This is a genomic window from Streptomyces roseochromogenus subsp. oscitans DS 12.976, from assembly GCF_000497445.1.
GTDB classification, from domain to species: Bacteria; Actinomycetota; Actinomycetes; order Streptomycetales; family Streptomycetaceae; genus Streptomyces; species Streptomyces oscitans.
Genome location: NZ_CM002285.1, coordinates 5,307,239 through 5,349,702, shown reverse-complemented (window position 1 = coordinate 5,349,702; position 42,464 = coordinate 5,307,239). Strand labels below are relative to the sequence as shown.

Genomic DNA, 42,464 nt, shown 5'->3' with positions numbered 1-42,464 from the left:
CTGCGCGACCGCGCCGTTCTGCACGTCCATCACGGCATGCGCGACAAGACCGCCCATGGGGTCGTGCCGGATGAGATCCCGCAACCGGGAACGGGACGACCGTCCCTCGTTCCCCGGGTACAGGTGCTTGCCGAGTCCGACGGCGTGCGCCAGGGCGGCGAGCGCCGCGGTCCGCGGGTCCGGCGGTACGCCGGTGCGGATCGCGGAATCCAGCCGGCCGCGGATCTCCCGGCTGATGGCGGTGTCCGTCGCCTGATAGCGCGTGGTCGGCAGCACCCCGCACATCTGACCCGGTACGGCGGCAACCATGCCGCACCGCTCCAGATGCGAGAGGTAGATCTGCCTGAGCCCCAACCGGGGCCCGCCGATCCAGTGGACGGCCCGTACCGGAGCGCCGCGCCTTCGCAGCAACTCCAACGCACAGTCCAGAGTCGGATCTCCTGTCGGCCGTGGCACCACCACGGCGATACGATCCCCGTCTGGGGCTATCCGTCCGGCCAGCGCCAGCTCCACTAGCTGTGCACCGGCCAGACCGAGGTCGAGCGACTGCGGCTGCGCAGTGGTACCCGTGGCCGGGTCCAATGCCAGCAGCAGAAGCTCCTCCGGAAGTGTTCTGCGGCTCCTGCCCATCCATGCCTCCCCGCGTGGATGAATGACAGGGTGACCCCTCTCACATCGGTCTGTCGAGGGTGCGTGACCGGTTCGTGAGGGAACCGGTAGGTATGTCGTTCTCGTCTACCGCAGGGGCCAAGCCCTCACACAGGACACTGGTACATGGTTCGGACAGGGCGCGCGCGTGGGCGTGCGGCGCATGGAGGAGGCATCGGTGGCGGGCGAGTCCCCCGACAGGTCGAAGCAGCGCGAGTCGTCGGCGGAACCGACGTCGGGGAGCGCGGGTCCGGTTCCCGAGACGCGCGATCCGCGGCTCGCGGTCGCCCGGGAAAAGGATTCCGCGCAGGCGAGCGCGGACACCGCGACGAAGATCCTCTCGATACCTGACGCGCCGAAGCCGGACACCAAGGAAACTCCGGCGGAGGACGCGGCCCTCCGCCAGGCGGTCTCCGCCTGGGTCCGCACCGCCGCCCCCGCAAACAACTCCGACACACCTGCAAACACCCCGCCCACGACTCCGTCGGCCACCGCCGGCACGGAGACCGAGGCGGAGACAGCCGGGGCGCGCAACGGTACGGCCGAGGAGGGGAAGCCCGAGACGACGGACGCGGACGCGGACGCGAAGGGGTACGCGGAGGCAGAGTCTGCGGGGGCGAAGCCGGACACCGACGTGAAGGCAGGGGCGAAGGCTGACGCGGCCCCGAAGGCCGGCGACGACGGCGAGACGGCAGACGCCGGCGCTGCCGCAGAGGCGAGGACGAGGGCTGAGGCGGGCTCCGAGGCCGCCCCGGTTGCTGAGGCCGGTTCGGACGGTGACGCCGAGGCGAAGGCCGAGGCAGGCTCCGGGGCAGAGCCGAAGGCCGAGGCGGAGGAAGCCAAGGACGGGCCGAAGGCCCGAGGCGGGTCGGAGAACGAGGACCGACCGGAGGACGCCAACGGCGGGGACGCCCCACAGGGGCCACCCGCAGCCGACGACGAGAGCCGCACGGGTGGTGCGGGTGGGAACACGGACGCCGACGGCGAAGCCGAGGCGGACGCCCCCCACGCCGAAGCGCCGCAGGCGAAGGCGGCTGTTGATCAGCCCACCGCCGTCTTCAAGACCGTAAAGCCCAAGCAGGTCGATCAGCCGACGACCATGCTCAAGCTGGGCGGCAGGACGAACACCCCCAAGACTCCGGAGTCCGAATCCGAGCGCACCAGCAAGTTCGTCGCGCTCAAGAACGACATGGCACCGGCCACCAAGCCGCCGGCCGCCAAACCGGACGTCACCACCCCCGTCCCCCAGGTCGGCCCCGAGCGCACCACCCAGCAGCCCCTCCCTCCGAAGCCCCCGCTGGACCTCCTGGCGGAGCTGACGAACACGCCCCCGCCCCCGGAGACCGCGGTCCGTACGATCGTGCGCCGGGTCAAGATCTGGACCCCCCTGGTCCTGCTCCTGGCGGTCATCTTCGCGGTCGTACAGGCGGTGCGCCCGCTGCCGGCCCCCGCCCTCGGGCTCACCGCCAAGGACAGCTACACCTTCGACGGCGCCGGGGCGAACCTGCCCTGGCCGGGCGAGGGGCAGGGCTGGATGGACGTCGACGGCATCGGCACGATGAGCCGCTTCGGCAAGCAGACCCCCGTGGCCATCGGCTCGGTCGCCAAGACCATGACCTCGTACATCGTCCTCCGCGACCACCCGCTGAAGCCGGGCCAGGAGGGACCGAAGATCACGGTCGACCCCCAGGCGGAGAAGGAGGGCGGCTACAGCAAGAGCGGCGAGTCCACCGTCAACACCCTCAAGGCCGGTGACCGCATCTCCGAGAAACAGGCGCTGTCGGCCGTCATGATCCCCTCCGCCAACAACATCGCCCGGCTCCTGGCACGCTGGGACGCGGGTTCGGAGGCGGCGTTCGTCAAGAAGATGAACGACACCGCCAAGGAGCTGGGGATGACCAGCACGACGTACACCGACCCCTCGGGCCTGAAGGAGACCACCGTCTCGACCGCCGAGGACCAGGTGAAGCTCGGCCGCATGGTCGTGAAGAACCCGGCTCTGGTCGCGATCACCAGCGCGGCCAGCTGGACCGACCCCACCGGCCACAACTGGCCCAACTGGAACAAGCTGCCGTTCCAGATGGGCGCGATCGGCATCAAGACCGGCAGCACCACCGCGGCCGGCGGCAACCTGCTCTTCGCCTCCCGCAAGACGGTCGGCGGGCAGACCGTGACGATCGTCGGCGCGATCCTCGGCCAGCACAAGGGGCCGTCGATCCTCGACACGGTCAACGCGGTCAGCAAGACCGCCCTGCTCGCCGCCCAGGACGCGCTGACCTCGTCCACGATCCTGAAGAAGGGCGATGTGGTCGGCTATGTGGACGACCAGCTCGGCGGTCACACCCCGGTCGTGATCACCAAGGACGTCACCGCGGTCGGCTGGGCGGGCCTGAAGGTCAAGCTGTCCTTCGCGCCGGGCGGCGTGCCGCACACCGCGAAGGCCGGCACCAAGGTCGGCACGCTCACCGTGGGTGACGGTTCGGCCGCAGCGGTGAAGGTCCCGGTGGCCCTGCAGAAGGATCTGGCCGAGCCCGGCTTCGGCGCCAAGCTGACCCGTCTGGGCTGATCGCACCACTGCTGGTCCGCCCCGCGCACCCCGTCGGCGGGGGCTCCACCCGGGAGCCCCGTGACGGGGTGCGTGCTAGCGTCACGAATCGGGGCAGGTCGCCGGTCACGGGACAGGGCCGCGAACTGGACGGGAAGCGGCCGGGAACACCATGGAACACGACCGAGAACAGAAGACGGGACACGGGGAGTGCCTTCAGGTGGCCACAGCGGAGCCGACACGCGCTGACGACGCCGATCCGGGCCCGGGATCCGGCCCGCGAATACGCGCGTCCGAAGCCGGCCCGGAGGGGCACACGGATCACACCGGCCCCCCGGACGGCCCTACCGACCGTGACCGTCCCGGACCGCCCGACGGCCCCGGTGTGCGCCCGGGCGGGCTCGCGCGCCTGCTCACCGCCGCCGAGCCCCTGCGCCCGCGGCTGCTGCGGCACCCCGTGCTGTCCATAACGGCCCTCGCGGGGGTCCTGCACATCCTCTGGTTCTTCACGTTCGCGAATAGTGGTGGCGATCTCGCGGCGCAGGACGCCTGGGCGGAGTTCGTCGGCCGGCACCCGGACTCGGCGTACAACCTCGCCTGGTACGGCGGTATGCACCCGGTGTCGTACAGCGTGGTGTCGCCATATCTGATGGCCGTCCTCGGCGTCCGTACGACGATGATGATCGCCGGGACGGTCTCGGCGGGCCTGCTGACGCTGGTCCTGATCCGCAGCCGGGCGGTACGCAACCCGCTGTGGGCGTCGCTCGCCGGGGTCGTCGCGCTGTTGTGCAACGCGATCTCGGGCCGGGTGACCTTCGGGCTCGGCACGATGTTCGCGCTCGGCGCCGTCGCGGCCGTCTTCTGCTGGCCGTACCGCTGGCGGCACAAACGCTGGGCCAAGGCGGCGGTGGCCGCCCCGCTGGCCGGTCTGTCCACCATGGCCTCGCCGGTCTCCGGGCTGTTCGTCGGGCTGGTCGCGGTCGCGCTGTTCCTGCAGAAACGGCGGCCCGGCGCCTGGGCGCTGGGGCTCGCCCCGACGGTGGTGGTCGCCGCCTCGTACTTCCTGTTCCCGTTCTCCGGTACCCAGCCGATGACCATCGGCTCGGTGATCCTGCCCCTGGCCTACGGCCTGCTGTGCCTGTTCCTGGTCCCCAGGGAGTGGGTGACGGTCCGGCTGACGGCCGCCGTGTACAGCCTGGGTGTGGTCCTGGTCTGGCTGGTCAACTCGCAGATCGGCTCGAACATCTCCCGGCTGCCGATGCTGTTCGCGGGTGCGACGCTGGTGGCCGCGCTGCCGTTCACGGTGCGGAAGTCGCGCAGGTGGTACGTGACCGTGCTGGCGCTGCTCGGCTTCGCCGGCTGGATCGGCTTCAAGTCGGTGGACGACATCGTGCACACGACCCCGGCCGCGTCCTGGGCCCGTGAACTCGCCCCGCTCGTCCACCAGCTGCAGAAGGCCGGTGCCGAGAAGGGCCGGGTCGAGGTCGTCCCGGCGCGCTCGCACCGGGAGGCGTCCGCGCTCGCGCCGTACGTCAACCTGGCGCGCGGCTGGAACCGGCAGGCCGACATGGAGCGCAACCCGCTCTTCTACGACGACACCCTCAACTCGGCGAACTACCACGAGTGGCTCCAGCGCTGGGCCGTCCACTTCGTCGTCCTGCCGAAGGACAACCCGGACGGCGACGGCGGCGAGCGCGAGCGGCAGCTGCTGCGGCGCGGGATGCCGTATCTGAAGCAGGTCTGGGGCGACGCCAACTGGCAGCTGTTCCAGGTCACCGATGCGACGCCGCTCGCCGAGCCCGACGCGGTGGTGGATCACGCCGGGCAGGGCGAGATGACGCTTCAGGTGCGCAAGGCCGGGCGGATCCTGATCAGGATCCCGTACTCGCCGTGGCTGAGCATCGTCGACGAGCACGGCAAGAGCCTGAAGGCTCCGCAGCAGACGACGGCGAAGACATACGTCAACACCAACGGGTGTCTGATGGAGACGCCTCAGGACGCCAAGGGCGACAAGTGGACGATGCTGGTGGCGCCGAAGCCGGGCACCTACCGGCTGGCGGCCCCGTACCAGCTTCCCCGGGGCACACCCTGCCCGGACGTGTTCAAGACGCGCTGAGGCCCTGAGCCTCAGTCGAAGCCCTGAGCCTCAGCGGAGCCGGTCCACATAGGTGTCGGTGCCCGGAATCGTCGGGATGAACGGCGCCACCAGCTCCACCCTGCCCAGCCCGGAGTCCGAGACGTCCGCATCGAGCCCGGTGAAGTGCTCCTCCCAGCACTCCCGTGGGTCCCGCTCCAGGAACCACAGCAGGGTCAGCCGGGTGTCCGTGCCCTCGACCTGCTTGACATAGGACATGCGGTCGCCGGGCAGCGGAGTGGGCCGGAACACGGTCACCAGCGCGGCCGGGGAGCCGGCCAGGCGCTTGGGCAGGTGCCGGCCGCGCAGCCACCGCAGCAGCTCCGCCCGCTGCCCGGCCGACTCGCTGTCGATCACCTCCAGCACCAGCCCGGCGTACGGGTGGTCGAGGGCGTGGAAGTCCCTGGGGCCCGCCGCGCCGTCCCGGTACACGGTCGTCTCGTGGTCCTGGAAGGACGTGAAGACGTGGGTACGGTCGTGGTAGACACGGGCGTCGCGGTTGAGGCGCTTGTTGATGGCGACGGTCCACTTCATGTGGTGGTCGTAGCGGCCGTCGGTGATCCAGTAGGTGGAGAGGTAGCAGCCGGCCGTGACCGGCTGGGCGACGGCCGACTTCTCGGGAGACCGCAGGAGCTGCAGATCCCGGGTCGCCACCCAGCGGCGGCCCGCGTACATCCAGGGCATGGCCATCGCGCCGGCGTAGTAGTGGTCGTCCTCGTACCAGCGGTTGTAGGCGTGCTCGTGGCCGGGGTGCGGCTCGACCATGGTGATCAGGGCGTGGCCCGGGCGGACGCCGTACGGGCCCACGGCGGCCAGTTCGCCGTACGTCTCGCTGCGGGTGTCCTCACTCATGTCCTCGCTCATGGGTTTCCCCTTCCGTCCCCTTCCGTCCTCCTGCGGTCGCCCATACTCTGACGCTCCGTCAGATAAAGCGCCAGGGTCCGGGAGGGGTCCTCATGCCACTGCTCACCGGCAAGACCGTGGTCGTCTCGGGAGTCGGGGCCGGGCTCGGCCATCAGGTCGCCGCGGCCGTCGTACGGGACGGCGGGAACGCGGTGCTCGGGGCACGCACCGAGGCGAACCTCGCCAAGAGCGCGGCCGAGATCGACCCGGACGGCACGTGTACGGCGTACCGGGCGACGGACATCACCGACGAGGGGCAGTGCGCGGCGCTGGCGGAGCTGGCGCGGGAGCGGTTCGGCGGCATCGACGCGGTGGTCCATGTCGCGGCCTGGGACTCCCACTTCGGCGGGCTTCAGGACGCGGACTTCGCGACCTGGCAGTCGGTCATCGACGTGAACCTGCTGGGCACCCTGCGGATGACCCGGGCGTGCCTGCCGTCACTGAAGGCGGGCGGGGGCGGCTGCGTGGTCTTCATCGGGACACAGTCGGCCGTCGCGGCACCCTCACAGGTGAAGCAGGCCGCGTACGCCGCGTCGAAGGGGGCGCTGACCAGCGCGATGTACTCGCTGGCCCGGGAACTCGGGCCACACCGGATCCGGGTCAACACCGTGCTGCCGGGCTGGATGTGGGGGCCGCCGGTGCAGGCGTACGTGCAGTTCACCGCACAGACGGAAGGGGTGCCGGAGGCGGAGGTGCTGGGGCGGCTGACGGAGCGGATGGCGCTGCCGGAGCTGGCGACGGACGGGGACGTGGCGGACGCGGTGGTGTTCCTGTCCTCGGATCGGGCGCGGGCCATCACGGGGCAGTCGCTGCTGGTCAACGCGGGGGAACTGATGCGGTGACCCCGCCCCGCGCCGCCGTCCATACGTTCAGCTGCGTTCAGGTGCGTGAACATAAATCATCAAAGCGAACATCTTTGCTTTGACTTGACCCTACCCTCGCTTGTCGCGTTCACGTGACCGCACCCACGATCGAGCACATGAACAGTCTCGACTGGGCCGTACTCATCGGCTACTTCGGTGTGATGGTGGCGATCGGCGTCTGGTCGCACAAACGCGTGGACAACGTCTCCGACTTCTTCACGGCCGGCGGCAAGATGCCCTGGTGGCTGTCCGGCATCTCGCACCACATGTCGGGCTACAGCGCGGTGATGTTCACGGGGTACGCGGGCATCGCCTATACGTATGGCGTTACTTCATTTGTGACCTGGTCCTTTCCCATCGCGCTCGGCATCGCCATCGGGTCGAGGCTGTTCGCGCCCCGGATCAACCGACTCCGTTCCCGACTCCATGTGGCCTCCCCGCTGGAGTACCTGAAGAACCGTTACAACCTGTCCACCCAGCAGGCACTCGCCTGGTCCGGCATGCTGCTGAAGATCGTGGACGTGGGCGCCAAGTGGGCCGCCATCGCCACCCTGTTGTCGGTGTTCACGGGTGTGTCGTTGAACCAGGGCATCCTCATCACCGGCGCGATCACCGCCGTGTACTGCACGATCGGCGGCCTGTGGGCGGACGCGCTGACCGAACTCGGCCAGTTCGTCATCCAGTTGCTCGCCGGTGTCTCGATGTTCGTCGCAGTCGTACTGAAACTGAACGACAAGCACATCGGCTTCTTCGACGCCTGGAGCCAGCCGGCCCTGCACGGCCACGGCAAACCGCTGGTGGGCCCTTACGGCACTGTCTTCCTCTTCGCGTTTCTGTTCATCAAGCTCTTCGAATACAACGGCGGCATGCTCAACCAGGCGCAGCGGTACATGGCGACGGGCAGCGCGCACGAGGCCGAGCGCTCCGCCCGGCTGTCAGCGATCCTGTGGCTGGTCTGGCCGGTGGTGTTGTTCTTCCCGATGTGGATGTCCCCGCTCCTGGTCCACGCGCAGAAGCCGGACGGCTCCGACTCCTACGGCCTGATGACCGAACAGCTGCTGCCGCACGGGCTGTTGGGCCTGGTGATCGTCGGCTTCTTCTCCCACACGATGGCCATGTGCTCCTCCGACGCGAACGCGATCTCGGCGGTGTTCACGCGGGACGTGGCGCCGGTGCTGTCCGCTCGCGCGCGGGCCTGGAGTGCGCGCTCGGGTCTGATCGCGGCGCGCGTGACGACGGTCCTCTTCCTGGGCCTGTCGATGGCTGTCGCCACCCAGGTCAACTCGCCCACGTTCAAGGACATCATCACCGTCGTCATCAAGTGGGTGGCCGGTCTGATGGGTCCGATCGCGATCCCGATGATGCTGGGTCTGCTCCGGCCGTTCCGCCGCTCCGGTCCCACGGCGGCGCTGACCAGCTGGGCGGCGGGGTTGCTGGCGTTCTGGCTGGTGAACTACCCCGTCAGCTGGAACGTCTCCGGCGGAGTGGCCCTGCAGTACCAGGTCTCGGTGCCGCTGGCGGTGTCCCTGGCCCTGTACATCGTCATCGGCTATGTGAAGCCGGAGGATACGCCGGAGAGGCTGGCGATCATCGAGAAGGTCAATACGGACGGGGATGGGGTGGCGGTCCCGGCGGGGGACGTGGTGGGAGCGCCGTAGGGGTGCGGATCCGTTGCCGGCTGCGGGTCCGTCGTGGCCGTTCGCTCCCTCAGGCCCGCGGGTACCGCGCCAGCCAGCCCGGTGCGGACCCCGCAGGACCGTGCAACGCGGGACCCTGAGTCATCTCCATGGCGAAATCATCCGCGAGTTCCAGCATCGTCGCCCGGCCCTCCAGCTCTGTCAGCCACCCTGGCGGGAGGGCCGTCTCGCCGTGGAGCGCGCCGAGCAGCCCGCCTGTCAACGCGCCCGCCGCCGCCGACGGCCCGCCCTGGTTCACCGCCAGGCACAGCCCGTGCCGTACGTCCTCCCCCACCAGCGCGCAGTACACGGACGCCGCCAGCAACCCGTCCGCCGTACCGTCCCCGGCCAGCTCCTCCACCCGGGTCGGGCTGGGTATTCCCTGCCGCACCGCGCCGAGGGCATGCTGCAGGGCGTCCGAGACGGGCTGGTGGCCGGGGCGGGCGGCGAGCAGGGCGAGGGCCCGCTGCACGGCGCCGTCCAGGCTCTCGCCCCGGGCCAGCGCGTGCACGATCACGGCGTACGCGCCCGCCGAGAGGTAGGCGATCGGGTGCCCATGGCTCTGCGTCGCACACTCCACCGCCAGCTGTGCGACGAGCTGCGGCTCCCAGCCGACCAGCAGCCCGAACGGCGCGGAGCGGGCCACGGCCTCCGGGCCCAGCTCGCCGGGGTTCTTCGGTGACTCCAGGGTGCCGAGCGTGTCGTCTCCGAAGCCGACGAGCAGGGCCCGGGTCGGCTCGCGGCGGGCGTAGAGCCACTCTTCGCGGGCGAGCCAGCCGTCGTCCTTGCGGCGCTCGTCGGGCCCCCAGTCCCGCTGGGTGGCCGCCCAGCGCCGGTACGCCCGGTGCAGATCGGTCGGCGGATGCCAGGCGCCGGTGTCGCGGCGCACCTGGGCGCGTATCAGCCCGTCCAGCGTGAAGAGGGTGAGCTGGGTGTGGTGGGTGACCGTGCCGCGCCGGCCGTGCCCGAAGGCCAGGTCGAGCAGCCCCTCGGGGCCGTACGTCGCCCGGATCTCCTCCAGGGAGAGCGGGTCGGCGGGCCCGCCGAGCGCATCGCCCACGGCGGCCCCGAGCAGGGTGCCGCGCACCCTGCTGCGGAAGTCCTGTTGTTCGGCACGGCCCCAGACGGCGCCGGATGTCGCACCCACGCAGACCTCCTCACGGCACCGTCCGTCCGTACGACATCCAGCACTGTAATCGACAGCGAACGGCGCGTTCACGGGGCCAAATCACCCGTTGCCGGTCATTCCCGGCGACCCGCAAGCCGCTGCTGGAGTCGATCTCCTACCAGTTCGCCCCGGGCCTCGTCCCGGCCGCCAAGAGGTGAGCCCCGGCCTGGAGTGCGCCCGGCGGCGCCTGTCCGCGACTGCCGTCAGGTGCCTCCGGCAGATGCCGTCAACAACTGCCGGACGGCATCTCAAAACGTTTATTTGAGGATGCGCATACCGAGGCCGCATGCCAACGCCGCGCTGACGACAGCCAGAACGAGCGGGGCGCACAACCCGAGGCGTACGGATTGTGCCTATTATCCGACCTTCACCGAGGCTCTTGCCTTCGCCTCACGCTCTGCAGCTAGCTATGTGCTGCGGCCGCTTCCTGGCCCCGGCTCCCGACGAGCCCGGGCCCGCGCTCAGGGGGAGTGGTCGGAAACCCGCATGGGAGGAGTAGTCATGAAGAAGGCTTATGAGGCGCCGACGCTCGTCCGGCTCGGTACGTTCCGCAAGGAGACGGGGCTGCTTCAGCGCTCCGGAAACGACCGGCTGATCTTCAGCAAGAACTGACGACCGACGGTCCTTGACCTGACGCCATGACTGAACTGCACGCAAGTGCGGGGACGGGCCCCGGCGACGCGCACTTCGCGGTCTTCCCGGACCGTGCGGACGCGGCCGCCGTGGCCCGCTCCTTCGCCCGCCCCGGTAGCCGGACCCTCGCGCACGCGTCGGGCCGGCCCTGGCTGGTCGGCCACTGGCACGACGACGAGGTCGTCACGGCAGGCGCCGGCGGCGCCTGCGTCGCCGTCGTCGGCTGCTGCCCGGCCGACGCCGACGAACTACGACGCCGTACCGCGCGGCTGCGTGATCTCGCGGAGCTCGACGCCCTGGCCCGATCCCTCCCCGGCAGTTTCCACCTCGTCGGCGCCCTCGACGGACGGATCAGGGTGCAGGGCACCGCCTCCGGACTGCGCCTCGTCTTCCACGCGGAGATCGACGGAGTGCAAGTGGCCGCCACCCGCGCCGACACGCTCGCCGCCGCCCTGGGCCTCGACCCCGACATCGAGGAACTGGCCGTACGACTGCTGTGGCCCGCTCCGTATCCGCTGTTCGAGACGTCGATGTGGCGGTCCGTCACCGCCGTCGCCCCGCAGGACGCCGTGGTCGTCGCCGCGGACGGCCGCACCGTACGGCACACCCGGTGGTGGACGCCGCCGGAGCCCGTGCGGCCGCTCGCCGAGGCGGCGCCCCAGATCCGGACGGCGCTGGAGGAGGCCGTCGGCGCGCGTACCCGGCAGGGCGGCGTGGTGAGCTGCGACCTGTCCGGCGGCCTGGACTCGACCTCCGTCTGTTTCCTGGCCGACCGCTCCCCCGCCCACGTGGTGGCCAGTACCTGGCCGGGACGCGATCCGGCGGACACCGACCTGCACTGGGCCGAGCGAGCCATGGGGCACCTCCCGGACGTCGAGCACGTGGTCTGGGACGCCGACGCCTCGCCGCTGGTCTACGAGGACCTGCTCGGCATCGACGACCTCCTCGACGAACCCACCATCGGCGTCATGGACCGCTCCCGGGTCCTGCACCACCTGCCCGGCCTCACCGCACGCGGCAGCCGGCTGCACCTGACCGGCATCGGCGGCGACCACGTGGCGTGGTGCTCCGACGCGTACTACCACCGGCTGCTGCGCACCCGTCCGCTGTTCGCCCTGCGCCAGTTGCGCGGGTACCGGGCGCTGTGGCACTGGCCGCTCGGCGGCACGGCCCGGGCTCTCGCCGACTCCCGGCCGTACGGGAAGTGGCTCGCCGACGCCGCCGGCCGGCTGCGTGGCCCGTTGCCCCCGTCCGTCACGACGAGTCTCGGCTGGGGCATGACCCCGCGCCTGTTCGACTGGGTGACTCCCGAGACCGAGCGGATGGCCCGCCGGGCGCTGCTCGCCGCAGCGGCGACGGCCGCGCCGCTGCATCCGGACCGCGGCCTCCACACCGACCTGGAGCAGATCCGCTCGTGCACCCGCATCATCCGGCAGTGGGACCGGATGGCGGCGCTCGCGGGCCTGCCGATGGCCTCGCCCTTCCTCGACGACCGGGTCATCGAGGCGTGTCTCGCCGTTCGTCCGAGCGAGCGCGTCACACCCTGGAGGTACAAGCCCGTCCTGACCGCCGCGATGCGCGGGGTCGTGCCCGAGGACTGTCTGCGGCGGGCCAACAAGGCGACGGCCGCCATGGACGCCGCCAACGGACTGCGCGACCACCGAGCCGACCTGCTGGCCCTGTGGGAGGACTCACGGCTGGCGGAGCTGGGCCTGGTGGACGGCGCCGAGCTGCGCCGCCTCGCCCAGCGGCCCGCCTCCAAGGGGCTGTCCGACGCCATCCTGTACTCCACGATCGCCGCCGAGGTGTGGCTGCGGGGACTGGACCGCAGCCGCACCCGTGCCGCACACCCCTGACCGCATCCCCACATCAGAAAGGCCCTCACATGCCTCTGCGGTTCGGCGACAACGTCTCCACGGCCCAGACCGACTACGGCACCGTACTGCTGGACGAACGGGGCGGCGCCTACTGGGAGTTGAATCCGACAGCCACCCTGGTGGTGCGGACCCTGTTCGAAGGCGGCGAGGAGGCGGACGCGGCCGCCGCCCTGGTCCAGGAGTTCGACATCGACGAGGCGCAGGCCCTGCGGGACGTCGAGGCACTCGTACGGCAGCTGCGCGACTCGGGGCTCGCCTCATGACAACGCCCAGCGCGCTGGAGCGGCCGACCGGTGTGCCTCTGCCCCGCCGCCTGGCCGCCCGCCTCGTCCTGCTCCCCGCCCTCGCCATCGCCCTGCTGCCGCCCCGCCGTATCCGCGCCGTACTCGGCATCCTGCGGCGCGGCGCCAGACCCGCCACCGCCGCGGAGGCCCGGAACGCGCGCGACGCCATGTGCGCCGCCAGTCTGCGCTGCGCCGGACCGAAGGGGTGCCTGCCGCGCTCCCTGGGGGCCGCACTGCTGTGCCGGCTCGGCGGAACCTGGCCGACCTGGTGCACCGGGGTACGCATCGTCCCGCCCTTCACCGCGCACGCCTGGATCGAGGCGGAGGGCGGTCCCGTCGGCGAGGGTGCGCCGGAGGGCTACTTCGCCCGGCTGGTGGCGGTCGGCCCGCTGCCCCGGGCGACGGACCGATGACCGGCCCGACGGCCCCGCACGCCGAACGGGCCGATGCCGCCGAGGGTGACGGGTCGACCCTGGCGGCGGTGGACACGATGTACCGGCTCACCGCCGGGCACCGCGGCGCCATCGCCGTCGCCACCGTACTGACCCTCGTGGGCTCCGCCCTGGGCCTGGCCCAGCCGCTCGTCGCCAAGGACGTCGTGGACGCGAGCGGCCGCGGACAGGTGATCTGGCCACTGCTGGGACTCCTGGGGGCGCTCTTCGTCGTCGAGGCGGCGGCGGGAGCCGCGGGACGCTTCCTGCTGGAACGGATGGGCGAAGGCGTCGTACGGCAGCTCCGTCACGGGCTGGTGGGACGGCTGCTCCGGCTGGAGATGAGGGAGTACGACCGCCACCGGGGCGGCGACCTCATCTCCCGGGTGACGGCCGACACCACCGTGCTCCGGGAGGTCGTGTCCCAGGCCCTGGTCGATCTGGTGACAGGCAGCATGGTCTCCGCCGGGGCGATCATTCTCATGGCGTGGCTCGACCCCCTGCTGCTGCTCCTGGTGGCCGTCACCGTGGCAGCGGCAGCCGTGGTCGTCGCCTCGCTGCTCACGGGTATCAGGGGCGCGTCCGCGCACATGCAGGCCGCGGTCGGTGCCGTCGCCGCCGATCTGGAACGGGCCCTCGGAGCGCTGCCGATGGTCCGTGTGCACCGCGCCGAGCAGCGCGAGGCGGCCGGCATCGGCGCCCGTGTCGACGCGGCCTACGGTTCGGGCGTACGTGCCGCGAAGCTCGCCGCCGTCATGAGCTCCGCCGTCGAACTCGCCGTCCAGGGCTCCTTCCTGATCGTCCTGGTCGTCGGCGGCCTGCGGGTGAGCGGCCACGCCGGATCCCTCGGCGACCTCGTCGCCTTCCTGCTGTACGCCTCGTACCTCGTGCTGCCGCTGTCCTCCGTCTTCCGTGCGGTGGGCCTCGTCCAGCGCGGGATGGGCGCCTACCAGCGCGTCGAGGAGGCACTCCGCCTGCCGGTGGAGCCCACCACAGCCCAGATCCCGGCGGACCACGCCCCCGCGCCGCGACCGCCCGCCACCCGCGAACGGCCCGCCCTCGCCCTGCACGACGTCCACTTCGGCTACGACCCGCGGCGGCCGGTCCTCCGCGGCGTCTCGTTCACCGTCCCGCAGCGCCGGCACGTGGCCCTGGTGGGCCGGTCCGGAGCCGGCAAGAGCACCGTGTTCGCCCTGGTCGCGAGGTTCTACGAGCCCGACGCGGGCACCGTGCTCTTCGACGGACGGCCCGCGGCCGAACTCACCCGTGACGCATGCCGACGGGGCATCGCCGTCGTCGATCAGAACACCCATGTCGTCCACGGCACCCTGCGCGACAACATCACCTACGCCGTGCCCGACGCCCCAGAAGCGGAGATCCGGCGCGTCGTCGAACTGGTCCGGCTGGAAGAGGTCGTCGACCGGCTGCCCGGCGGCCTGGCCGCCGTCATCGGCGAACGCGGCAGCACGCTCTCCGGCGGCGAACGCCAACGCGTCGCCCTCGCCCGCGCGTTGCTGGCCCGCCCCGCACTGCTCCTGCTGGACGAACCCACCTCGCACCTCGACGCGATCAACGAGGCGGCGCTCACCACCGTCATGAAGGACGTCGCCCAGGAGTGCGCCCTGCTCGTCATCGCCCATCGTCTGTCCACCGTGCAGCACGCGGACCACATCGTGGTGCTGCAGGACGGCCGCACCGCGGCCGTCGGGCGCCACGAGGAGCTGCTCACCGGCAGTGCCCTCTACCGCGAACTGGCGGCAAGCCAGATGCTCCGCCCGGGCGAGCTACGCCCACCACCTGCAGGAGGACGGTGAGCCCGGCAAGCTGCGGCCTGTTTCAGCCGTACCACGTGACGTTGCAGAGTTCGTCGGCTTCGCCGCTCACTCCGCATAGCGCGCCTGGACGGCGTCCCGGGCCGCCTCCACCGCCGCCAGCCGGGGCGCCATGCGGGCTCGGTCCGCTCCTGGGGCGGCCATCAGCTCGGTGAGTACGGATGCAAGCAACGCCAGGTCGTCCCAGTCCTGTTCCTCGGCCAGCAGGTGGGTGAGCGTCGCGTCGGCGATGCGCCAGTCACCCAGGGCACAGCTCACGAGGCACCGGGTGAGGGCGCGGTCCGAAGCCTCCAGGTCGACCGACTGCAGCCATCGTTCGGCCTCCCGCCATAGTGACCGCGCCGCACTGGCACCATCGGATCCGCCGACGGTCAGGGCGAGTTCGAAGATGCCCGCGGCCGGACTCCGCACTCGTATCCGCTCGGCCTGCCGTCTGGCCGCCGCCCACTGGCGAGCGTGCCGGTACGCTTCCGCGCGCTGCGCCTCCAGGGCTTCCTCGGGAAGCCCCAAGCGGTCCGCCTCGGCCAGCCGTTCCATGGCCTCCGGCCATCGACCGCACCGCATCAGCAGGTCCACGGCCTGCTCCCGGGCCCAGTCCACGCGCGTCTCCAGGGCGATGCACCGGTCCAGGTCGGCCAGGGCCCGCTCCGTGCGGCCGACCGCCATGGCGGCCATCGCGCGCTGGCTCAGCGCCCAGCCGTACCCGGAGTCCAGGGCCACCGCCCGGTCCAGGCACCGGAAGGCTTCCGGGTAGTTCCCCAGACCGCGGTACGCGGCGCCGAGGAGGGCCAGGGCCCAGGCGTCGTCGGGACCCAGTTCCAGTGCCCGCTGGAGAAAGGGCAGTGCTTCCCGGTACTGGTCGGCGCGCCAATGCGCATCGCCCAGCGCGGTGTGGATCCAGCCGAGATCCGGATCCGCCGCGACGGCCCGGCGCAGGTCGGTCAACTCGCCTTCACTGTCCTGGAGTTGTTGCTTGCAGATGGCGCGGTGCCCCAGCGCCCAGGCGTACTCGGGTATCAATTCGACCGCGCGGTCGAAGTCGGCCAGTGCCTCCTCGATCCGGCCCAGCTCACGGAGGGCCACACCACGGCCTGCCAGGGCCGAGGCGTAGTCCAGTTTGAGTTCGAGGGCGCGACCCAGCTCAGTGACCGCCTCCTCGAACCGGCCCGCCAGCCGGTAGGCGTCGCCTCGCTCGGACGCCACCCAGGCCGACTCCGGCGCGAGGGTTACAGCCCTGTCGAGATCCGCGAACGCCTCCTCCCACTCCCCACGGTCACGACGCAGCCGTGCCCTGCGGACCAGTGCCCACAGGAACCCCTGCGCGAGACCGAGCGCACGGTCGAAGTCGGCGAGCGCCTCATCCAGGCGGCCAAGCGCATGCAGACAAGCTGCTCTGGACGAGAGCGAGTCGGGGTCGGCCGGGTCCACGGCAAGGGCGCGGTCGAACTCGGTGACGGCCTCCTCCAGCCGGCCGGCCAGCCGATGGGTCTCCCCACGCCCGTAGAGGATCTCCGCGTCGTCGGGACACAGGGCATCCGCCCGGTCCAGGTCGGCCATCGCTGCCGGGAAGTCATCCAGCATCTGGCAGGTGACGCCACGACCGAAATACAGTGAGGCCAGGTGCATCTCGGGGAGGGAAGCGCGCTCGCTGAGTGCGACTGCCCTGTCGTACTCGGCCAGTGCCCGCCGGTGCTCACCGCCTCTCCTCAGCTGCCTTCCCCGCAACCCGTGGGCCAGCGCTCGCCCGGAGACATCGAGCCCGGGGCGAGACAGGAGCAGGTCCACGGTCCGGCTCACCCCGTGCTGGTCGTCGGCGAGCGCGTCCCGGAGCCGCCGGCCCCAGTCCCGCAGATCCGCGTCGTCCGCCACGGTGCCCGCCTCCTCCAGCATGCGCGCCCAGCGGCGGCCGTCCACCTGGTCCCACCAACAGGCCTCGACAACACTCATCAACGTCTGAGCCACCTCCGTACGCGGACGGGCGCACACGAGGTGATACGCCTGCTCCAGCCGCAGCTCGCGCCATCGCTCGTGCTCCCACGTGTAGGCAGGGCGGATGCCGTCGGCGGCCTCCTCGCACCAGCGGCCGTAGACCGTTGCGAGCCTCTCGTGGCGTTCCTTCCACCCCTGTGGAGACCTTCGGCGCAGCAGCCGCAGCATCGTCTCCCGCACCAGGTCGTGGTAGCGCAGCCGGTCACCTCGGTCGTCCACGAACGGCAGCCCCCGCAGCCAGGCGAAGAGGCTGTCCGCTTCCTCGTCCGGGCTGTCCACGGCCGCCCGGAACACGTCCATGTCCAGCCCCCGGGGCAGCGCACACGCGAGTGCCACCGCCCGGCGCACCGGATCCTGCTCCCACTTCAGGAACCGCTCCACCGCCGTCGCGCTGGGGTCGCCGATGTCCTCCAGGTCGGCGGGTTGCTGCTCGGCCAGTGTCGACACCAGCAGCGGCAGTCCCCCGGTGAGCCGCAGGACCTCCGTCACGACCGGCTCGGCCACCACTCCCCGTTCGGTCAGCAGCCCCCGCGCCTCCGCTTCTGTGAACGGCCCGAGCGGTATCTCCGTCATGAAGTCCGCGAAGCCGCCCCAGCGGGCTCTGTCGAAAGGGTGCTGGCCCGCCGTGACCACGACCACGTTGGCGGGCAGGGCGCCGTAGTCGTCGGTGGTCATCATCCCGTGCAGCCAGCCGTCGAGGAACGGTCCGGTCCGCTCGTACGTGTCGAAGAACAGGATGATCCACGGCACGGCGGACGCCACGTCCGTCAGCTCGTCCAGCAGCCTGGGCGTCAGTGCCCGCTCGGGCGACAGCACCAGCTGTACGTCGTCCTGGCTGCTGAACCTCGCGCTGAGCCCGCGCCGCAATCGGTCGGCGTACTGGGCGAGTTGGGCCGCGTCGACCGCGCCCACGAACGGGCCCGCGCCGGGTATCAGTCCCAGGCCCGCCAGTCCGGCCCTCGCCACCGTGGCCGTCACCGGCGAGGGACCGTCCTGTGCCGAGTCCAGCCCGGCGGCCACCGCCTCGGCCTCGTGGCGGCGCTCCCGGTACGAGGCCAGCGCGCGGTCGAATTTCTTGAACTCGGTTCCCTGCCGGGCGCATTCGCGGCTGACGACCGCCATTGCCTCCGGCACGCTCCCCACGCCCTCGTCCACGTACACCGTCAGCGCCCCGCGCTCCCGCGCGATCTGCTCCAACTCCCGTACCAGGAAGGTCTTTCCGACGCCCGCATTCCCGTGGATGTGGAAGAGGAAGCGGTGGCGTTCGTCCTCAGGAGGGAGGTCGAGGTTTTCGCGGAACGCAGCTCGTTCATCGCTGCGGCCGACGAAACCAGACCGCCTTCGCCGCCCGATCAGCTCCTGCATCGACGGCCGTGCCTGCGCCATCCGTACGCCCCTCCCGCAGCCCGCGTTCTCATTCTGGCGCAATGGCCACGCGCTGACCTGGCTTGCGATGAGGGAGAATTCAGCCATGACCACCACCCCCACACGTCACTCCGGCCTCAGGCCAGCCGCCGGTGTGCTCACCGGCATACTCGCCCTCTACATCGCCCTCGTCGCCTTCGGGAACATCACCGACTTCGGGACGAACCAGCAGTTCGTACGGCATGTGCTGGCGATGGACACGACGTTCAAGGACCACGACCTGATGTGGCGGGCCGTCTCCAGCACCGGTCTTCAGGACACCGCGTATGTCCTCATCATCGTGTGGGAAACCGCGTCCGCCCTCGTGCTGATCTGGGGGACCTGGCTGTGGGCATGGCGCAAAGACGACCTCGCCCGCCGCATCTCCACCTACGGCCTGCTGATGCTGTTGCTGCTCTTCGGTGCCGGGTTCATCGGGATCGGCGGTGAGTGGTTCTCGATGTGGCAGTCCAAGACCTGGAACGGGCTGGAAGCGGCGACCCGGATCTTCACCCTCAGCGGGGTCGCCCTGATCGTCAACCAGCTTCCCTCCCGCCGGGGAGAGGTCCGGCAGGACGCTAGTTGACGACCGCCACGCCGGTGCCCTGATCACCGAAGGACCACAGGGCGGCGCCGTCCTCCTTGTCCATACGGATGCCGCCCAGCTTCTTGCCGTCCGCCGGCGGCGGCGAGGAGCCGTCCAGTGCGTTGGAGAAGGCTATGTTCACGCCGGACGCGACGGTGAAGTACATGACGTGCTCGATCTCCACGCCGTCCGAGCCCTTGAGGGACTGGATGCGCTTGATGATCGAGTACCGGCCGGGCTGCGGGTTCACCGTGCCCGGCCACACCGTGAACGTACGCGTCGCCTTGCCCGTCGCGTCGACCAGCCACACCCGCTTCCCGCCGATCGAGTAGACGATCCGGCGGCCCACGCCCGACGCGGCCGGCAGCACGGGCGGGGCCGGGGGCTTCGGGCGCGTGGACGCGTGGGCGCCCGCGGACGCCGAAGCGCTGGGGCTCGCCACGGCGGCCGTGGGATGCGGCCCGTGGTCCGCCTGGACGGCGAGGGCGACGACGGCCGCGGTCGCTCCCACGGTCAGACCGGTGACCCAGGCCCACGAGGGCAGTCGGGCAGCCACGGGTACGCATCTCCTCCGCTAGGGGGCGCTCTGGGGCCCCTTCTCGGTCCGGGGTCGGATCATCGTACTCAGTCGAGGACCGGCAACAATTCCGGCAGGTGCCCGTCGGAGGCCCCGGCCGCCCGCTGCCGCTCGGCGGAGACCTCGCCGTAGAGCGTGGTGCGCGGCTTCGCCGGACGGCCGGCCGCCTCGGCCACGGCCACCAGGTCGCGGATCGACTTGTACGAGCCGTAGGAGGAACCCGCCATGCGGGAGATCGTCTCCTCCATCAGCGTCCCGCCCAGGTCGTTCGCACCGGAACGGAGCATCTCCGCCGCACCTTCCGCACCCAGTTTGACCCAGCTTGTCTGGATATTGGGGATCCAGGGGTGCAGGAGGAGACGGGACATGGCCGTCACCGCACGGTTGTCCCGTGTCGTCGGGCCCGGGCGGGAGATGCCCGCCAGATAGACCGGCGCGTTCGTGTGGATGAACGGCAGCGTCACGAACTCGGTGAAGCCGCCCGTCTCGCGCTGGATCCGGGCCAGCGTGCGCAGATGGCCGAGCCAGTGGCGGGGCTGGTCGACATGGCCGTACATCATCGTCGAGGACGAGCGGATGCCCACCTCGTGGGCCGTCGTGATCACCTCGATCCAGGTGGCCGTCGGCAGCTTGCCCTTGGTCAGCACCCAGCGGACCTCGTCGTCGAGGATCTCCGCCGCCGTCCCCGGGATGGAGTCCAGGCCGGCCTCCTTGGCGGCGGACAGCCACTCGCGGATCGGCATCCCCGTCCTGGTCGCGCCGTTGACGACCTCCATCGGCGAGAAGGCGTGCACATGCATGCCCGGGACCCGGTCCTTCACCGCCTTCGCGATGTCGAAGTACGCCGTCCCCGGCAGGTCGGGGTGGATGCCGCCCTGCATGCACACCTCGACCGCGCCCACCTCCCAGGCCTGCTGGGCGCGGTCGGCGACCTGCTCCAGGGAGAGGGTGTACGCGTCCGCGTCGGTTCTGCGCTGGGCGAAGGCGCAGAAGCGGCAGCCCGTGTAACAGACGTTGGTGAAGTTGATGTTGCGGGTGACGATGTAGGTGACGTCGTCGCCCACCGCCGACTTGCGTACGTCGTCGGCCACCCGGCACAGCGCGTCCAGCGCCGGTCCGTCCGCGTGCAGCAGGGCGAGGGCCTCGGCGTCGGTCAGCCGCGTCGGGTCGTCGGCGGCGGTGCGCAGCGCCTGGCGGACGTCCGTGTCGATGCGCTCCGGGGCCATGCCGGGGGCGGCCGCCTCGCGCAGCGCCTCCCAGTCGCCGTACACCTCGTCGAAGTCGTCACGCCGGTCGGTCGTACGGCCCTCGGTGTCGATGGTGCGGTGCAGGTCCGTGCGGCCGGTGGGTACGAAGGCCTCCTCCGGCTCCTGCCACGGGTGGCCTTCGACCACCGCGTCCTCGCGCGCGAGCCCCGTCTCCGGGTCGGCGAGCGCGGCGACGTGCGGGCGCAGCCGTGGGTCCAGCCAGGGCTCGCCGCGGCGCACGAACTCCGGGTAGACGCAGAGGCGTTCACGCAGTTCGAAGCCGGCCGCCCGGGAGCGTTCGGTGAGTTCCTCGATCTGCGGCCAGGGGCGTTCGGGATTGACGTGGTCGATGGTCAGGGGCGACACCCCGCCCCAGTCGTCGATACCGGCGCCGATCAGCCGCTCGTACTCGGAGTCGACCAGGTTCGGCGGGGCCTGGAGGCAGGCGGACGGCCCCATGATGTGCCGGGCCACAGCCACCGTGGCGACCAGCTCGTCCAGTTCGGCGTCCGGCATGCCGCGCATCGCCGTGTCCGGCTTGGCGCGGAAGTTCTGGATGATCAGTTCCTGGATGCCGTGGTACGCCCGGGAGACCTTGCGGAGCGCGAAGAGCGACTCGGCCCGCTCCTCGTAGGTCTCGCCGATGCCGATGAGGAGGCCGGAGGTGAAGGGCACCGAGGAGCGGCCGGCGTCCTCCAGCACCCGCAGGCGTACGGCCGGTTCCTTGTCCGGGGAGCCGTAGTGGGGGCCGCCGGGTTCGGACCAGAGGCGGGTGGCCGTGGTCTCCAGCATCATGCCCATGGACGGGGCCACGGGCTTGAGTCGCTGGAAGTCCGTCCAGGTCATCACGCCCGGGTTGAGGTGGGGCAGCAGGCCCGTCTCCTCCAGGATGCGGATGGAGACGGCGCGGACATAGGCGATGGTGTCGTCGTAGCCGTGCGCGTCGAGCCACTCGCGCGCCTCGGGCCAGCGGTCCTCCGGCTTGTCCCCGAGGGTGATCAGGGCTTCCTTGCAGCCGAGGGCGGCGCCCTTGCGGGCGATGTCCAGCACCTCGTCCGGGGACATGAACATCCCGTGCCCGGCCCGGCGCAGCTTGCCGGGGACGGTGACGAAGGTGCAGTAGTGGCACTTGTCCCGGCACAGCCGGGTGAGGGGGATGAAGACGCTCTTCGAGTACGTGATGACACCGGGCCGGCCCGCCTGTTCGAGGCCCGCGTCGCGCACCCGGGCGGCGGACGCGGCGAGGTCGGCCAGGGCCTCGCCGCGAGCCTGGAGCAGCACCGCCGCCTCGGCGACGTCGAGGGCGACGCCGTCCCGGGCACGTTTGAGGGCGCGACGCATGGAGTTCTCGGTCGGGCCGGTTCCGGAGGTCGCGGAAGTCGTCATCCCTCAACCATACGTTCGGCGTGATCAGGGCCTACGGCTCCATCAGGCCTACAGGAAGCTCGCGTATTCGTCCAGCACCCGCAGCACCTCGGCTTCCCCCGCCGGCGGCAGTTGCAGCACCACCTCCTCGATGCCCAGCTCGGCGTAGTGCGCGAGTTTGCCCGGGGCCGGCAGGACCGCGTACGGGACGATCTGGAGGGCGGACGGGTCGCGGCCCGCGGCCGTCCAGGCCGAGCGCAGTACCGGCAGGGACTCGGTGAGGCCGCGGCCGCCGATGGGCAGCCAGCCGTCGGCGTACTCGGCGATGTGCGCGAACAGCTTCGGCCCGGCCGCTCCGCCGACCAGCGTGCGCGGACCGGTGACCGGGCCGCGCGGCTTCTGCGCCGGCTTGGGGTACGCGTCGCTGGCCCGGACCCCGCCGAACTCACCGTCGTAGGGCGTCGGTTCCCCGGACCACAGGGCCTGCATCAGCCGCACCCGGTCCCGGACCAGTTCCCGGCGGGTGCGCCAGGTGACGCCGTGGTCGGCGGCCTCCTCCACGTTCCAGCCGTAGCCGAGGCCGAGCGTGAAGCGGCCGCCGGACAGATGGTCCAGGGTGGCGATCTGCTTGGCGAGGGCGATGGGGTCGTGCTGGGCCACCAGCGTGATGCCGGTGCCGAGGCCGAGCCGCTCGGTGACGGCCACGGCCTGGCCCAGGGCGACGAACGGGTCGAGGGTGCGGCCGTACTCGCGCGGCAGCTCACCGCCGGCCGGGTACGGGGTGGTCCGCTCGACGGGGATGTGGGTGTGTTCGGGCAGGTAGAGGCCGGCGTAGCCGCGCTGCTCCAGTTCGCGGGCGAGCCGGACCGGCGCGATGGTCTCGTCGGTGAGGAAGATGGTGACGGCGATACGCATGTCCCATCTGTACCGGGCCGGAACCCCGCTGTCCATACCGACTGGTCGGCATCAGCCGGCTCTCCCGACAGTGGCGTCGCGCGCATGACATGCGGCCGTTTACCAACTCCCGCTTCCCAATCCCGTTGACTTTCATGGGAGTTCACATCGAGACGGGAGAATCACCACCATGTGTGACGACACGCACGGTCAGGCCCAGGGAATCGGCAGACGCGCGCTGTTCGTGACGGGCGCCGCCGCTGCCCTTACGTTGGGAAGCGTGAGCTTCGCAGCGGCGGACGGCCTGCATCAGGAGACCCGGACGGTGAACGGCACCCTGCCGCCCGGCTCCCCCGACTTCGTGTACGTACCGGTCGAAGTCCCCGCCGGTGTCCAGGAGATCAAGGTCTCCTACACCTACGACAAGCCCGCGGTCCCGGCCGGCACCATGGGCAACGCCCTCGACATCGGCCTGTTCGACCAGCACGGCACCGAGCTGGGCGGCCGGGGCTTCCGTGGCTGGTCGGGCGGCGCCCGCACGGAGTTCTTCGTCCGCGCCGACGACGCGACGCCTGGCTACATCCCCGGCCCGGTGCGGGAGGGCACCTGGTACGTGGCGCTGGGCCCCTACACGGTGGCGCCGCAGGGTCTGACGTACGCGCTGACGATCACGCTGACCTATGGCGCGGGGGGCGAGACCCCGCAGCCGGTGTATCCGCCCTCCCGGGCGAAGGGCCGGGGCCGGGACTGGTACCGGGGCGACTGCCATCTGCACTCCTGGTACTCCGACGGCCGCCGCACCCCGGCCGAGATCGCGGCCCTGGCGCGGGCGGCGGGCCTGGACTTCATCAACTCCTCGGACCACAACACCCACTCCGCCCACCCCCACTGGGCGGACCAGGCGGGCGACGACCTGCTGATCATGCTCGGCGAGGAGATCACCACCCGCAACGGCCATGTGGTCGCGCTCGGCACCGAGCCCGGCACCTTCGTGGACTGGCGCTACCGCGCCCGGGACAACCGCTGGGCCCGCTTCGCGCGGGAGATCCGCGGCGCGGGCGGCCTGGTCGTCCCCGCCCACCCGCACGCCACCTGCGTCGGCTGCGGCTGGAAGTTCGGCTTCGGCGAGGCGGACGCCGTGGAGGTGTGGAACGGCCCGTACACGCCGGACGACGAGGTGACGCTGGCCGACTGGGACAACCAGCTGGTCGCCTCCGTACGGCAGGGGCGGGCCTGGCTCCCGGCGATGGGCAACAGCGACGCCCACCGCGACCCGGACGTGGTCGGCAGCCCCCAGACGGTCGTCCTCGCCGACGACCTGACCCGGGAGGCGATCCAGGAGGGCATCCGCGCGGGACGCTCGTACGTGGCCGAGTCGAAGAACGTCGTCCTCGGCTTCACCGTGACGGGCGGGCGCGGGCAGCAGGCGGGCATCGGGGAGCGGCTGGAGCTGGCCGCCGGCACACCGGTGGCCGTACGGCTGGAGGTCTCGGGCGCCCCGCGCTGCTCGGTGCGGTTCGTCACCGACCAGGGCGTGCTGTTCACCAGCGATCCACTGCCGGTGTCGGGCACGGGCACGGTCGAGTGGCGTACGACGCCCGCCTACGCGGCATACGTACGCGCGGAGGTACGGCACGAGACGGCGGCGGGACCGGTACCGGGGGCGCTGGCGGCGTTCACGAATCCGATCTTCCTGGGGCATGCCTGAGCGGGGCGGTAGCGTGCGGGGCGGCGGGACCAGTGCCACCGGTAAGGAGAGCAAGACATGTCAGAGCTCAAGCACCGCATCGTCACCCGCTTCCAGCGGCACGTCGCCAACCCGCTCAACCGGCGCCTGCCCTTCCAGACCCTCCTGGAGACCACCGGCCGCAGCTCCGGACTGCCCCGGCAGACGCCGGTCGGCGGGCGCAGAGCCGGTGAATCCTTCTGGCTGGTCTCGGAGTTCGGCTACAAGTCGCAGTACGTGCGCAACATCCAGGCCGACCCGAGGGTCCGCGTCCGTATCGCCGGCCGCTGGCACCACGGCACCGCCCACCTCCTCCCCGACGACGACCCGATCACCCGCCTGCGCTCCCTGCCCCGCTTCAACAGCACGGCGGTACGCGCCTTCGGCACGGACCTGCTGACGATCCGGGTGGACCTGGAGGATTGACGACTCACCCGACCCGCTCGAACAGGCCGTTGATCACGCGCACCACCGTCCCCGGAGCCCGCAGCGTGGGTAGGTGGTCGCTCTCCGGGACGCGGACGAGCCGGCAGCCGGGGATGCGGGCGGCCATCGCCTCGTTGCAGGCGACCAGCCGGGGTGTGTCCTGCTCGCCCAGCAACAGCACGCAGGGCATGCGAAGTTCGGACAGCCGATCGAAGGCTGGTTGCTCCGCCTGCTCGTGGCCATAGGTGGAGAACCAGCCCCGGAACGAGTCCCGGACCAGTTCGGCGGCCCGGGCGTCCGGCGCGCTGCCCGCCGCCGCGAAGGTGCGCAGGGACAGGGCGAGCAGGCCGTCCATGTCTCCCGCCTGTGCCAACCGGGCGATCTCCGCGCTCAGGTCCGGGGACTCCAGCTTCGGGTAACCGGTGACGCCCGGCACCAGCAGCCCCAGGGCGGCCACCCGTTCCGGGTCACTCAGCGCGAAGTCGATCACGGACTTGCCGCCCATGCTGCTGCCGACCAGGACCGCGCGGTCCAGCCCGAAGTGGTCCAGGACCCGCCGCAGGTCCCCGGTCTGCGTGTACGGCCCTGTCGGCGCCGGCGACTTGCCGAAGCCCCGGGCGTCGTACCGGATCACCCGGTACCGCGTGGTCAGCCCGGGCAGCACCGGCTCCCACACCCGCGAGTCCGCGATCCCCGGGTGCAGCAGCACCAGGGGGAGCCCCTCACCTCCCGAGTCGTCCGCCCAGACCTCGCCGCCCTCGACCTTCACCGTCTGCTCCATGGAGCCCACGGTGCCAGAACTCAGCCCGGCCACACGACGGCCTGCACCTCGCTGTAGGCGTGCAGGGCATAGGAGCCCACGTCACGGCCCACACCGCTCTTCTTGAATCCCCCGAACGGCGCTTCCATGTTCCGGCCCACCGTGTTGATGCCGACCCCACCGGCCCGCAGCCGCCGGGCCACCCGGAAGGCTCTGGCCACGTCGCCGGACCACACGTAGTCGATGAGGCCGTAGTCGGAGTCGTTCGCGAGGGCCACGGCCTCCTCCTCGCCGTCGAAGGGAACCACCACGACCACCGGCCCGAAGATCTCCTCCCGGGCCACCCGCATGTCGTTGGTGCAGTCGGCCAGCAGGGTGGGCGATGCGTAGAAACCCGTCTCCATCGGGGGGCGTTCGCCGCCCGCGACCACCGACGCTCCCTCTTTGCGGCCCAGTTCCACGTACGACTCGACCCGCGCCCGGTGCTCCGCCGAGATCAGCGGGCCGACGACGGTGTCCGGCTCCCGTGGGTCCCCGACCTTCAACCGATCCGCATATACGGCAAGTTGCCCGACCAGACGGTCGTACACGCCCCGCTGGGCCAGCACCCGCGTCGGTGCGGTGCAGATCTGCCCGCTGTAGAAGGAGAAGGTGGTGCCGATGCCGGCGACGGCCGAGGCGAGGTCGGCGTCGTCGAAGACGAGCGCCGCGCCTTTGCCGCCCAGCTCCATCAGCTGGCGTTTCATGTCCCGCCCGCACACCTCGGCGATCCGCCGGCCGACGGCCGTGGAGCCGGTGAAGCTGACCATGTCGACGTCGTCGGACGCCACCGCCGCCTCGCCCACGGCCACATCCCGCCCGGAGACGACGTTCACCACGCCCGGCGGCGCGCCGGCCGCCTCCAGCGCCTCCGCCATCCGGTAGACGCAGAGGGGGTCCTGCGGGGCCGGCTTCACGACCACCGTGTTGCCCATGGCCAGCGCCGGGGCGACCTTGCCGGCCGGGTTGGCCCAGGGGTTGTTGTAGGAGGTGACGCAGGTGACGACGCCGACGGGCTGCCGTATCGCCAAGGCGCCCATCACCCCGGCCTTGCCCATCGGCCCGGCCTCGTTGATCTGCGGGGCGACGGCCCACTCGGCGGGCTCCACGCTCGCGTACCGGCGGAACCGGGCGGCGGCCACTCCGACCTGCATCGCGCGGGCGGTCCCGGTGGTCGCGCCGGTCTCCGCGCGGGCCAGCTCGGCGTACGGCTCCATCCGCGCCCGGATGATCTCCGCCGCCCGGCCCAGCACCGCCGCCCGCTCCTGGGGCCGGGTCCGCGACCACGCCGTGAACGCCTCCCGGGCCGCCGCGCAGGCCGCCCGCACCTGCGCCGGCGACGCCTCCGGCGCCCAGCCCACGGTCTCCTCGGTGGCCGGGTCGGTCACCGGGTAGTGCCCGCCGTCCGGTTCCACCCACGCGCCGCCGACGAACAGCCGCTGCCCCTCGCTCACCGCGTGCTCACCGTGCGGGTGTCGGCCCCCGAGCGCAGCACCTTGCCCGGTACGGCCCCGGTCACCACGTCGTCCCGGATCGCCTCGACCCCGTTGACCCACACCGCGCGCACCCCGATCGCCTCGGAGTCCAGGCGCGGACTGTCACCCGGCAGGTCGTGCACCAGCCGGGCCTGCCCGGCGTCGATCCGCTCCGGGTCGAACAGGACGAGGTCCGCATGCCACCCCTCCCGCACCTGCCCGCGCTCCCGCAGCCCGAAGAGCTGGGCCGGATCGTCGGTCAGCATCTTCACCGCCCGCTCCAGACCGAGCAGCTTCCGGCCGCGCAGACAGTCACCGAGGAACCGTGTCGTGTACGGCGCCCCGCACATCCGGTCCAGATGCGCCCCGGCGTCGGACCCGCCCAGCAGCACGTCCTCGTGCTGCCAGGTCTCGGCGCGCAGCGCCCAGGACGCCGGGTCGTTGTCGCTCGGCATCGGCCACAGCACCGTACGCAGCTCGTCGGCCGCGCAGATCTCCACCAGGCAGGCGAAGGGGTCAAGCCCCCGCTCCTCGGCGATGTCCCGCACCACCCGGCCGGTCAGGCCCCGGTTGGCCTCGCTGTAGGTGTCCCCGATGACATACCGCCCGAAGTTCGCGAGCCGCCGGAAGACGCCGGCCTCCTTCGACTGGGCCCGCCTCAGCATCTCCGCCCGGACGGCCGGGTCCCGGAGCCTGGCGATCCGCTCCGGCACGGGCAGCCCGAGGATCGGCCCCCAGCCCGGAATGAGGTTGAGGGCGCAGAAGGTCCCCAGGGACATGTTCATCGGGGTGAGGATCGGCATGGTGAGCGCCACGATCCGCCCGCCGGCCTTGCGGGCGCGCTCGCTCGCGCTCAGCTGCCGGGGCACCCGCTCCGGAACGGCCGCGTCGACGGTGAGCACGTTCCAGTTCAGCGGCCGTCCGGCCACCGCGCTCATCTCCACCAGCAGATCGATCTCGTCGTCGCCGAACTGGTCCAGACACCCGGAGACGATCGCCTCGATCTGTGTCCCCTCGTGCTCCCCGACCGCCCTGGACAGGGCGAGCAGTTCGGCGGGGAGCGCGTGCCGGGAGGCGACCGGCTGCCCGTCCCCGTCGGAGTGCGTACGGGACTGCGTGGTGGACAGCCCCCACGCCCCGGCATCCATCGCCTCGTGCAACAGCCTTACGATCTCGGTCAGTTGCTCCGCACTGGGCTGCCCGCCGATGGCGTCGGGCCCCATCACATACCGGCGCAGCGCACAGTGGCCCACCATGAAGCCCGCGTTGACGGCGATGCGCCCGTCAAGGGCGTCCAGATAATCCCCGAAGGAGTTCCAGCTCCAGGGCGCCCCCTCCTCCAGCGCCACCAGGGACATCCCCTCCACCTTGGACATCATCCGCCGGGTGTAGTCGGCGTCGTCGGGGCGGGCGGGATTGAGAGGCGCGAGCGTGAACCCACAGTTCCCGCCGGCGACCGTCGTCACCCCGTGATTGAGGGAGGGCGTGGCATACGGATCCCAGAAGAGCTGGGCGTCGTAGTGGGTGTGGGGGTCGACGAAGCCGGGGGCGAGGACGAGGCCGGCGGCGTCCTCGGTCGTATGGGCGTCTTCGGTGACGGTGCCGATGACGGCAATCCGCCCGTTGCGTATACCGACATCGGCGATGTAGGCGGGCGCCCCGGTCCCGTCAACGACGGTGACGCCCTTGATGAGGTGATCCAACATGCCTGGAACCTCCTCAGACAGCCTGACGGAACCGGGACGTCCGGTGAACGGGATCCGTATCGATCTTCGGAATGACGTGCTCCCCGATGAGCTGAATCGTCCGCAATGTCTCCGCCTTCGGCACCCCCACCGGCAACCCGAAGCTCAGCTGATCCGCCCCGGCCTGCTCCCACCGCTTGCACTGCCGCAGCACCTCGTCCGGATCCCCGCAGATCAGCAGCTCCTCCTCGATGAGCAGCTCCACGAACTCCGGCGTGTACTCGGGCAGGGTCTCCGGCCACACCGGGAAGCCCTCCGGCCGGGGAAACGTGTCGTGGTACCGGAACACCAGCGAGGGCAGATAGTGCAGCCCCCCGTGCACGGCGGTGTCGATCGCCTCGGCATGGGTGGGCGCACAGATCGCCGTGGTCGTCACCATCACGTTGTCGTTCACGAAATCCCCGACGGGCTCCGCGTTCACGACCGCCGTCTTGTACTGCTCCAGCACCCACTCCATGTCGGAGACCTTCTGGATGCTGAAGCCGAGCACGCCGAGCCCCTTCTTCGCGGCCATGGCGTACGACGGGGGCGACCCGGCCGCGTACCACATCGCCGGATGCGACTTCCCGTACGGCTTCGGCAGGACCTTGCGCGGCGGCAGCTGCCAGTGCTTGCCCTGGAAGCCCGCGTACTCGTCCTGGAGCCACATCTTCGGGAACTCGGCGATGGTCTCCTCCCAGATCTCCTTGGTGTAGTTCATATCGGTCACACCCGGTATGAACCCGAGGATCTCGTGCGACCCGGCGCCCCGCCCGCTGCCGAACTCGAAGCGGCCCTCGCTGAGGTGGTCCAGCATGGCGACCTTCTCGGCGACCTTCACGGGGTGGTTGACCTGGGCGAGCGGGTTGAAGATCCCGGAGCCCAGGTGGATGCGCTCGGTCGCGTGCGCCAGATACCCCAGAAACACATCGTTGGCCGACAGGTGCGAGTACTCCTCCAGGAAGTGGTGCTCGGAGGCCCACGCGTACTTGAAGCCGGACTTGTCCGCCTGGATGACGTACTCGGTCTCCTCCATCAGCGCCTTGTGCTCGGCGAGCGGGTCGGTCTCGGCGCGCTTGCCCACGTATCCCTGTACAAAGAGCCCGAATTCCAAGGCGGCTCACCCTCCCGGTCCAGGTGTTTCCTGCGAGTGCTACGAACGAGTGCTACGAACTTTCTGACGTAGCGTCAGATTCGTCAATAGCTGACGGCCTGTCAGATTATGCTGACCCCCGCCAGCCACCCGCCGTCGATCACGAACGGCTGCCCGGTGATGTACGACGAGTCCTGCGAGGTGAGGAAGAGGGCGAGGCGCGCCACCTCCTCCGGCTGCCCCACCCGCCCGAGCGGTACGAGCCCCCGGTACAGCTCCTCCAGGGCCCGGCTCATCTCCTCCGGGTCGGCGTCCGGGTCGAGGCGCGCCGGGTTGGACATCGCGGTGTCGATGGCGCCCGGACAGATCGCGTTGACCCGGATGCCACGGCCCGCCAGCTCCAGCGCGGCCACCCGGGTCAGCCCCAGCACGGCGTGCTTGGTCGCGGCGTACGTGCCCACCGCCGCCATGCCGGTCATCGCCGTGTAGGAGGCGGTGTTCACGATCGTGCCCCCGTCGGCCAGCTCCGGCGCCACCGTCTTCATGCCCAGGAAGCAGCCGACCTGGTTGACCTGCACGACCTGCATGAACTCGTCGAGCGGCGTGTCCACGAGGGCGTTGAAGCGCAGGATCCCCGCGTTGTTGACGAGCCCGTCGAGATGCCCGTACGCCGCCTTGGCGGCCGCCACCGCCTCCCGCCAGCCGTCCTCGGTGCCGACGTCGAGATGGACGTACAGCGCGCCTATCTCCTTGGCCAGGGTCTCCCCCTGGTCGTCCAGCACATCGGCGACGATCACCCGGGCGCCCTCCGCCCGGAAGAGCCGTGCCTCCTGCTCGCCCTGCCCGCGGGCCGCCCCGGTGATGATGACGACCCGCCCTTCCAGCTTGCCCATGGAGTCCTGTCCTCCTCAGTCCAGCCGGGGTGCGACCTGAGCCCCGAACAGTCCGATCTGCTCGATGAGTTCGGCCCGGCTCCGGCTGCGGAACCGCACCTGGATCTGGTCCACGCCCATCGCCCGGTAGGCCCGCAGCGACTCGGCGATCTCCTCCGGTGCCCCGGTGAGGGTCCGCCGCCCGACCTCCCAGCCGGCCCGTCCGACGTACAGCGGCTCGGCGATCGCGCCGACCGTGAACGGCCCCTCGGCGCCGGCCTCTTCCCGCAGCCGCCGCAGCCGGGCGATCTGTGCGGGCAGCCGCTCCCGCGGATCCCCCTGGGGCAGCCAGCCGTCGCCCTTCAGCGCGGCCCGGCGTACGGCGGCGGGCGAGGAGCCGCCGACCCACAGCGGGACCTCCGGCTGCGCGGGCCGCGGCCGCTGGCCCAGCCCGCCGAAGTCGTAGAACTTGCCGCGGTGTTCGGGGAACTCCTCGGATCCGAGGGCGGCCCGGAGCGCGTCGATCGTCTCGTCCAGCACCGCTCCCCGCCGCTCGAAGTCGGCCCCGAGCACCTCGAACTCCTCCCGTACGTGCCCGGCCCCGACCCCGAGGATCAGCCGGCCGCCGGAGAGGTGGTCGACGGTGGCGTACTGCTTGGCGGTGAGCAGCGGATGCCGCAGCCCCACGACGGCCACATGGCTGAGCAGGCGGACGCGCTCGGTGACGGCGGCGAGGTGGGCGAGGGTGGCGACCGGGTCGTACCAGACCGTGCTCATCGCCGGCGCGAGCCGCCGCGGGATCGCCACGTGGTCGCATGCGGCGAGGTAGTCGAACCCGGCGCCGTCCACGGCCCGCGCGAGCGCCACCAGGTCCGCCGGCCCGGCGCCCGCCTCCCAGCCTTCCGCGAACAGGGCACTCTGCGCCTGGACGGGCAGCTGGATGCCGTACGCGAGGCTCACTCCGCCCCCCTCCACAGGCCGTCCTTGGTCAGCCCCAGCAGCTCGATGGCGTTGCCGCGGACGATCCGCTCGACCACGTCCGCCGGCAGATGCCCCATCTGCCGCTCGCCGACCTCACGGGACTTCGGCCAGGTGGAGTCGGAGTGCGGGTAGTCCGTCTCGTACAGGACGTTGCCGACACCGATGGAGTCGAGGCTCCTGAGGCCGAAGGCGTCGTCGAAGAAGCAGCCGTAGACGTGCTCGGCGAACAGCTCGGACGGCGGCCGGGTGACCTTGTCCGCGACCCCGCCCCAGCCCCGGTTCTCCTCCCAGACGACGTCGGCGCGCTCCAGGATGTACGGGATCCAGCCGATCTGGCCCTCCGCGTACATGACCTTGAGGTTCGGGAAACGCTCGAACTTGCCGCTCATCAGCCAGTCGACCATCGAGAAGCAGCAGTTGGCGAAGGTGATGGTGGAGCCGACGGCGGGCGGGGCATCGGCGGAGGTGGACGGCATTCTGCTGCTGGAGCCGATGTGCATGGCGACGACCGTGCCGGTCTCGTCGCAGGCCGCGAGGAACGGGTCCCACTCGTCACCGTGGACGGACGGCAGGCCGAGGTGCGGGGGTATCTCGGAGAAGGCGACGGCCCGCGCGCCCCGCGCGGCGTTGCGCCGTACCTCCGCGGCGGCCAGTTCGGCGTCCCACAGGGGTATGAGCGGGAGCGGTATCAGCCGGCCCCGCGCCTTGGGCCCGCACCACTCCTCCACCATCCAGTCGTTGTAGGCGCGCACGCACAGCAGAGCGAGTTCCTTGTCGGCGGCCTCGGCGAAGGTCTGGCCGCAGAACCGGGGGAAGGTGGGGAAGCAGACAGCGGACTGGACGTGGTTGACGTCCATGTCGGCGAGCCGGGCGGACACGTCGTACGACCCGGGGCGCATCTGCTCGTACGTGATGACCTCGAGCTTGACCTCGTCCCGGGCGTACCCGACGGCGGTGTCGAGCCGGGTGAGGGGGCGCCGGAGGTCTCCGTAGACCCACCAGTCGCCGACGGGGCCGTCGGTGCTGCCGGGTTCGCCCATGACGGGCCGGAAACGCCCGCCCAGGAAGGTCATCTCCTTGACGGGGGCGCGCACGATCCGGGGCCCGACGTCCAGGTACTTCCTCGGCAGCCGGTCCCGCCAGACGGTGGCGGGCTCCACGGTGTGGTCGTCGACGGAGATGATCAGCGGGAACTGTGTGGTCTCCATGGCCCTCACGGTAGCGCCGATCTGACGGTCCGTCAGCTACTGCGTATCGGACGACCGCATGCGAAGAGGTGTGAGGGATTTGCGGATCGAGGTGTGAGGGCTTTGTGTACTGAAATGCGCCTCCCTGTGATCGGCGTCTCCCACGGCTGACGGAACCGGCCGGAACAAGGCAAACTGACGGGGTTGTTCGTTGAGGCGAGGGGGACGAACGCATGGACGGTGGGCCGCGAGTGCCTGAGCAGCGGCGTCCCGGTTCCGTGACCGTCACGGAACCGGAGGCGCTGCGGTTCGGCGTGCTCGGTCCGGTGCGGGCCTGGCGCGGCGAGGTGCAGCTCAGCACGGGCTCCCCCCAGCAGCGCGCCCTCCTGGCCGCCCTGCTGCTGCGCGCGGGCCGTACGGCGACGGCGGCGGAGCTGATCGACGCCCTGTGGGGCGCCGAGCCCCCGTCGCAGGCGCTGGCGGCGGTGCGCACCTACGCCTCCCGCCTCCGCAAGATCCTGGACGCCGGCGTCCTGGTCAGCGAGTCCGGCGGCTATGCGATCCGGGGCCTGCGCGAGGGCGCCCTGGACCTGGCCGCCGCCCAGGACCTCGCGGCACAGGCGGAGAAGGCACGGGCCGCCGGCGACCTGTGCCGGGCCCGCACGCTGCTGAACCAGGCCCTGACCCTGTGGGAGGGCGAGGCGCTGGCCGGAGTCCCCGGCCCGTACGCCGAGACCCAGCGGGTCCGCCTGGAGGAATGGCGCCTCGGCCTGCTGGAGTCCCGCCTGGACATGGACCTGGAGCAGGGCTGCCACGCGGAGTCGGTCTCCGAACTGACGGCCCTGACGGCGGCACACCCCCTGCGTGAACGCCTGCGCGAGCTGCTGATGCTGGCGCTGTACCGCAGCGGCCGCCAGGCGGAGGCCCTCGCCGTCTACGCCGACACCCGACGCCTGCTGGCCGAGGAACTGGGCGTGGACCCCCGCCCCGGCCTGCGCGAGCTGCAGCGGCGCATCCTCCAGGCGGACCCGGCACTGGCGGAACCGTCGTCTCCGGCGACGGAGTCTCCCGTGGTGGCTGTCCGCCCGGCCCAGCTCCCGGCGTCGGTCCCGGACTTCACGGGCCGCTCGGCCTTCGTGGAAGAGCTGAGCGAGGTACTGGCGTCGGCGTCGGAGGCGGCGGGCCGGGTCATGGCCGTCTCGGCCCTGGCCGGCATCGGCGGCGTGGGCAAGACGACCCTGGCGGTGCATGTGGCCCACCGGGCGCGCGGTGCCTTCCCGGACGGCCAGCTGTACGTCGACCTCCAGGGAGCGGGCCCCCGCCCGGCGGAGCCGGAGACGGTACTGGGTTCCTTCCTGCGGGCGCTGGGCACGGCGGACTCCGCGATCCCCGACTCCCTGGACGAACGGGCGGCCCTCTACCGCTCCGTCCTGGACGGCCGCCGGGTCCTGCTCCTGCTGGACAACGCGAAGGACGCGGCCCAGATACGCCCGCTGCTGCCCGGCACCGGAGGCTGCGCGGCCCTCGTGACCTCCCGCGTCCGCATGGTCGACCTGGCCGGCGCGCACCTGGTCGACCTGGACGTGATGTCCCCGGAGGAGGCCCTGGCTCTCTTCACGAGGATAGTGGGCGCGGAGCGAGTGGCGTCGGAACGCGAGTCGGCCCTGGACGTGGTCGCGGCCTGCGGCTTCCTGCCGCTGGCGATCCGCATCGCGGCCTCCCGCCTCGCCGCCCGCCGCACCTGGACGGTCTCGGTCCTGGCGGCGAAGCTGGCGGACGAGCGCCGTCGGCTCGACGAGCTGCAGGCCGGGGACCTGGCTGTGAAGGCGACCTTCGAGCTGGGCTACGGCCAGCTGGAGCCGGCACAGGCCAGGGCGTTCCGTCTGCTGGGCCTGGCCGACGGCCCGGACATCTCCCTGGCGGCCGCGGCGGCGGTCCTGGACCTCCCCCTGGAGGACACGGAGGACCTCCTGGAGTCCCTGGTGGACACGTCGTTGCTGGAGTCCGCGGCACCCGGCCGCTACCGCTTCCACGACCTGGTCCGCCTCTACGCACGCGCGTGCGCGGAACGGGACGAACAACCGCCGAGCGAGCGGGAGGCCGCGCTGTCGCGGCTGCTGGACTTCTATCTGGCCACGGCGGCCCAGGTGTACGCGATCGAGCGGCCCGGGGACCGGCTGGTGGATCACCTGGAGAAGACCGCTGTCCCCGGGCTGGTCTTCGCCGACCGCCGCGCCGCCCGGGACTGGCTCTACTCCGAGGCCGTACCGCTGCTGGCCTGCGTACGGCAGTCATCGCGTGGCGCGACACTGCGCCGAGCCGTCGACCTGCTGTGGGCGGCGGTCGACCTCGCGGAGTCAGGAGCGAACTTCAGAGAGTACGAGGCGGCCGGCACAGCCCTGCGCGACGCCTCGCACGCCGCGTCCGACACCCGGGCCGAGGGCCGGGCCATCCTGGTACTGGCCAACGCGCGGCACTGGTCAGGCCAGTTCGCCCAGGCATACGAGGAAGCACGACAGGCCCTTGCCCTGTCCGAGGCCGCCCGCGATCCCCTCCCCTGCTGCTGGGCCGCGAACATCCTCGGAGTCTTCGCGTATTACCAGAGCCGCTACGCCGAGGGCGAGGAATTCCTGGAGCGTGCCATCGCGGACTTCCGCGCCTGCGGCGATCTCTCCGGCGCGGCAGCGGCGCTGTGCAACCTGTCGCGTCTGCATCTGCAGACGGACCGGGCCGACAGCGCGGTGCATCTCGCACGTCAGGGCACCGAGATGTACGAGGAGCTGGGACACTCCCTGAAGGCGGCCAACGGCCATTACGCGCTCGGACTCGCCCTCGGCAAGAGCGGACGGCTGGCCGATGCCGGGGCTCATCTGGGCCAGGCCCTGCACGTGTTCCGCGCCAGCCGGCAGCGCCTGTGGGAAGGGATGACCCTCTTCCGTCTCGCCGAGGTGGACCTGCTCGCCCAGCGCCCGGCCCAGGCCGCCGCCAACGCCGAGATGGCCCTGACACCTCTCAGGGAGATCGGCGGCGAGTGGCGCCGGGGCAACGTGCTGACCGTACTGGGCAAGGCGCTGAACGGGATCGGCCAGACCGGCAGAGCACAGGTCTGCTGGCGCGAGGCACTGGTGATCTATGAGCGGCTGAACTCCCCGGAGGCCGCCGAGGTCCAGACACTCCTGGCACCGGCCGCGGCGGCCTGAGCGGGCCGCCGTCCCGACGTTCACAGACCTTCATGGACCCATCCGTCGTCCCGTTCATCGACCCGTTCATCGATCGTTTATCGCCCTGCGGCACGCTCATGGATACCGGGCCGTCGTGTCGGGGGGCAGACGGACCAGCCGGTGAGGCCGCAGCACTCGCGATCTAGAGTGGGCGGCTCAAGTGGCCCATCCGGGCCCGCACTCGGGGGAGTGTCCGGATGGGCCCACCACAGCTGCAACGCAATCTCCAAGGGGAGCACCTGATGAGCGACATCACCAAGGACCAGCCGGTCGTCAAGCCGGACAACACGCACATCACCGACGCCGAGGCCGGCACCGAGGTCACGCCGCTCAACACCCACATCACCGACGCCAAGGCCGACTCCGGCGTCACGCCGCTCAACACCCACATCACCGACGCCCCGGCAGCGGCCGCCGACGGCACGGTCACCCCGGACAACACCCACATCACGTCCGACCGCACCTGACCCGAAGACCGACGGGGGAACCGGCCGCGACGGCACCGAGGGGGAGCCGTCGCGGCCGACGTGTGTCCGGGGGCCGAGTCTGGGGGCAGGGGTCCGGGCTCCCTCCATCCCCCACGCCTCACCCCCTCCCCCGCAAAACCCCCTTCACCACCTTCCCGCTTGCATTCCGGGGCAGTTCCCCCACGAACTCCACCGACCTCGGCACCTTGTAGTTCGCCATCTCACGGCGGGACCAGGCGATCAGGTCGTCCGATGTCAGTGTCGAGCCCGGCCCGCGCACCACGAACGCCTTGGCGACCTCGCCGAGGCGGGGGTCCGGTACGCCGATCACGGCCACGTCGGCCACATCCGGGTGTACGCCGAGCAGTTGCTCTATCTCCGCCGGATACGCGTTGAAGCCGCCGACTATGAACATGTCCTTGATACGGTCCGTTATCCGAAGATTGCCCGCCTCGTCCAGGACACCCACGTCGCCCGTGCTCAGCCAGCCGTCCGGGGAGAGCACCTCGGACGTGGCCGCTGCGTCGTCGTAGTAGCCCCGCATGACGTTGAAGCCGCGCACCAGCACCTCGCCCGGGGTGCCGGTGGGCACCGGGGCGCCGGACGCGTCGGTCAGGCGCACCTCCGTGCCGGGGATCGGCCGGCCCGACGTCGACGCGATCACGGTCGGGTCGTCGCCGCGTCGGCACATCGTGACGATGCCGCTCGCCTCCGAGAGGCCGTAGGCCGTCAGGACGGTGTCGACGCCGAGTTCGCCTCGCAGCCGTTCCACCAGCCGCAACGGCACCACCGCCGCTCCCGTCACCACCAGCCGCAGCGCCGAGAGGTCATGCGTATCCCGGGACGGATGGTCGAGCAGGGACTGGTGGAGGGTCGGTGGGCCCGGTAGGACCGACACCCGTTCCGCCGCGATGTTCGCCAGTGCCGTGTCCACGTTGAACACCGGCTGCGGGATCATCGTCGCCCCGCGCATCAGACAGGCGATCACCCCTGCCTTGTAGCCGAAGGTGTGGAAGAAGGGGTTGATGATCAGGTAGCGGTCCGTCGTGCGCAGACCTGCCAGTTCTGCCCAGATCTCGTACGCCCGCAGCGTCTGCTCGTGTGTGATCACCGCGCCCTTCGGGCGGCCCGTCGTACCCGACGTGTAGATGATGTCCGAGACCGACCGGCCTTCCAACTCATCGGCCCTGTCCTGCACTTCCAGCTCCGCTACCCCCTCCCCTCCCGCCAGGAAGTCCTTCCAGGTACGGAAGTCCGGGGGCGCGTCCTCCGACAGGACCACCACCTGCTCAAGGTCCGGCAGCGCCGGCAGCGGGCCCCGGCCGTCCGGGGACCCTGACTCCGCCTCCCCCGCCGCACGGCGCAAGCTCGCCACGTACGACGTGCCCAGGAAGGTGCCGGTGACGAAGAGCAGCCGGGCTCCGCTACGGCGCAGCACGTCCGCCGCCTCCGCCCCCTTGAAGCGGGTGTTGAGCGGGACGAGGACCGCGCCGGCCGTCACCGCACCCAGAGCCGACACGATCCAGTCGAGGGAGTTGGGGGCCCAGACCGCGACCCGGTCACCCGCCTCCACCCCGCTCGCCAGGCAGGCCGCCGCCGCTCGTTCCACCCGCGCACCCAGTTCGGCGTACGTGATCCTCGTACGGCCCTCGACCACGGCCTCGGTGTCCGCGTACCGCTCGGCCGACCACCGCACCAGCTCCGGGACGGTGTTCCACTCGCCCACAGCAGACCTCCCGAAACAGCGAACAGCGAGAACACTCACAGCTGACTGGTCGTCAGATTAGCTGTAATCTGACGTACTGTCAGGAGAGGGGGATGCCATGGCAGGTACCGGGCTGAAGGACGCCACCGCCATCGTCGGGATCGGTCAGACCTCGTTCGCCAAGCAGCTTCCGGAGGATGAGAACGCGCTAGCCTGCCGGGCCGTGATCGCTGCCCTCGACGACGCGGGGATCGCTCCCAGCGAGGTCGACGGCCTCGCCTCCTACACCATGGAGGAGACCGACGAGGTAGAGCTGGCCAAGGCCGTCGGGTTCGGGGATCTGACCTTCTTCAGCAAGGTGGGGTACGGAGGGGGCGGGTCCTGTGCCACCGTCGCGCATCTCGCCGCCGCCATCGCCGCCGGGCAGGCCGGTGTCGGCGTCGCCTGGCGGTCGCGCAAGCGGGGCAGCGGGCCACGGCCGTGGACCGACACCAAGGTGCAGCTCCCCACTCCCGCCCAGTGGACCCGGCCCTTCGGGCTGCTCAGGCCCGCCGATGAAATCGCCATGCTCACGCGACGGTACATGCACGAGTACGGCGCCACCCGCGACCACCTCTTCAACGTCGCCCTCGCCTGTCGCAACCGGGCCAACCAGAACCCGGCCGCCGTGATGTACGAACGGCCCCTGACCCGCGAGATGTACATGACCTCCCGGTGGATCAGCGAGCCTCTCTGCCTCTTCGACAACTGCCTGGAGACGGACGGGGCCCTCGCATGCGTCCTCGTGTCCAAAGAACGCGCCCGGGACTGCCGCCGTAGACCCGTCTACGTCCACTCCGCCGCCCAGGGGCTGCCCGCCCAGCACCACGGCATGGTCAACTACTGGAACGACGACCCCCTCACCGGCCCCGCCTGGACCGCCGCCCGGCACCTGTGGAAGCACGCCGACTTCACCCCGGATGACGTGGACGTCGCGCAGATCTACGACGCGTTCACCGCCCTCATCCCACTCTCGCTGGAGGGGTACGGCTTCTGCGGGCGAGGGGAGGGCGGCGCCTTCACCGAGGGAGGCGCGCTGGAGATCGGCGGGCGGCTGCCCCTCAACACCAGCGGGGGCGGGCTCTCCGAGGCGTACGTCCACGGCTTCAACCTCATCAACGAAGGGGTGAAGCAACTGCGCGGGACCAGTACCGCCCAGGTCCCCGGCGCCGCCACCTGCCTGGTCACGGCCGGCGAGGGCGTGCCCACCTCCGCTCTCCTGCTCAGGAGCTGATCATGCTGAACCCCGTCACCGACACCGACGGCGCGCCCTTCTGGGAGTACGCCGCGCGTGGTGAACTGCGCGTCCAGGCCTGCGGCGACTGCGGTGAGCCGCGGTTCCCGCCCCGGCCCTGCTGCCCGCACTGCCAGTCCTTCGCGAACGAGTGGCGGCCGGTGTCGGGGCGCGGGCGCGTCTGGTCGTACGTCGTGCCGCATCCGCCGCTGCTGCCCGAGTACGCCGAACAGGCGCCGTACAACGTGGTCGTGGTGGAGCTGGAGGACGCCCCGCGGATCCGGCTCGTCGGCAATGTGGTCAGTCACGCCGGCGCATCCCTCGGCTCCCTCGAACCGGGGCGCCTGCGGATCGGCGCACGGGTGCATGTCGTCTTCGGGGAGGGCGGGTTGCCGCAGTGGGTGCTCGCGTGAGCACCGTGCGGCTGGAGGCCGACAAGGACAGCGGGGTCGCCGTCGTCACCCTCGACCGGGCGCACCGGCTCAACGCCATCGACATGGACATGGCTCGCGAACTCACGGAGATCTGGCGGGCGTTGCGGTTCGACGACTCCGTGCGAGCCGTGGTGCTCACCGGGAGCGGGGAGCGGGCGTTCTGCACCGGGATCGACCGGGACGTCGTCGTACCGCAGCCCTCGTCGCCGTACATGCTGGACGATCCGCTGCTGAGCGTCGGGCCGAAGGCGAACGACCTGTGGAAGCCCGTCGTGGCCGCCGTGCGCGGGATGGCCTGCGGGGGTGCCTTCTATCTGCTGGGGGAGTGTGAGTTCGTCGTCGCCGATCCGACGGCCGTCTTCTTCGATCCGCACACCTCGTACGGCATGGTCAGCGCCTACGAGTCCATGCTGATGGCGGCGCGGATGCCGTACGGGGAGGTGGCCCGGATGATGCTCATGGGCACCGCCGAGCGGATCTCCGCGCGGCGGGCCCATGAGATCGGGCTCGTCTCCGAAGTCACCGAGGAGGGCGGGGCGTTGGCCGCCGCCGTGCGCTGTGCCACCGTCGTCGCCGGGTATCCGGCGGAGGGTGTGCAGGGGACCGTGCGGGCGCTGTGGGCGGCCAAGGAGGCGGGCCGGGCCCAGGCGTTCGCGCAGGCCCCGCCGCTCATCGCCCTCGGCAACCTGCCGGCCGGGCGGCAGGCGGAGTTGTTCCGGGGCAGGGACCGCACCGAGCCGCGGACACGGTGAGTGACCGCCTGGCGAGGAACGCGCACCGGGGGTAGCGTCAGCCCTGGGACGGCCGCCGTCTGGAGCCCTTCCGTGACACACCGGTACGACGGCCGTCGCACACTTCGTCACGCCCTCACGCCGTGCGGGCCGTACCCGTCCCCTTCTCCGCGTCCAGCGCGTACACGCACCGGTCCTTGCTGCACGCGTACACCACGCCGTCCTTGACGACCGGGGCACCGGTGATCTCGCCGCCGGTCGCCAGCTTCCAGCGCAGGCGGCCGTCGTCGGCCTTCAGGGTGTACAGCAGATGGTCGGTGGAGCCGAAGTGGATGCGGCCCTCCGCCACGGCCGGGGCGCCCACTACGTCGCCGCCCGCCTGGAAGCGCCACTTGGGGGTGCCGGTGACCGCGTCCAGGGTGTACAGGCCCTTGCCGCTGCCGACGTGCACATGGCCGGCCGCCACCAGCACCGGCTCGATGGAGGAGCGGGCCTCCGTGGCGATGCGCCAGCGGTCGCGGCCGTCGGTGGCGTCGAGGGCGTAGACCGTGCCGAGGTAGTCCGCCAGGTAGACACCGCCGCCGGTCACCGCCGGGCCCGGGGTGAAGGCGGGCGGGGACAGGAAGACCGCCGGTGCCTCGAAGTGCCAGCGGACCATTCCGCTCGCCGCCTCGACGGCGAGGACGCGGGTGCCGGCGGAGACGTAGACATAGCCGTCGGGGGCCGGGACGAGCCGGACGGGCACGCCGCCGCAGGAGGCCGCGTCGCCGACCGGGTACGACCAGCGCTCCTCACCGGTACGGGCCTCCAGGGCGCGCAGCCGGGCGTCCTGCCAGACGTAGACCGTGCCGTCGTGGACGAGGGGGCCGGCCTCGGGGGACTCGAAGTCGGTCTGGCAGCCGGCGATCTCCCACAGCTTCTGCCCGTTCGCGGCCTCCCAGGCCTGGACGCCGCCGCCGCGGGTGCCGGTGACGAGCGTGCCGTGGTCGGCCTTCAGGGAGTACACCCAGGAGTCCGTGGACAGCCGCCACAGGTCGGTGCCCTCGCGGGCGTCGAGAGCGAACAGGGTCGGGCCGTCGGAGGCGTGGATACGGCCGTCCGCCACCGCCATCGACCAGGCGACGTCCCGCGTCTTGAAGCGGCGCCGGCCGGTGGCCACGTCCAGGGCGTGTACCTCGAACGAGGTGACGTAGACCAGATCTCCGTCGACGGCCGGGGTGCCCCAGACCTCGTTGGACATGCGGAACCGCCAGGGCCGCCAGCCGCTCGCCGTCTCCGGAGGCGCGGGCGGGAC

The 42,464-nt window shown here is 71.3% G+C and carries 33 protein-coding genes; 17 read left to right on the top strand and 16 right to left on the bottom strand.

Annotation, left to right across the window (positions count from 1 at the left end):
* Positions 1-630 (bottom strand): GOLPH3/VPS74 family protein (locus M878_RS48565; protein ID WP_031225546.1); only part of this gene is annotated, 630 nt, incomplete at its 3' end.
* 196 nt (positions 631-826) lie between these two features.
* On the opposite strand from M878_RS48565, the gene M878_RS72875 reads away from it, so the two are divergent.
* Together M878_RS72875 and M878_RS72870 are read left to right on the top strand one after the other, a co-directional pair.
* Positions 827-3,214, top strand: a complete 2,388-nt coding sequence (locus M878_RS72875; RefSeq protein WP_031225545.1) for a D-alanyl-D-alanine carboxypeptidase — start codon at positions 827-829, stop codon at positions 3,212-3,214.
* Positions 3,215-3,413: 199 nt separating this feature from the next.
* Positions 3,414-5,309: a hypothetical protein gene (locus tag M878_RS72870; RefSeq protein WP_031225544.1), complete on the top strand. Its 1,896-nt coding sequence runs from the start codon at positions 3,414-3,416 to the stop codon at positions 5,307-5,309.
* Positions 5,310-5,339: 30 nt separating this feature from the next.
* Here M878_RS72870 and M878_RS72865 read toward each other — a convergent pair whose 3' ends face one another.
* Entirely contained in the window at positions 5,340-6,179 is an 840-nt protein-coding gene (locus tag M878_RS72865; protein ID WP_031225543.1) for a hypothetical protein, read from the bottom strand.
* A gap of 104 nt (positions 6,180-6,283) precedes the next feature.
* On the opposite strand from M878_RS72865, the gene M878_RS72860 reads away from it, so the two are divergent.
* Positions 6,284-7,072 (top strand): SDR family oxidoreductase, encoded by a 789-nt coding sequence (locus M878_RS72860; RefSeq protein ID WP_023549522.1) that lies wholly within the window; start codon positions 6,284-6,286, stop codon positions 7,070-7,072.
* Between the two features lie 137 nt (positions 7,073-7,209).
* Positions 7,210-8,751 carry a sodium:solute symporter family protein gene (locus M878_RS72855; protein ID WP_031225542.1) on the top strand — a complete coding sequence of 514 codons (1,542 nt, stop codon included), beginning with the start codon at positions 7,210-7,212 and terminating at the stop codon, positions 8,749-8,751.
* Positions 8,752-8,800: 49 nt separating this feature from the next.
* Here the strand turns inward: M878_RS72855 and M878_RS72850 are convergent, their stop codons facing one another.
* Positions 8,801-9,916: an ADP-ribosylglycohydrolase family protein gene (locus tag M878_RS72850; RefSeq protein ID WP_023549520.1), complete on the bottom strand. Its 1,116-nt coding sequence runs from the start codon at positions 9,914-9,916 to the stop codon at positions 8,801-8,803.
* A 522-nt stretch (positions 9,917-10,438) separates the two neighbouring features.
* Here M878_RS72850 and M878_RS96600 point away from each other — a divergent pair.
* Genes M878_RS96600 through M878_RS72830 form a run of 5 tightly spaced genes read left to right on the top strand, consistent with a single transcriptional unit; the run spans position 10,439 to position 14,976 of the window.
* Positions 10,439-10,549 carry a keywimysin-related RiPP gene (locus tag M878_RS96600; RefSeq protein WP_023549519.1) on the top strand — a complete coding sequence of 37 codons (111 nt, stop codon included), beginning with the start codon at positions 10,439-10,441 and terminating at the stop codon, positions 10,547-10,549.
* Positions 10,550-10,575: 26 nt separating this feature from the next.
* The gene (locus tag M878_RS72845; protein ID WP_023549518.1) at positions 10,576-12,426 is read left to right on the top strand and encodes a lasso peptide isopeptide bond-forming cyclase; all 1,851 of its coding nucleotides are present in this window, start codon (positions 10,576-10,578) and stop codon (positions 12,424-12,426) included.
* A 29-nt stretch (positions 12,427-12,455) separates the two neighbouring features.
* Positions 12,456-12,710 carry a lasso peptide biosynthesis PqqD family chaperone gene (locus tag M878_RS72840; protein WP_023549517.1) on the top strand — a complete coding sequence of 85 codons (255 nt, stop codon included), beginning with the start codon at positions 12,456-12,458 and terminating at the stop codon, positions 12,708-12,710.
* Positions 12,707-13,144, top strand: a complete 438-nt coding sequence (locus M878_RS72835) for a lasso peptide biosynthesis B2 protein (protein WP_031225541.1) — start codon at positions 12,707-12,709, stop codon at positions 13,142-13,144. The genes M878_RS72840 and M878_RS72835 overlap by 4 nt, the downstream gene beginning before the upstream one ends.
* Complete coding sequence (locus M878_RS72830) at positions 13,141-14,976, top strand: ABC transporter ATP-binding protein (RefSeq protein ID WP_023549515.1); 1,836 nt, start codon at positions 13,141-13,143, stop codon at positions 14,974-14,976. Before M878_RS72835 ends, M878_RS72830 begins: the two co-directional genes overlap by 4 nt.
* A gap of 66 nt (positions 14,977-15,042) precedes the next feature.
* On the opposite strand, the gene M878_RS72825 is transcribed toward M878_RS72830, so the two are convergent.
* Positions 15,043-18,369 carry an ATP-binding protein gene (locus M878_RS72825; RefSeq protein WP_023549514.1) on the bottom strand — a complete coding sequence of 1,109 codons (3,327 nt, stop codon included), beginning with the start codon at positions 18,367-18,369 and terminating at the stop codon, positions 15,043-15,045.
* 85 nt (positions 18,370-18,454) lie between these two features.
* On the opposite strand from M878_RS72825, the gene M878_RS72820 reads away from it, so the two are divergent.
* The gene (locus tag M878_RS72820) at positions 18,455-18,973 is read left to right on the top strand and encodes a DUF2165 domain-containing protein (RefSeq protein ID WP_023549513.1); all 519 of its coding nucleotides are present in this window, start codon (positions 18,455-18,457) and stop codon (positions 18,971-18,973) included.
* Here the strand turns inward: M878_RS72820 and M878_RS72815 are convergent.
* The 3 genes from M878_RS72815 to M878_RS72805 all read right to left on the bottom strand — a co-directional run bounded on the left by M878_RS72815 (position 18,966) and on the right by M878_RS72805 (position 23,077).
* Positions 18,966-19,529, bottom strand: coding sequence for a hypothetical protein (locus M878_RS72815; RefSeq protein WP_023549512.1), 564 nt, complete (start codon positions 19,527-19,529; stop codon positions 18,966-18,968). The genes M878_RS72820 and M878_RS72815 overlap by 8 nt on opposite strands.
* 68 nt (positions 19,530-19,597) lie before the next feature.
* The gene (locus M878_RS72810; protein ID WP_023549511.1) at positions 19,598-22,183 is read right to left on the bottom strand and encodes a bifunctional FO biosynthesis protein CofGH; all 2,586 of its coding nucleotides are present in this window, start codon (positions 22,181-22,183) and stop codon (positions 19,598-19,600) included.
* Between the two features lie 48 nt (positions 22,184-22,231).
* Positions 22,232-23,077, bottom strand: a complete 846-nt coding sequence (locus M878_RS72805) for a TIGR03619 family F420-dependent LLM class oxidoreductase (RefSeq protein ID WP_031225539.1) — start codon at positions 23,075-23,077, stop codon at positions 22,232-22,234.
* A 169-nt stretch (positions 23,078-23,246) separates the two neighbouring features.
* Here M878_RS72805 and M878_RS72800 point away from each other — a divergent pair, with 169 nt between their 5' ends.
* The gene (locus M878_RS72800; protein WP_023549509.1) at positions 23,247-24,764 is read left to right on the top strand and encodes a CehA/McbA family metallohydrolase; all 1,518 of its coding nucleotides are present in this window, start codon (positions 23,247-23,249) and stop codon (positions 24,762-24,764) included.
* A 57-nt stretch (positions 24,765-24,821) separates the two neighbouring features.
* Positions 24,822-25,208, top strand: a complete 387-nt coding sequence (locus M878_RS72795) for a nitroreductase/quinone reductase family protein (RefSeq protein ID WP_023549508.1) — start codon at positions 24,822-24,824, stop codon at positions 25,206-25,208.
* A 4-nt stretch (positions 25,209-25,212) separates the two neighbouring features.
* Here M878_RS72795 and M878_RS72790 read toward each other — a convergent pair whose 3' ends face one another.
* The 7 genes from M878_RS72790 to M878_RS72760 form a co-directional block, all read right to left on the bottom strand.
* Positions 25,213-25,989, bottom strand: coding sequence for an alpha/beta fold hydrolase (locus M878_RS72790; protein WP_031225538.1), 777 nt, complete (start codon positions 25,987-25,989; stop codon positions 25,213-25,215).
* A gap of 20 nt (positions 25,990-26,009) precedes the next feature.
* Complete coding sequence (locus M878_RS72785) at positions 26,010-27,461, bottom strand: aldehyde dehydrogenase family protein (RefSeq protein WP_023549506.1); 1,452 nt, start codon at positions 27,459-27,461, stop codon at positions 26,010-26,012.
* A complete protein-coding gene (locus M878_RS72780) occupies positions 27,458-29,188 on the bottom strand; it encodes an N-acyl-D-amino-acid deacylase family protein (RefSeq protein WP_023549505.1) in 1,731 nt (576 codons plus the stop codon). The genes M878_RS72785 and M878_RS72780 overlap by 4 nt, the downstream gene beginning before the upstream one ends.
* A 13-nt stretch (positions 29,189-29,201) precedes the next feature.
* The gene (locus M878_RS72775; protein ID WP_023549504.1) at positions 29,202-30,320 is read right to left on the bottom strand and encodes an LLM class flavin-dependent oxidoreductase; all 1,119 of its coding nucleotides are present in this window, start codon (positions 30,318-30,320) and stop codon (positions 29,202-29,204) included.
* 101 nt (positions 30,321-30,421) lie between these two features.
* The gene (locus tag M878_RS72770) at positions 30,422-31,192 is read right to left on the bottom strand and encodes an SDR family NAD(P)-dependent oxidoreductase (RefSeq protein ID WP_023549503.1); all 771 of its coding nucleotides are present in this window, start codon (positions 31,190-31,192) and stop codon (positions 30,422-30,424) included.
* A 15-nt stretch (positions 31,193-31,207) separates the two neighbouring features.
* On the bottom strand, positions 31,208-32,131 hold the full coding sequence (locus tag M878_RS72765; protein WP_245238178.1) for an LLM class F420-dependent oxidoreductase: 924 nt from the start codon (positions 32,129-32,131) through the stop codon (positions 31,208-31,210).
* Entirely contained in the window at positions 32,128-33,360 is a 1,233-nt protein-coding gene (locus M878_RS72760) for an amidohydrolase family protein (RefSeq protein WP_023549501.1), read from the bottom strand. Before M878_RS72760 ends, M878_RS72765 begins: the two co-directional genes overlap by 4 nt.
* Positions 33,361-33,572: 212 nt before the next feature.
* Here M878_RS72760 and afsR point away from each other — a divergent pair, with 212 nt between their 5' ends.
* Together afsR and M878_RS72750 are read left to right on the top strand one after the other, a co-directional pair.
* Positions 33,573-36,539 carry an SARP-family global regulator AfsR gene (gene afsR, locus M878_RS72755; RefSeq protein ID WP_031225536.1) on the top strand — a complete coding sequence of 989 codons (2,967 nt, stop codon included), beginning with the start codon at positions 33,573-33,575 and terminating at the stop codon, positions 36,537-36,539.
* Between the two features lie 263 nt (positions 36,540-36,802).
* Positions 36,803-37,027 carry a hypothetical protein gene (locus tag M878_RS72750; protein WP_023549499.1) on the top strand — a complete coding sequence of 75 codons (225 nt, stop codon included), beginning with the start codon at positions 36,803-36,805 and terminating at the stop codon, positions 37,025-37,027.
* A gap of 118 nt (positions 37,028-37,145) precedes the next feature.
* Here M878_RS72750 and M878_RS72745 read toward each other — a convergent pair whose 3' ends face one another.
* A complete protein-coding gene (locus M878_RS72745) occupies positions 37,146-38,753 on the bottom strand; it encodes a FadD3 family acyl-CoA ligase (RefSeq protein ID WP_023549498.1) in 1,608 nt (535 codons plus the stop codon).
* A 97-nt stretch (positions 38,754-38,850) separates the two neighbouring features.
* Here M878_RS72745 and M878_RS72740 point away from each other — a divergent pair, with 97 nt between their 5' ends.
* The 3 genes from M878_RS72740 to M878_RS72730 are packed head-to-tail and all read left to right on the top strand — an operon-like array spanning position 38,851 to position 41,191.
* A complete protein-coding gene (locus M878_RS72740) occupies positions 38,851-40,005 on the top strand; it encodes a lipid-transfer protein (protein ID WP_023549497.1) in 1,155 nt (384 codons plus the stop codon).
* 2 nt (positions 40,006-40,007) lie between these two features.
* Entirely contained in the window at positions 40,008-40,418 is a 411-nt protein-coding gene (locus M878_RS72735) for a Zn-ribbon domain-containing OB-fold protein (protein ID WP_023549496.1), read from the top strand.
* Positions 40,403-41,191, top strand: a complete 789-nt coding sequence (locus tag M878_RS72730) for an enoyl-CoA hydratase/isomerase family protein (RefSeq protein WP_078630347.1) — start codon at positions 40,403-40,405, stop codon at positions 41,189-41,191. The genes M878_RS72735 and M878_RS72730 overlap by 16 nt, the downstream gene beginning before the upstream one ends.
* A gap of 115 nt (positions 41,192-41,306) precedes the next feature.
* Here the strand turns inward: M878_RS72730 and M878_RS72725 are convergent.
* Positions 41,307-42,464, bottom strand: a 1,158-nt coding sequence (locus tag M878_RS72725; RefSeq protein ID WP_023549494.1) for an outer membrane protein assembly factor BamB family protein, incomplete at its 5' end; no start/stop codon positions are given.

Bases quoted from the DNA above. Each gene is read 5' to 3' on its own strand.
- M878_RS72780 (WP_023549505.1), bottom strand. From the start codon at position 29,188: ATGTTGGATCACCTCATCAAGGGCGTCACCGTCGTTGACGGGACCGGG.
- M878_RS72740 (WP_023549497.1), top strand. From the start codon at position 38,851: ATGGCAGGTACCGGGCTGAAGGACGCCACCGCCATCGTCGGGATCGGT.
- M878_RS72865 (WP_031225543.1), bottom strand. From the start codon at position 6,179: ATGAGTGAGGACACCCGCAGCGAGACGTACGGCGAACTGGCCGCCGTG.
- M878_RS72835 (WP_031225541.1), top strand. From the start codon at position 12,707: ATGACAACGCCCAGCGCGCTGGAGCGGCCGACCGGTGTGCCTCTGCCC.
- M878_RS72855 (WP_031225542.1), top strand. From the start codon at position 7,210: ATGAACAGTCTCGACTGGGCCGTACTCATCGGCTACTTCGGTGTGATG.
- M878_RS72800 (WP_023549509.1), top strand. From the start codon at position 23,247: ATGTGTGACGACACGCACGGTCAGGCCCAGGGAATCGGCAGACGCGCG.
- M878_RS72790 (WP_031225538.1), bottom strand. From the start codon at position 25,989: ATGGAGCAGACGGTGAAGGTCGAGGGCGGCGAGGTCTGGGCGGACGAC.
- M878_RS72795 (WP_023549508.1), top strand. From the start codon at position 24,822: ATGTCAGAGCTCAAGCACCGCATCGTCACCCGCTTCCAGCGGCACGTC.
- M878_RS72840 (WP_023549517.1), top strand. From the start codon at position 12,456: ATGCCTCTGCGGTTCGGCGACAACGTCTCCACGGCCCAGACCGACTAC.
- M878_RS72760 (WP_023549501.1), bottom strand. From the start codon at position 33,360: ATGGAGACCACACAGTTCCCGCTGATCATCTCCGTCGACGACCACACC.
- M878_RS72735 (WP_023549496.1), top strand. From the start codon at position 40,008: ATGCTGAACCCCGTCACCGACACCGACGGCGCGCCCTTCTGGGAGTAC.
- M878_RS72810 (WP_023549511.1), bottom strand. From the start codon at position 22,183: ATGACGACTTCCGCGACCTCCGGAACCGGCCCGACCGAGAACTCCATG.
- M878_RS72805 (WP_031225539.1), bottom strand. From the start codon at position 23,077: ATGCGTATCGCCGTCACCATCTTCCTCACCGACGAGACCATCGCGCCG.
- M878_RS72845 (WP_023549518.1), top strand. From the start codon at position 10,576: ATGACTGAACTGCACGCAAGTGCGGGGACGGGCCCCGGCGACGCGCAC.
- M878_RS72750 (WP_023549499.1), top strand. From the start codon at position 36,803: ATGAGCGACATCACCAAGGACCAGCCGGTCGTCAAGCCGGACAACACG.
- M878_RS72820 (WP_023549513.1), top strand. From the start codon at position 18,455: ATGACCACCACCCCCACACGTCACTCCGGCCTCAGGCCAGCCGCCGGT.
- M878_RS72825 (WP_023549514.1), bottom strand. From the start codon at position 18,369: ATGGCGCAGGCACGGCCGTCGATGCAGGAGCTGATCGGGCGGCGAAGG.
- M878_RS96600 (WP_023549519.1), top strand. From the start codon at position 10,439: ATGAAGAAGGCTTATGAGGCGCCGACGCTCGTCCGGCTCGGTACGTTC.
- M878_RS72830 (WP_023549515.1), top strand. From the start codon at position 13,141: ATGACCGGCCCGACGGCCCCGCACGCCGAACGGGCCGATGCCGCCGAG.
- M878_RS72770 (WP_023549503.1), bottom strand. From the start codon at position 31,192: ATGGGCAAGCTGGAAGGGCGGGTCGTCATCATCACCGGGGCGGCCCGC.
- afsR (WP_031225536.1), top strand. From the start codon at position 33,573: ATGGACGGTGGGCCGCGAGTGCCTGAGCAGCGGCGTCCCGGTTCCGTG.
- M878_RS72860 (WP_023549522.1), top strand. From the start codon at position 6,284: ATGCCACTGCTCACCGGCAAGACCGTGGTCGTCTCGGGAGTCGGGGCC.